This window comes from Shinella sp. M31 (genome assembly GCF_049199205.1).
In the GTDB taxonomy this organism is placed as follows: Bacteria; Pseudomonadota; Alphaproteobacteria; order Rhizobiales; family Rhizobiaceae; genus Shinella.
Window position 1 is genome coordinate 1 of the sequence record NZ_JBLZPH010000039.1, and the last position, 44,686, is coordinate 44,686.

The 44,686-nt window shown below is 63.9% G+C and carries 41 protein-coding genes; 16 read left to right on the forward strand and 25 right to left on the reverse strand.

Annotated features, from left to right (window positions below; translation table 11 throughout):
* The 6 genes from ACOZKU_RS05705 to ACOZKU_RS05730 form a co-directional block, all read right to left on the reverse strand.
* Window positions 1-412: ABC transporter ATP-binding protein (locus ACOZKU_RS05705; protein WP_421578037.1), on the reverse strand; the 412-nt coding region annotated here is incomplete at its 3' end.
* Window positions 413-423: 11 nt separating this feature from the next.
* Entirely contained in the window at window positions 424-1,476 is a 1,053-nt protein-coding gene (locus ACOZKU_RS05710) for a Gfo/Idh/MocA family protein (RefSeq protein ID WP_421578038.1), read from the reverse strand.
* A gap of 8 nt (window positions 1,477-1,484) precedes the next feature.
* The gene (locus ACOZKU_RS05715; RefSeq protein WP_314084900.1) at window positions 1,485-2,324 is read right to left on the reverse strand and encodes a carbohydrate ABC transporter permease; all 840 of its coding nucleotides are present in this window, start codon (window positions 2,322-2,324) and stop codon (window positions 1,485-1,487) included.
* Window positions 2,325-2,339: 15 nt separating this feature from the next.
* Window positions 2,340-3,293: a sugar ABC transporter permease gene (locus ACOZKU_RS05720; protein WP_314084902.1), complete on the reverse strand. Its 954-nt coding sequence runs from the start codon at window positions 3,291-3,293 to the stop codon at window positions 2,340-2,342.
* Between the two features lie 285 nt (window positions 3,294-3,578).
* Window positions 3,579-4,838 carry an ABC transporter substrate-binding protein gene (locus ACOZKU_RS05725; RefSeq protein WP_117366510.1) on the reverse strand — a complete coding sequence of 420 codons (1,260 nt, stop codon included), beginning with the start codon at window positions 4,836-4,838 and terminating at the stop codon, window positions 3,579-3,581.
* A 45-nt stretch (window positions 4,839-4,883) separates the two neighbouring features.
* On the reverse strand, window positions 4,884-5,777 hold the full coding sequence (locus ACOZKU_RS05730) for an N-acetylmuramic acid 6-phosphate etherase (RefSeq protein WP_421578039.1): 894 nt from the start codon (window positions 5,775-5,777) through the stop codon (window positions 4,884-4,886).
* A 197-nt stretch (window positions 5,778-5,974) separates the two neighbouring features.
* Here ACOZKU_RS05730 and ACOZKU_RS05735 point away from each other — a divergent pair, with 197 nt between their 5' ends.
* From ACOZKU_RS05735 to ACOZKU_RS05765, 7 genes are all read left to right on the forward strand, one after another.
* On the forward strand, window positions 5,975-6,862 hold the full coding sequence (locus ACOZKU_RS05735; RefSeq protein WP_314084906.1) for an N-acetylglucosamine kinase: 888 nt from the start codon (window positions 5,975-5,977) through the stop codon (window positions 6,860-6,862).
* Complete coding sequence (locus ACOZKU_RS05740; RefSeq protein ID WP_117366512.1) at window positions 6,859-7,623, forward strand: GntR family transcriptional regulator; 765 nt, start codon at window positions 6,859-6,861, stop codon at window positions 7,621-7,623. Before ACOZKU_RS05735 ends, ACOZKU_RS05740 begins: the two co-directional genes overlap by 4 nt.
* 20 nt (window positions 7,624-7,643) lie before the next feature.
* Window positions 7,644-8,666, forward strand: coding sequence for an SIS domain-containing protein (locus ACOZKU_RS05745; RefSeq protein ID WP_421578040.1), 1,023 nt, complete (start codon window positions 7,644-7,646; stop codon window positions 8,664-8,666).
* Window positions 8,663-9,823: an N-acetylglucosamine-6-phosphate deacetylase gene (nagA, locus tag ACOZKU_RS05750; protein ID WP_421578041.1), complete on the forward strand. Its 1,161-nt coding sequence runs from the start codon at window positions 8,663-8,665 to the stop codon at window positions 9,821-9,823. Before ACOZKU_RS05745 ends, nagA begins: the two co-directional genes overlap by 4 nt.
* A 75-nt stretch (window positions 9,824-9,898) precedes the next feature.
* Complete coding sequence (locus ACOZKU_RS05755; protein WP_421578042.1) at window positions 9,899-10,954, forward strand: dipeptidase; 1,056 nt, start codon at window positions 9,899-9,901, stop codon at window positions 10,952-10,954.
* Window positions 10,955-10,973: 19 nt separating this feature from the next.
* Window positions 10,974-11,720 carry a copper homeostasis protein CutC gene (locus tag ACOZKU_RS05760; protein WP_421578043.1) on the forward strand — a complete coding sequence of 249 codons (747 nt, stop codon included), beginning with the start codon at window positions 10,974-10,976 and terminating at the stop codon, window positions 11,718-11,720.
* Window positions 11,721-11,836: 116 nt separating this feature from the next.
* Window positions 11,837-12,289: a CreA family protein gene (locus ACOZKU_RS05765; RefSeq protein WP_421578063.1), complete on the forward strand. Its 453-nt coding sequence runs from the start codon at window positions 11,837-11,839 to the stop codon at window positions 12,287-12,289.
* 76 nt (window positions 12,290-12,365) lie between these two features.
* On the opposite strand, the gene ACOZKU_RS05770 is transcribed toward ACOZKU_RS05765, so the two are convergent.
* Together ACOZKU_RS05770 and ACOZKU_RS05775 are read right to left on the reverse strand one after the other, a co-directional pair.
* On the reverse strand, window positions 12,366-12,830 hold the full coding sequence (locus ACOZKU_RS05770; protein ID WP_117366518.1) for a chemotaxis protein CheW: 465 nt from the start codon (window positions 12,828-12,830) through the stop codon (window positions 12,366-12,368).
* 2 nt (window positions 12,831-12,832) lie between these two features.
* Window positions 12,833-14,806, reverse strand: a complete 1,974-nt coding sequence (locus ACOZKU_RS05775; RefSeq protein ID WP_421578044.1) for a methyl-accepting chemotaxis protein — start codon at window positions 14,804-14,806, stop codon at window positions 12,833-12,835.
* A gap of 287 nt (window positions 14,807-15,093) precedes the next feature.
* On the opposite strand from ACOZKU_RS05775, the gene ACOZKU_RS05780 reads away from it, so the two are divergent.
* From ACOZKU_RS05780 to ACOZKU_RS05795, 4 genes are all read left to right on the forward strand, one after another.
* A complete protein-coding gene (locus ACOZKU_RS05780; protein WP_421578045.1) occupies window positions 15,094-15,252 on the forward strand; it encodes a hypothetical protein in 159 nt (52 codons plus the stop codon).
* A 108-nt stretch (window positions 15,253-15,360) separates the two neighbouring features.
* Window positions 15,361-15,960, forward strand: a complete 600-nt coding sequence (locus ACOZKU_RS05785; protein ID WP_421578046.1) for an SCO family protein — start codon at window positions 15,361-15,363, stop codon at window positions 15,958-15,960.
* Between the two features lie 68 nt (window positions 15,961-16,028).
* On the forward strand, window positions 16,029-16,907 hold the full coding sequence (locus ACOZKU_RS05790; RefSeq protein ID WP_421578047.1) for a 50S ribosomal protein L11 methyltransferase: 879 nt from the start codon (window positions 16,029-16,031) through the stop codon (window positions 16,905-16,907).
* A gap of 529 nt (window positions 16,908-17,436) precedes the next feature.
* Window positions 17,437-19,272, forward strand: a complete 1,836-nt coding sequence (locus ACOZKU_RS05795; protein WP_421578048.1) for an aminopeptidase P family protein — start codon at window positions 17,437-17,439, stop codon at window positions 19,270-19,272.
* Here ACOZKU_RS05795 and ACOZKU_RS05800 read toward each other — a convergent pair.
* The 4 genes from ACOZKU_RS05800 to panC form a co-directional block, all read right to left on the reverse strand.
* Complete coding sequence (locus tag ACOZKU_RS05800) at window positions 19,262-19,573, reverse strand: AzlD family protein (RefSeq protein WP_421578064.1); 312 nt, start codon at window positions 19,571-19,573, stop codon at window positions 19,262-19,264. The two genes, ACOZKU_RS05795 and ACOZKU_RS05800, sit on opposite strands and share 11 nt — an antisense overlap.
* Window positions 19,574-19,575: 2 nt before the next feature.
* Window positions 19,576-20,307: an AzlC family ABC transporter permease gene (locus ACOZKU_RS05805; RefSeq protein ID WP_314084939.1), complete on the reverse strand. Its 732-nt coding sequence runs from the start codon at window positions 20,305-20,307 to the stop codon at window positions 19,576-19,578.
* Window positions 20,308-20,622: 315 nt separating this feature from the next.
* On the reverse strand, window positions 20,623-21,447 hold the full coding sequence (gene panB / locus ACOZKU_RS05810; protein WP_421578049.1) for a 3-methyl-2-oxobutanoate hydroxymethyltransferase: 825 nt from the start codon (window positions 21,445-21,447) through the stop codon (window positions 20,623-20,625).
* Window position 21,448: 1 nt separating this feature from the next.
* Entirely contained in the window at window positions 21,449-22,312 is an 864-nt protein-coding gene (panC, locus tag ACOZKU_RS05815; RefSeq protein WP_421578050.1) for a pantoate--beta-alanine ligase, read from the reverse strand.
* A gap of 283 nt (window positions 22,313-22,595) precedes the next feature.
* Here panC and ACOZKU_RS05820 point away from each other — a divergent pair, with 283 nt between their 5' ends.
* The 4 genes from ACOZKU_RS05820 to ACOZKU_RS05835 all read left to right on the forward strand — a co-directional run bounded on the left by ACOZKU_RS05820 (window position 22,596) and on the right by ACOZKU_RS05835 (window position 27,021).
* On the forward strand, window positions 22,596-24,647 hold the full coding sequence (locus ACOZKU_RS05820; RefSeq protein WP_421578051.1) for a DEAD/DEAH box helicase: 2,052 nt from the start codon (window positions 22,596-22,598) through the stop codon (window positions 24,645-24,647).
* 69 nt (window positions 24,648-24,716) lie between these two features.
* Complete coding sequence (locus ACOZKU_RS05825) at window positions 24,717-25,559, forward strand: TIGR02587 family membrane protein (RefSeq protein WP_421578052.1); 843 nt, start codon at window positions 24,717-24,719, stop codon at window positions 25,557-25,559.
* Window positions 25,560-25,566: 7 nt separating this feature from the next.
* A complete protein-coding gene (locus ACOZKU_RS05830; protein ID WP_421578053.1) occupies window positions 25,567-25,977 on the forward strand; it encodes a TIGR02588 family protein in 411 nt (136 codons plus the stop codon).
* A gap of 126 nt (window positions 25,978-26,103) precedes the next feature.
* Entirely contained in the window at window positions 26,104-27,021 is a 918-nt protein-coding gene (locus ACOZKU_RS05835; RefSeq protein ID WP_421578054.1) for a M23 family metallopeptidase, read from the forward strand.
* Here the strand turns inward: ACOZKU_RS05835 and ligA are convergent.
* The 8 genes from ligA to ACOZKU_RS05875 form a co-directional block, all read right to left on the reverse strand.
* Window positions 27,008-29,167, reverse strand: coding sequence for an NAD-dependent DNA ligase LigA (ligA, locus tag ACOZKU_RS05840; RefSeq protein ID WP_421578055.1), 2,160 nt, complete (start codon window positions 29,165-29,167; stop codon window positions 27,008-27,010). The genes ACOZKU_RS05835 and ligA overlap by 14 nt on opposite strands.
* Before the next feature lie 199 nt (window positions 29,168-29,366).
* Window positions 29,367-31,037, reverse strand: coding sequence for a DNA repair protein RecN (recN, locus tag ACOZKU_RS05845; protein WP_421578056.1), 1,671 nt, complete (start codon window positions 31,035-31,037; stop codon window positions 29,367-29,369).
* Between the two features lie 16 nt (window positions 31,038-31,053).
* A complete protein-coding gene (locus tag ACOZKU_RS05850) occupies window positions 31,054-31,920 on the reverse strand; it encodes an outer membrane protein assembly factor BamD (protein WP_314084964.1) in 867 nt (288 codons plus the stop codon).
* 154 nt (window positions 31,921-32,074) lie between these two features.
* On the reverse strand, window positions 32,075-33,031 hold the full coding sequence (gene lpxC, locus ACOZKU_RS05855) for a UDP-3-O-acyl-N-acetylglucosamine deacetylase (RefSeq protein ID WP_314084965.1): 957 nt from the start codon (window positions 33,029-33,031) through the stop codon (window positions 32,075-32,077).
* A 327-nt stretch (window positions 33,032-33,358) separates the two neighbouring features.
* On the reverse strand, window positions 33,359-35,113 hold the full coding sequence (gene ftsZ / locus ACOZKU_RS05860; RefSeq protein ID WP_421578057.1) for a cell division protein FtsZ: 1,755 nt from the start codon (window positions 35,111-35,113) through the stop codon (window positions 33,359-33,361).
* A gap of 101 nt (window positions 35,114-35,214) precedes the next feature.
* Complete coding sequence (gene ftsA / locus ACOZKU_RS05865) at window positions 35,215-36,546, reverse strand: cell division protein FtsA (RefSeq protein WP_117366535.1); 1,332 nt, start codon at window positions 36,544-36,546, stop codon at window positions 35,215-35,217.
* Window positions 36,543-37,463 (reverse strand): cell division protein FtsQ/DivIB, encoded by a 921-nt coding sequence (locus ACOZKU_RS05870; protein ID WP_421578058.1) that lies wholly within the window; start codon window positions 37,461-37,463, stop codon window positions 36,543-36,545. The genes ftsA and ACOZKU_RS05870 overlap by 4 nt, the downstream gene beginning before the upstream one ends.
* On the reverse strand, window positions 37,451-38,377 hold the full coding sequence (locus tag ACOZKU_RS05875; RefSeq protein ID WP_117366537.1) for a D-alanine--D-alanine ligase: 927 nt from the start codon (window positions 38,375-38,377) through the stop codon (window positions 37,451-37,453). The genes ACOZKU_RS05870 and ACOZKU_RS05875 overlap by 13 nt, the downstream gene beginning before the upstream one ends.
* Before the next feature lie 431 nt (window positions 38,378-38,808).
* Between ACOZKU_RS05875 and ACOZKU_RS05880 the strand changes: the two genes are divergently transcribed.
* On the forward strand, window positions 38,809-40,113 hold the full coding sequence (locus tag ACOZKU_RS05880) for an MFS transporter (RefSeq protein ID WP_421578059.1): 1,305 nt from the start codon (window positions 38,809-38,811) through the stop codon (window positions 40,111-40,113).
* A gap of 70 nt (window positions 40,114-40,183) precedes the next feature.
* Here ACOZKU_RS05880 and aqpZ (ACOZKU_RS05885) read toward each other — a convergent pair whose 3' ends face one another.
* The 5 genes from aqpZ (ACOZKU_RS05885) to ACOZKU_RS05905 form a co-directional block, all read right to left on the reverse strand.
* Entirely contained in the window at window positions 40,184-40,870 is a 687-nt protein-coding gene (gene aqpZ / locus ACOZKU_RS05885) for an aquaporin Z (protein WP_421578060.1), read from the reverse strand.
* 122 nt (window positions 40,871-40,992) lie between these two features.
* Complete coding sequence (gene aqpZ / locus ACOZKU_RS05890; RefSeq protein WP_421578061.1) at window positions 40,993-41,703, reverse strand: aquaporin Z; 711 nt, start codon at window positions 41,701-41,703, stop codon at window positions 40,993-40,995.
* A gap of 143 nt (window positions 41,704-41,846) precedes the next feature.
* Window positions 41,847-42,821, reverse strand: a complete 975-nt coding sequence (murB, locus tag ACOZKU_RS05895) for a UDP-N-acetylmuramate dehydrogenase (RefSeq protein WP_314084978.1) — start codon at window positions 42,819-42,821, stop codon at window positions 41,847-41,849.
* Window positions 42,818-44,233, reverse strand: coding sequence for a UDP-N-acetylmuramate--L-alanine ligase (gene murC / locus ACOZKU_RS05900; RefSeq protein WP_314084980.1), 1,416 nt, complete (start codon window positions 44,231-44,233; stop codon window positions 42,818-42,820). Before murC ends, murB begins: the two co-directional genes overlap by 4 nt.
* The coding region (locus ACOZKU_RS05905) for a glycosyltransferase (protein ID WP_421578062.1) at window positions 44,230-44,686 on the reverse strand (457 nt) is incomplete at its 5' end. The genes ACOZKU_RS05905 and murC, both read right to left, overlap by 4 nt.

A 44,686-nucleotide genomic window follows, 5' to 3' on the forward strand; every position in this document is an offset into this window, starting at 1 on the left:
GGCCGCCCGACAGTTCCGCCGGGCGGCGGCCGAGATATTTTTCAAGCGACAGCATCGCCGAGGCCTTGGCGACGCGCTTCTCGATCTCCTCCTTCGGCGCGCCGGCCTGCTTGAGGCCGAGGCCCATATTGTCCTTCACGCTCAGGTGCGGATAAAGCGCGTAGGACTGGAACACCATGGCGATGCCGCGCTTGGCCGGCGGCACGGTCACGACCTCAGCGCCGTCGATGGTGATCGAACCGGACGTCGCGTCCTCGAGGCCGGCGATGATGCGCAGCAGCGTGGACTTGCCGCAGCCCGAGGGGCCGACGAAGATGACGAATTCGCCGTCCTTCACGTCAAGGTCGATGCCCTTGATGACATCGACGTTGCCGAAGGACTTGCGTACGGATTTGAGTTGAAGAGAGCCCATCCGAATTCCCCTTAAAGCTTGACCGTTTGACCGGTTCTGACACTTTCATCGGCTGCGAGGCAGATCCTGAGCGACTGCACCGCGTCGTCCATGTGCCGCGTAAGATCGATGTCTTCGCGAATGGCCTTCAGCACGAAGGCCTGCTCCCGGTCGCAGAGCTCCTGGTGGCCGGGTTCGCCCGCCATCTTGAGGTCCTCGTCCGGCGACAGGAACTTGCCGTCCGGGCCGGTGGCTGCATTGTGGACGCGGATCACCGCGGTCTTGGTGTGCGTGTCGATATCGTCGGACTTGGCGTTCGGATCCATGACGATGGAGACCGAACCGTTCGGCGACATGACGTCCTTCACGAAGAAGGCGGTTTCCGAGATCATCGGCCCCCAGCCCGCCTCGTACCAACCGAGCGAACCGTCGTCGAACAGCACCTGGAGATGGCCGTAGTTGTACATGTCCGGCTTGATCTCGTTCGACAGACGAAGCCCCATGCCGCGCACCTCGACGGGCTTGGCATCGGTGATCTGGCACATCACGTCGACATAGTGCACGCCGCAGTCGACGATCGGCGGCGTCGTGTCCATCAGCGCCTTGTGGGTCGCCCAGGTCGGGCCGCTGGACTGCTGGTTCAGATTCATGCGGAACACGTAGGGACCGCCCAGCTTGCGGGCTTCCTCGATGAGACGGATCCACGAGGGATGGTGGCGCAGGATGTAACCAACGACCAGCTTGCGGCCGTTCGCCTTGGCGCAGGCCACCACCCGTTCGGCGTCGGCGACCGTGGTCGCCAGCGGCTTTTCGAGGAAGACATGCGAACCGGCTTCGAGGGCTGCGATCGCATAGTCGGCGTGGCTGTCCGAATAGGTGCTGATCGAGCAGAGTTCCGGCTTGAACTCATGGAGCGCATCGAGGAACGACGGATGGATCTCGTAGCCTTCCAGCCCGGCCGGAACCGGAACCTTGGAGCGGTTGACGAGACCGACGATCTCGTAGCCGGGGTTTTCGTGATAGGCGAGCGCATGGCTGCGGCCCATATTGCCGAGGCCGGCGGAAAGAACGCGAATGGGGGTCATAACTGAACTCACTTGACTGCTCCGGAGGTGATGCCGCGGATCAACTGCCGCGAGAAGACGAGATAGAGGACGAGAACGGGGAAGATCGCCAGCGACAGGGCTGCGAGCACCGCGTTCCAGTTGGTGACGAACTGGCCGATGAAAATCTGCGAGCCCAGCGTCACCGTCTTGGTCGCCTCGCTCGGCGCCAGGATCAGCGGGAACCACAGGTCGTTCCAGATCGGGATCATCGTGAACACCGCGACCGTCGCCATGGCCGGCCGCACCAGCGGCAGGACGAGGCGGAAGAAGATCGCGTATTCCGAGAGGCCATCGATGCGCCCGGCATTCTTGAGGTCGTCGGAAACGGTCCGCATGAATTCCGAGAGAATGAAGACGGCAAGCGGGATGCCCTGCGCGGTATAGACGAGGATCAGCGCCGTCAGCGTGTTGACGAGACCTGTCGCCACCATGCCCTGAAGGATCGCCACCGTGCCGAGACGGATCGGGATCATGATGCCGATAGCAAGGTAGAGCCCCATCAGCGTGTTGCCGCGGAAACGGTATTCGGAGAGCGCGAAGGCCGCCATCGCGCCGAACAGCAGCACCAGTGCGATGGCAGCCACCGTCACGATGAAGCTGTTCTGGAAGTAGGTCGCAAAGTCGCCCTGTCCCAGCACCGTATAGTAGCCGACGAGATCGAAGGTCTTCGGGCTCGGCAGCTGCATCGGGTTGCGGAAGATCGCGTTGCGATCCTTCATCGAGTTGATGAGCGTCAGGAACACCGGAAAGACCGAGATGATCGCATAGCTGATCAGCGCCAGATGAACGAGGGACGAGCGGGTGAGAGAAGCGCGTGCTTTAGACATGGTTTGCCCTCCCGATCAGAACTGGTAGCGACGCATGCGCCGCTGGATGACGAAGAGATAAAGCGAGACGCCGGCGAGGATGATGAGGAACATCACCGTCGCGATCGTCGCGCCCATCGAGCGGTCGCCGAGCTGGAGCTGGAAGCCGAAGAAGGTGCGGTAGAGCAGCGTGCCGAGGATATCCGTCGAACCATCAGGCCCGGCCAGCGCGCCCTGCACGGTATAGACCAGATCGAAGGCGTTGAAGTTGCCGACGAAAGTCAGGATCGAGATGATGCCGATGGCGGGCAGGATGAGCGGCAGCTTGATCTTCCAGAACTGGCTCCAGCCCGTGACGCCGTCGCATTCGGCCGCCTCGATGACCTCTTCGGGAATGTTGAGGAGGGCGGCATAGATCAGCATCATGGGAATGCCGACATATTGCCAGACCGAGATCAGCGACACGGCGATGAGGGCAGAGCCGGGCTTGCCGAGCCAGGGCGAAAACAGCGACTTCAGGCCGACCATATCCAGAAGGAAGGGCGAGACGCCCCAGATCGGCGAGAGGATGAGCTTCCAGATGAAGCCGACAATCACGAAGGAGAGCAGCGTCGGCAGGAAGATCGCCGTGCGGTAGAACGAGGCGAAGCGCAGCTTCGGCAGCGAGAGCATCGCGGCAAGCGCGACCCCCATCGGGTTCTGCACCAGCATGTGGATCACGAAGAAGATGAAATTGTTCTTCAGCGCGTTCCAGAAATCATGCGCCCAGCGTTCGTCGCCGAACAGGACCTTGAAGTTGCCCAGACCCACGAAGGTCGACTGGCCGTCCACGGTGTTGAACAGCGACAGACGCAGCGTCTCGATGAGCGGCAGGATCATGACCGCCGAATAGACGATGAAAGCCGGCAGCAGGAAGACGACAATATGCCAGCGCGTCGGGCGTTTGATGATCGGTCCTGTTGCATCATGGGTAGAAGGTGTGTTGCTCATGGCCCAGCCTGCCCCTCCGTTTGTTGTCGTTAAATCCACATGCGCGAACGCCCTGCGCGGCAGCGTCCGCCGCACATGACAAAGTCAGCATACACATTAGTGACGGGGCCGCGCCCCGAATTTGCCCTTCGGCACCCTCTGTCCACCAGGACGAAGAGGAACAAGGCAGACGCCGGACGGTTCGAGCCGCGCCGCCTTGAATTCCTCCCCCCGAATTTTACGGGGGGAGGATCGGCGCGAGGAATAACCGCGCCTCAAGCAGAAGTCAGCAGCTGGAAACCGGGCTTACTTGGCCGGCTTGTACCAGCTGTCGAGGCCCTTCTGGAGCTTCTCGCCAGCCTGCTCCGGCGTATCCGTGCCGTTGATGACGTTGGCCGATTCCGTCCAGGTCTCATTTTCGAGGTTCGGCGTACCGCGCGACAGGATCTGGTAGGTCGAGCGGATCGTCGGCTTGCACTTTTCACGCCAGGAGACGAATTCCTGCGCCAGCGGGTCGGCCATCTTCACGGCCGTCGAGTTCAGGCTGAAGAAGCCCGGCAGCGAGTTGGCGTAGATGTCGGCGAATTCAGGCGAAGCGACGAAGGTCAGGAACTTCTTGGCAGCTTCCGGGTTCGCACCCTTGGCATTCAGACCAACGCCGATGTCGTTGTGGTCCGAGATGTAGCAGGTGTCGCCGGCATTCTTGACCGGCGGCGGGAAGGCGCCCATCTTGAACTGGGCCTGCGTGTTGAACAGGCCGATTTCCCACGAGCCGGCCGGATAGATGGCGGCGCGGCCGAGCGTGAAGAGGTTCTGGCTGTCCGGATAGGTCTGGGCTTCGAAACCGTCGCCGAGATAGTCCTTCCATTTGGCGAGAACGCGGTAGGGCTCGACCCAGGCGTCGTCGGTCAGCTTCTGCTCGCCCTTGATGAGAGCGGCGCGGCCTTCTTCACCCTTCCAGTAGGTCGGGCCGATGTTCTGGTAGCCCATGGTCGCGGCTTCCCAGAGGTCCTTCGTGCCCATGGCCATCGGGATGTAGCTGCCTTCGGCCTTGATCTTGTCGAGGGCGGCGAAAAATTCGGCTTCCGTCGTCGGGACAGAGATGCCGAGCGTGTCGAAGGCATCCTTGTTGTAGATGAAGCCGTGAATGACCGAAGCCATCGGTACGCAGAACGTCGTCGCGCCGTCGTCCGTCGTCCAGGCGGACTTGGCGACCGGCGAGAAGTTCTCCATGCCCGGCAGATCGTTCAGGCTGGCCAGGTGACCCTTCTTGAAGAGTTCCAGCGAGGCGTCGAACGGACGGCAGGTGATGAGGTCACCGGCAGAACCGGCGTCCAGCTTAGCGTTCAGCGCGGCGTTGTATTCGGTCGGCGCGGTCGGCGCGAAGACGACCTTGATGCCGGGGTTCTTGGCTTCGAAGGCCGGGATGATCTTTTCCTGCCAGATGGCGAGGTCGTCGTTGCGCCAGCTTTCGACGGTCAGCGTGACGTCGGCCGCCTGGGCAAACCCGGCCGTGCCGAGGATGCTCGTGGCGAGCAGCAGACCCTTGATTGCGTTGCGTGTCATTGCATTCTCCCCTTTTATGCGCCGCAGCGCGTTTTGAGACTTGAATTATCCGAGAGCCTTGAGGGCACGCCGGAGACTTTGCCCCGACCGGGCGAGCGCCGCCTTCGCGGCACCGGCATCCGGAACCCCCGCAGCCAAAAGCACGGCTTCCTTGACCGAGCCTTCGGAGCGCGTGAGAAGGCGTTCCGCCTCGTCGAGACCGACACCGGAAATGTCGGAGACGATGCGGCAGGCACGCCCTTTCAATTTGATATTGTCGGCCTTGAGATTGACCATGTGGCCGTCATGCACATGGCCGAGCAGGATGCCGGTGAGCGTGGAAAACATGTTGAAGGCGATCTTCTGCGCCGTGCCGGCGCCCATGCGCGTCGAGCCGGAAATCACTTCCGGCGGCGTCTGCAAAAGGATCGAGACGTCGGCACCGTCAAACAGCGCGGCACCCGGATTGTTGGCCATCGCCACTACCTTGGCGCTCTGCTCTTTCGCATAGGCCGCAATGGCCAGCGCATAGGGCGTGCTGCCGCTGGCCGAAACGGCGATGACGCAGTCTTTGGCGTCGATTTTTGCCGTTTCGGCATCGCCGATGGCAAGCGCACGGTCGTCCTCATAGCCGCCCGCCAGATCTTCCAGGCTCGCGGCACCGCCGGCAAGCAGGATGACGATACGGTCGCGGGCAATGCCGTAGGTACCGGGAAGCTCGAGCGCGTCGGCCATGGCCATCAGGCCGGAGCTGCCGGCGCCGACATAAACGAGGCGGCCACCGGAAAGCAGCGCGTCGGCGGCAAGACGGGCGGCGGCAGCGATATCGGCCAGCGCACCGTCGATCACGGCGGCCGCGGCCTTCTGGCCGTCCGCAAGCACTTTCAGCGCGTCGATAGGCTGACGTTCGTCCAGCCCCTGCGCCTGATCGTGCCTGCCTTCTGTCCTGCCTGCAGCCATCATCCGTTCTCCTCTGGCCCAAATTAATGCCAAAAAAATACCAATTGTCCATAGGAAATTAATTTCTGAGACCACTTTTTTGCAGTCAATTATTTTTATTATTTAAAATCAATAATTTATCGAAAAGCTCATGTTCGATACCACCATACCCCTTGGTTAATGGTATTTTTTTGGTATCGTTGTGCTCGGAGGTGCCCATGACGGATTACATTCTCGGTATCGACGGTGGGGGAACGAGTTGCCGTGCGGCGGTCGCAAGACCGGACGGCTTCATTCTGGGTCGCGGCAAGAGCGGTGCGGCCAATATCCTGACCGACCCCAACAATGCCATCATCTCCATCACGGAGGCCGCCAAGGCCGCGTGCCGCGACGCTGGGCTCGACGAAGCCGACGTCAATGGCGCCTCGGCCTTTCTCGGCCTTGCCGGCACCAATGTCGGCGATCTCACGCGCTACGTGCATGACCGCCTGCCCTTCCGCCACACTGCCATCGACTCCGACGGCCTGATCGCCCTTCAGGGCGCGATCGGCGACGAGGACGGCGCGGTCGCGATCCTCGGCACCGGCTCCATCTATATGGGACGCAAGGACGGCACCATCAGCTATATCGGCGGCTGGGGCTTTACGGTCGGCGATCTCGGCGGCGGCGCGCGGCTTGGCCATGCGCTCCTCCAGGAAGCGCTGCTCGCCTTCGACGGCGTGCATCCGCGCACGCCCGTCACCGATGCGATCATCGACGAGTTCAAGAACGACCCGCGCGGCATCGTCGAGTTCGCCCGCCTGTCCAAACCCGGCGATTTCGGCCGTTTCGCCCCCCTGTTGTTCGATCATGCCAGAGAGGGCGACGCGCAGGCGATCGCCATCGTCAAGACGGGGGCGGCCGCCGTCAACGAATCGCTCGACGCCATCATGGCGCTGGCCGGCGCACCGCGCCTCTGCCTGCTCGGCGGGCTGGCGCCGCTCTATCCGCAATGGCTTTCGGAAAAGCACCGTTCGATCCTGATCGAGGCAGAAGCCGATGCGCTGACGGGCGCCGTGGCGCTGGCCGCCAAGGGCTATAGAGAGCGGCAGGGAGCGGCGGCATGAGCACCTCCCTTTCCGCAATCCTCACTCCGGAAAGCCTGCAATCGGGCGTACCCGGCCCGCTTTACCTGAAACTGCGCCAGACGCTGGAAGAGGCCATTACCTCCGGCAAGCTGAACTATGGCGACGCCCTGCCGGCCGAGCGCGATCTTGCCGACCACGCTCAGGTCAGCCGCGTCACCGTGCGCAAGGCCGTCGACGATCTCGTCAAAGACGGCCTTTTGATCCGCCGCCACGGCTCCGGCACCTTCGTCGCCAAGCCGGTTTCCAAGGTGCAGCAGTCGCTCTCCCGCCTCACCTCCTTTACTGAGGACATGGCGCGGCGCGGCCTGACCACCCGCGCGGAATGGCTCGATCGCGGCCTGTTCCACCCCTCGCCGGACGAGATGATGATGCTCGGCCTGCCGGCCGATGCGCTGGTCGCCCGGCTCGGCCGCCTGCGCGTCGCCGACGACATGCCGCTCGCCATCGAGCGCGCCTGCATTTCCGCCGAATTCCTGCCGGACCCAATGCAGGTCCAGGGATCGCTCTACGCGGCGCTGGAAAAACACGGCTGCCGCCCTGTGCGCGCCGTGCAGCGCATCTCCGCCTACAACATGAAAGATCCGGATGCCTCGGTGCTGGGCGTGCCGCCCGGCTCGGCCGGGCTTTCCATCGAGCGTGTCTCCTATCTTCGCACCGGCCGGGTGGTCGAATTCACCCGCTCCATCTATCGCGGCGACGCTTATGACTTCGTCGCCGAACTGACATTGTCCGAGACGTGATCAATCGCAAAGGGAATTCCATGCAGACCAACATGCGCCGAGAAATCAACGAGATACCCGAGGCGGCAGCCCGCGTCCTGGCGAATTCCGCAAATGCGATCACGGCCGCCGGCAAGGCGCTGCGGGAACGCGATCCGCAATTCTTCGTCACCGTCGCCCGTGGCTCCTCCGACCACGCCGCCCTCTTCCTGAAATATGCGATCGAACTCACCGCCGGCCGGCCCGTCGCCTCGCTCGGCCCCTCGCTTGCCTCGATCTACGGCGCCAAGCTGAAGCTCGCTGGCGGCGCGGCGATTGCGATCTCGCAGTCCGGCAAGAGCCCCGACATCGTGGCCATGGCCGAGGGCGCCACGAAGGGCGGCGCCATCTCGATTGCGCTAACCAACACGCTGCCCTCGCCGCTGGCCGACGCCTGCTCCTATTCGCTCGACCTGTCGGCCGGCCCGGAACTCAGCGTCGCCGCGACGAAATCCTACGTGAACTCCATCGTTGCCGGCTTGGCGGTGCTTGCCGAATGGACCGGCGACGCCGATCTCGACTACGCCGTGAAGGGCCTGCCCGAACAGTTCGCCAAGGCCGTCGCCCTCGACTGGTCCGATCTGGCCGGCGATCTCAAGGATGCGCAGTCGCTCTACGTGCTCGGCCGCGGCCCCGGCCTTGCCATTGCCAGCGAAGCGGCGCTGAAGTTCAAGGAAACCTCCGGCATGCACGCCGAGGCCTACTCCTCGGCCGAAGTGCTGCATGGCCCGGTCGCCCTCGTCGGCCCATCCTTCCCGGTCATCGCGCTTGCCGCCCGTGACGCGGCGGAAGCCTCCGTCACCGGCATGGCCGACAGCCTGGCCGACCGAGGCGCCTATGCCTGCGTCACCGCTTCCGACGGGAAAAGCGCGCGCAAATTGCCTTTCGTCGCCACCGGCCATCCGATCACCGATGCGCTGGCGCTCATCGTGCCGTTCTACGGCTTCGTCGAGGCCTGGTCGCGCGGCAAGGGCCTCGATCCCGACAAGCCGGTCAACCTCAAGAAAGTGACGGAAACCCGATGACAGCGCTCACCGCCATTACCGGCGCCCGCATTTTCGACGGCGATCTCTGGCACGACCACAGCGCGCTCCTCATCGAGGACGGCAAGGTCGCCGCCGTCGCGGCCCGCCGCGACGTGCCGGCCGACGCCCGGACGGTGCCAATGGACGGGCTGTCGCTCGTCCCCGGCTTCATCGACCTGCAGGTGAATGGCGGTGGCGGCGTGCTGCTCAACGAGCGGCCCGATCTCGAAGGCATCCGCACCATCTGCGCCGCACACGCCCGCTTCGGCACGACGGGCCTGCTGCCGACGCTGATCACCGACAATGTCGAGGTGACGACCAGAACGATTGCCGCCGGCCTTGCCGCCGAAGCGGCAAAGGTTCCCGGCTTCCTCGGCCTGCATCTCGAAGGCCCGCATCTCTCCATCGCCCGCAAGGGCGCGCATGACCCGGCGCTCATCCGCCCGATGGAACAGGCCGATCTCGACCGCACCATCGCCGCCCGCAAGGGATTGACGGCGCTGCTGATGACGCTTGCGCCGGAAAACGCGACAAACGCGCAGATCGCCGCCCTCCACGCCGCGGGCGTGACCGTCAGCCTCGGTCATTCCGATTGCAGCTACAAGACGGCCGCCGGTGCCGTCGAAGCCGGCGCGCGCATGATGACCCATCTCTTCAACGCCATGAGCCCGCTCGGCCATCGCGAACCCGGCATGGTGGGTGCCGCCCTCGATGTGGGCCGTCTCGATGCCGGCCTGATCGCCGACGGCTTCCATGTCGATCCGGCCTCCATCCGCGTGGCGCTGCGCGCCAAGCGCGGCCCCGGCCGCATCTTCCTCGTCACCGATGCCATGTCGACCATCGGCACCGACATGACGAGCTTCTTCCTCAACGGCCGCGAAATCTTTCGCGAGGGCGGCCGTCTGACGCTCGCGGACGGCACGCTCGCCGGAGCCGATATCGATATGGCCTCCTGCATCCGCTATATGCGCGATCACGTCGGCATCGATCTGGAAGAAGCCCTGCGCATGGCCGCGCTCTATCCCGCCGAAGCGATCGGCCTGACCGGCCGCAAGGGTCGCCTGACCCACGGCCACGACGCGGATTTCGCGGTCATCGACGGTGACGTCAATGTCGTGTCCACGTGGATCGCCGGAACGCCGGTCTTCGCCGCCTGACGGGTGAACCGCCGTGGTCCTTGCGGCCTGCGGCGGAATCGGTTCTACCCGTCGCAAGCAAGCATGGAGCGGCATATGCAATTGATCTTCGACGGCCACAACGACGTTCTCCTGCGCCTGTGGGAACATGCCAAAAAGGGCGCGGACCCGATCGCCGAATTCGTCGATGGCACGGACAAGGGCCATATCGACGCCCCACGCGCCAAAAAGGGCGGCCTTGCCGGCGGCTTCTGCGCCATGTTCATTCCGCCGAACGAAGACTATCCGCCACGCGAGGTCGACGGGAACGGCCATTACAACATCCACATGGTCGGCCCGCTGGAACAGCCCGCAGCCCTTCACACCGCGCTTGAAATGGCCGCAATCGCCTTCCGCCTGGAGCGGGCCGGCGCGCTGTCGATCTGCCGCTCCACCGCCGATATCCGCGCCGCCTTCGCGGCCGGTCGTTTCGCCGCGATCCTGCACATCGAGGGTTGCGAGCCGATCGCCGAAGACCTCTCGACGCTCGAAACGCTCTATGCCGCCGGCCTGCGCTCGCTCGGCCCGGTCTGGAGCCGCCACAATGCCTTCGGCCATGGCGTGCCCTTCGCCTATCCCTCCTCGCCCGACACCGCACCCGGCCTGACGGAAGCCGGCGTCGAACTTGTCAAGGAATGCGACCATCTCGGTATCATGGTCGATCTCGCCCATATCACCGAACAGGGCTTCTGGGATGTCGCGCGCGTCAGCACGGCGCCGCTCGTCGCCACCCATTCCAACGCCCATGCGCTGACGCCGATCTCGCGCAACCTGACAGACCGCCAGCTCGACGCGATCCGCGAGCGCAAGGGCATTGCCGGCCTCAACTACGCCACGACGATGCTGCGCGCCGACGGCATGGAGAATGCCGACACGCCGCTCTCCGACATGGTGCGCCACATCGACTACATGGTGAAACGCATGGGCATCGACTGCGTGGCGCTCGGCTCGGATTTCGACGGCGCGACCATTCCTGCCGCCATCGGCGATGCCGCCGGCAACCAGGCGCTGGTCGAGGCGCTGCGGTCGGCCGGCTATGGCGAAGACGACCTTGCGAAACTCTGCCGCGAAAACTGGCTGCGGCTCCTGAAAACCGTCTGGCACGAAGCCTGACCAACCTACGGATCACTGCATGACCAAGCCCCTCATCGAACTCTGCGTCGAAGGCATCGACGGCTTCCTCGCCGCTCAGGAAGCCGGCGCCGACCGTGTGGAACTCTGCGCAAGTCTGGTCGAGGGCGGCCTAACGCCGAGCCTTGCGACGATCCGCGCCGCGGTGAAGGCAGCGAAAATCCCCGTCCATATCATCATCCGCCCGCGCGGCGGCGATTTCCTCTATTCGGAGACGGAATTCGAAACGATGATCGAGGACATCAAAGCACTGCGCAGCGAGGGTGTTGCCGGCGTCGTCATCGGCTGCCTGACGCCGGATGGCCGCATCGACGAGGCGCGCACGACGGCGCTGGTCGAGGCCGCCCGCCCGATGTCCGTCACCTGCCACCGCGCCTTCGACATGACGGAAAACGCCCACGAGGCGCTGGAAGCGCTCATCCGCTGCGGCGTCAACCGCGTGCTGACATCAGGCCAGCGCGATACGGCGATGGAAGGCATCGCCATCCTCAAGGCCGCCGTCGAGCAGGCCGCCGACCGCATCGTCATCATGGGCTGCGGGGCGCTCGACGTGGACAATATCCGCACCGTGCGCGACGCGACCGGCCTGGTGGAAATGCATTTCGCCGCGCTGACCACCGTGCCGAGCGGCATGGTCTTCCGCAATCCGCATGTCGGCATGGGCGGCACGGAAAAGGACCGGGAATACGAACTGACGCTGACCGACGGGCAAGCCGTCCGCGCTACCATCGCGGCGGCAAAATCTTAAATTCAGGTCTTGCAAGCGGCGGGCGGGCGTCCTTACGTTTAAGGCGAACAAGGAGACCCGCCATGTCGCTTACGACTTTCGTCCCCTCGCCGCTCCGCACGGCCGTCGCCGCCGGCATGCTGGCTCTCGCCGCCCTGCCCGCCGCCGCCGAAACCGTCGGCAAGGTCGGTGTCGACTGGATCGGCAACGATATCTATATCGACGCGGTCACCGACCCCGAAGTGACCGGCGTCACCTGCCATGTCACCTATTTCGACCGCTCGGTCATCGACCGCCTCAAGAAGGGCAACTGGTTCGAGGATCCGTCGAACAATGCCATTTCCTGCCAGCAGACCGGCCCGATCAGCATCGGCGACATCGATCTGGGCAAGGGCGGCGAAGAGGTCTTCAAGTCAGGCCTGTCGTTGATCTGGAAGTCGCTTATCGTCACGCGTATCTACGACAAGAAGAACGACACGCTGATCTATCTCGCCCATTCGCGCGAACTGACCGAGGGATCGGCCAAGATGTCGATCTCCACCGTGCCGCTTTACGGCCAGACCGTGACCTGGAAGAACGGCAAGCCGTAACGCTTACAAACGCGCGAAGGCACCCGGCCGGAAACCGGCCAGGTGCTTCATAACCCGAGATCCTTCCCTGCCGCGATCAGGCGGCCTGGGCGAGTTCGTCGGCGATGACGGTGTCGAGGTTGAGGAAGCAGACCATCGACTTCTCAAGCGCCACAATGCCGCGGCAGAAGGCGCGCTGTGCTTCCGGAATGATTTCCGGCGCCGGCTGCAGAGCCTCGCTCTTGATGGTCATCATGTCGGAAACCTGCTCGACCAGCAGGCCGACCAGCTTGCCGGCAATGTCGGTGACGATGATCGCCGAGCGCTCGGACGGTTCCGTCATCTTCATGCCGAGGCGGCAGGCCATGTCGATAACCGGGATCACGGCACCGCGCAGGTTGATGAGGCCAAGCACATAGGGCGGCGTATGCGGCATCGGCGTCACGGGCGCCCAGCCGCGGATTTCGCGGATGGCCATGATGTCGATACAGAATTCCTGTTCTCCGAGATGAAAGGAGACGATTTCGAGATAGGCGCCGGACTGCTTGATGGCGTTGGACATTTTCAAAACTCTTCCCAGTTCTCTGCGGCGGTCTGGGCATTGCCCCTGACCGCTGCACTGCTGCTGAAAGCCCCGGCAACCTTGGAGACAAGGTTTCTTGCCGGAGACGGGGCGGGACGGGAGGCGGCCGAAACCGCCCTCGGGCTACCGACGGAGGCGCGCACGCCTTCGTGGATCTGGAACTGGCCGACAAGGCGCGTGAGGTTTTCCGCGTCCTGCGCCAGCGTATGGCTTGCCGCATTGGTCTCCTCGACCATCGCGGCGTTCTGCTGCGTCACCTGGTCCATCTGGTTGACGGCGACGTTGATTTCCTGAAGGCCGGCCGCCTGCTCGCGGGCAGCGGTGACGATGGAGGCCATGTGCTCGTGGATGCGCAGCACGTCGCCGCCGATGCGGCCGAGCGATTCGCCCGTTGCCTGCACGAGGCGCGAACCGGTCTTCACCTCGTCCGACGAGCGGGTGACCAGGCTCTTGATATCCTTGGCGGCACCGGCGGCGCGCTGCGCGAGTTCGCGCACTTCCTGTGCTACGACCGCAAAGCCCTTGCCGGCTTCCCCGGCGCGAGCCGCCTCGACGCCGGCATTGAGTGCTAGGAGATTGGTCTGGAAGGCGATCTCGTCGATGACGTTGATGATCTTGCCGATCTCGCTGGAGGCGCCTTCGATGCGGTCCATCGCCGCCATGGCATCGCTGACGATGCGTTCGGATTCCACCGCGCTCGCCTTGGTCGAATCGACCATGCGGCCGGCTTCCTCGGCGCGCGCGGTCGCCGTGCGCACCGTGGTCATGATCTCGTCGAGCGCGGCCGACGTCTCTTCGAGCGAGGCGGCCTGCTGCTCGGTCCGGCGGGCGAGATCGTCGGCGGCAGCGCGCATCTGGCCGCTGTTCGACTGGATGGAACCGGTATTGTCCTTCACGTCGGCCATGACGTTGCGCAGGCGCTCGACGGTGCCGTTGAAGTCGATGCGCAGCTGTTCGAGGTCGTCGCGGAAGGGTTCGAGAATGGCAACGCTGAGATCGCCTTCGGACAGGCGCGTCAGGCCGCGGCCAAGCGCCTCGACGGCGGCATTGACCTGCCGCTCATCCTCACGGGCGATGGCTTCTCGGCCGTGCCGTTCGGTTTCGATGCGCGAGCGTGTCTCCTCGCTCGCCTGTTCAAGCCCGCGCTTTTCGACGGCGGCAAGACGAAAGGCTTCGGCCGAACGAGCCATATCCCCGATCTCGTCACCGCGTTCCGTGGCGGCGACGGCCGTGTTGAGATCGCCGGAGAGAATGCGCTGCATGCTGTCACGCACCGCGAAAATGCCGCGGCGAAGCATGTTGCCGTGATAGACGATCATGCCGAGCAGCGTGCCCATGCCGAGAAGGCCGATGACGATCTGATAAAACATCGACTGCCCGGAGGCGCGCTGCGCATCGTTGACGCGCGTTTCCAAGAGCGCCGAGCCCTCTTCGGCCAAGGCGCCGAGGGCTGCCGTCATGCGTTTTCCGCCGGCATCGACGGCATCGTCAAGCGACGAAAACGCCTCCATCGGAGCGCCGGACTCGATCATCGTCTTGAGATCGACGGCAATGGCCTTTTCCATCATCTGCAAATCGCCGTCGAAGGTTTCGAGCAGCGTCGGCTTGCCGATTTCGGCGGCGAGCCTCCGGGCCGAGGCCGTGCCATCCTTCAAGGTCTTCAGCGATTTCGCGATGATGTCCACCCGCTCCGGCTGGATGACCTTCTCGTCGCGGTCGATGATGCTGTCCATCGCCACGAGCACGAGATCGACATTGGCAAGCCGCATGGCGCCGACGGTATCGACCTCTTTTTGAATATTGACGGCCGCCTCGGAGGCGGCGCCGATCGTCGCATTGCCGTACCAGCCGGCGGCGAGCATCGTGCCGAAGCCGAGGAACGCAGCGGCGCCGAGCGTCGCGAGACGGGAATTGACGGAAAGGGTCCGGCCTTTCACTGCACTTATCTGAGACATGATGCGGTTCGCCCGAGCCACGGCCCTCGCCATGGCATCCCTTGGATCCTGGGTGAAATACGCTGCTCGCCGTCTCCCCCGGTCGGGCGGACATCATGCCCGATGAGCCGATTGCGGCCCTTGTGCGTAATCCGGACCGTGACAAAGGAAGATTAAACAATGCCTAAGGAACCCGTCCTGAAACTTGCATTTTAGCAAAATTCGATAAATTCCCTCGGTTAGGATACCGCACGTTGCGGAAAGCCGGTGCGGTTCCAAAACCTGCCGTTTCATGCTATCGTGACGACATGAGTAAGACCGCCCGCCGCTATACCGTCCTGCCAGCTGCGCTCATCGCGCTCGGCCTCGGCGTCATGGCCGCCACCGCCGCCTTTGCCGGCTGGATGGAGCACGGCACGGCGATCTTCCTCAGCCTTGCCGAATCCGGCATGTCCTGGTGCTTCTGATCACATTTGCGCGAGACCGCCCGGGATTGCCCTTGCGGCATTTGGCGCCTTTGCGTGTGGTGCTGCGAGAGATTATGACATCGGCAGATATTCACCCGAAGGACCGCCATGAAGACCCTGCGCCTCGTACTCTGGATCGCCGTTGCCCTCGTCGCCGCGCTGCTCGGCTGGCTGACGCTGGAGGCGACGCGCACGAAGGACGAGGTCTCCGGCGGACCGTTCGGCGTGCCCTTCACGCTCGTCGCGCAGGACGGCAAGCCGATCACCGAAAAGGCCTTTACCGGCAAGCCGACCGCCCTGTTCTTCGGCTTCACCCATTGCCCGGAAGTCTGCCCGACGACGCTGTTCGAAATGAACGGCTGGCTCACCAAGGTCGACCCCGACGGCTCCAAGCTGCAGGCCTATTTCGTCACCGTCGACCCGGAGCGCGATACGCCCGAGCTGATCGGCCAATATGTGAGCAATGTCTCCCAGCGCATCACCGGCATTTCCGGCCCGGCCGACAAGGTCCTGGAGATGGTCAAGGGCTTTCGCGTCTATTACCGCAAGGTGCCGCTCGACGAGAAAAAGCCCGACGGCGACTACACGATGGATCATACAGCCTCCGTCTTCCTGCTTGATTCCACGGGCCGCTTCGTCGGAACGATCGCCTATGGCGAGAACCCCGACACCGCCGAGCAGAAGCTCGCCAACCTGATCAAGCGATAAGCGCAATCCGCCTTTGCCTCGGCTTTCGGACATGCTAGGCGAACCCTGAGACAACAGGGACCCCGGCCGTGAGCGAAATCCGCCTCTACATCAACACAACCGAGAAGCGCGCCGATATCGCGCTCTCGCTGATGACCGACGCCTTCGAGGAAGAAGGCTACGCCATCGCGACGATGGAGATCGACGAGAAGAACGACATCTGGGAAGCTTCCGTCTACATGTTCCGTGTCGATGAAGACGAGATCGCCGAACGCTTCGCCGCCCTGCTGGCCGAGGATTTCCCGGACGCCGAGATCAAGCGCGAGGAGCTGCCGGATATCGACTGGATCGCCAAGTCGCTCGAAGGCCTGAAGCCCGTACGCGCCGGCCGCTTCGTCGTGCATGGCTCGCATGACCGCGGCACCGCCCGCCCGGGCGAAATCGCAATCGAAATCGATGCCGGCCAGGCCTTCGGCACCGGCCATCACGGAACGACGGCCGGTTGCCTGGAGGTGATCAACAGTGTCATGCGGTCTCGCAGAGTCAAGCGCGTGCTTGACCTTGGGACAGGCAGCGGCGTGCTCGCCATCGCCGCGCGCAAGCTTTCGCCCGCCCGGGTGCTGGCGACCGATATCGACCCGATCGCCACGCGTGTGGCCCGCGAAAACGTCCGCATCAACGGCATCGCCTCGGGCATCGCGCTGGAAACAGCGCCGGGCTTCCACTCCACCGCCTTCGGCCGCTACGGTCCCTTCGATCTCATCATCGCCAATATTTTGGCCCGCCCGCTGATGCGCATGGCGCCGCAGCTGGCCGCACAGCTCACGCCGGGCGGCGACGTCATCCTGTCGGGCATCCTCGCCTCGCAGCGCTGGAAGGTGCTGGCCGCCTATAACGGCGCCGGCCTCAGCCATGTGCGCACCATCTGGCGCGAAGGTTGGGTGACGATCCATCTCGCCAAGCGTTGAGCCCGCTTTGCGTAATCCCGGTTCGGGACCGGGATTACGCAGCGGAATGACGTGGAGTCATCGTGGAAAAGAAAAAGGCGGTGCCAGAGGCACCGCCTATGGGCCGGCAAGCCGACCTGTCCGCGAGCTTGAGGAGGAGGAGTGCTCAAGCGGACCTATGTGTTCCGAACGCCTTCCCGGAGGAGGGAGGAGGAGTGACCAGAAAGACGCCTGATCGGAACACCTAGTCTTTCGCCTTTCGGCGTTTCATGCACGATACGAAGGACTGGAGGAAGTTTCGCTTCGTTTCGTTTGAAGCGCGTTTCAAGTTCGCTTCGTTGGCGCTGCTTATAATCGATTCAGAAATTCACAAAAGCGCCGATGTGGCATGGGTGCCATGCACGAGATGCATAAGTCCAATATGAGACCTCTTGGGACCACCTGACAGCTGCTTCCGCGCTGATCGTCACCGGCTTGACGCGCGCCTTTGACGCGCCCCCGCGATGGGCTAGATTGCCGCCACGATTCATCGCCTGAGCGGAAGCATCCTATGTTCCAGAGTTTCGACGCCACCTCCACGCCCCAGTTCGGCCGCGAACGGGCCGATGCGCTGCGCGCCTCCTTCGATGCGCTCGGCATCGACGGCTTTCTCGTGCCGCGCGCCGATGAATATCAGGGCGAATATGTGCCGGCCTCGGCGGAGCGACTGTCCTGGCTGACGGGCTTTACCGGCTCGGCGGGCATGGCGCTCGTCATGCGGGGCCAGGCCGTCGTCTTCGTCGACGGCCGCTATGTCACGCAGCTCGCTGAACAGGTGGATGGCAGCGTCTATACCGGCGGCGATCTCGTCGGAGAACCGCCGCATCTCTGGCTGCAGAACCACGGCCCCAAGGGCTTCCGCCTCGGCATCGATCCGTGGCTGCACACGGCCGCCGAAGTGCGCCGGCTGGAAAAGGCGCTCGCCACGCTCGGCGGCAGTCTCGTCTTCCTGCCCTATAACCCGCTCGACAAGGCCTGGACGAACCGTCCCGCCGAACCGCTCGGCCGCGTCACCATCCAGGCCATCGACCATGCCGGTGAACTCGCCAAGGACAAGCTGGTCAAAATGGCGGAGGCGACGGCGAAGGCCGGCGCGGATGCTCTCGCCGTCACCGACCCGTCCTCCATCGCGTGGATCTTCAACATCCGCGGCAGCGACGTGCCGCACACGCCGCATCCGCTGGCCCGCGCCATCATCCCGGCAGATGGCCGCCCCTTGCTCTTCCTCGACAAACGCAAGACCGGCATCGAGCCCGAGGCCTATCTCACCCAGCTCGCCGATCTCCTGCCGCCGTCGGATTTCGACATCCGCATCGCCGCCCTCGCCGCCGAAGGCAAATGCATCCTGATCGATCCGGACCAGGCGCCCTTCGCGCTCGGCGAGATCGTTCGCAGCAAAGGCGGCACGCTGGTAGAGGCCGCCGACCCGGCCCGCCTGCCCCGCGCCTGCAAGAACAGCGTCGAGCTGCAAGGTTCCGCCCGCGCCCATCTTCAGGATGGCGCCGCGATGGTGGAATTCCTCGCCTGGCTCGACGGCACGACGCCGGGCAGCCAGACGGAAATCAGCGTCACGAAAAAGCTGGAAGAGGTGCGCCGCAGCGTCGGCGAGCGCCAGCAAAACCCACTGAAGGACGTCTCCTTCGATTCGATTGCCGGTGCCGGTGCCCACGCCGCCATCATGCATTACCGCGTGACGACCGACACGGATGCCGTAATCGAGCCCGGCACGATGTTTCTCATCGATTCCGGCGCGCAATATATCAACGGCACGACCGACATCACCCGTACGGTCGCCATTGGTGCGGTGCCGGAGGAGCAGAAGCGCTTCTTCACGCTGGTGCTGAAGGGCATGATCGCCATCAGCCTCGCCCGCTTCCCCAAGGGCACGCGCGGCTGCGATCTCGATCCGCTCGCCCGCATCGCGCTCTGGAAGGCCGGCGCCGATTTCGCTCATGGCACCGGCCATGGCGTCGGCTCCTATCTCTCGGTGCATGAGGGGCCGCAGCGCATCTCGCGGCTTTCGACGCAGGAGCTGCTGCCCGGCATGATCCTCTCGAACGAACCGGGCTACTACCGCCCCGGCGCCTTCGGCATCCGTATCGAGAACCTCGTGCATGTCCTGCCGGCGGCGGCCGTCGCGGGCGGCGATATCGATATGCTCGGCTTCGAAACGCTGACCTTCTGCCCGATCGATCGCCGCCTCATCCTGGCAAACCTGCTGACGGACGAGGAACTGACCTGGCTCAACGCCTATCACGCCGAGACCAACGAAAAGATCGCACCGCTCCTTTCGGACGACGCGACCAAGTCGTGGCTTACGAAAGCGACGGCTCCGATTAGCCGATGACGTGACGCAGCAGCATCACCACGACCCAGCCGACGGCCAGCATCGGCAGGAGTTTCAGGCGCAGCCCCACGAGAAAGGCGACCGCCATGGTGACGCTGACGTCCCAGCCGCCCGTGACGGCGGCCGGCGCGACCAGCGTGGTCAAGACGGCCGCCGGAACGGCGTTCAGCGCCGCTTCGGCGCGCGGCGGAATGCGCTTCATGCGCGTGATGAAGACATAGCCGCCGACACGCGTGAGGTAGGTCGCGATAGCGCCGGCAGCGATGATCAGCAGCGTTTGCATGTGGAACATGTTTTCCATGCTCATGCCTCCCCTTCCGCGACCGTTCCGACAGGCGTTTCGTCTTCCTTGTCGAGCGGCAGCAGGGCCGCGACGGCAACACCGGCCAGCGCGCCGAGGCTGACATGCCAGGGCGAGCCGACGAAATGCATCGCAAGCACCGAGCCTACGCCGGAGGCGAGCACGACCGGCAGCCAGTTCGCCCGGCTGCGGAAGCCCATCACCAAACCCATGAAATAGACCGGCAGCAGCACGTCGATGCCGATCGCCCTGGGATCGCCGATCAGATTGCCGAGCAGGCCGCCGACGACCGTCAGGCAAAGCCACGGCACATAGACGCTGAAGCCCAGCACCATCAGCCAGAGATAGCTGACGCGAATGCCGGCATCCGCCCGCCGCTCGGTTTCGGCGAATTGCGGGTCGGTCAGCAGGAACAGCGAGGTCGCCTTCTGCCAGAAGGTCAGGTGGCGGATATGCGGGGCGATGGCCGCCGAATAGAGCACGTGGCGGAAGTTGACCGCGAAGATCGAGAGCACGACGAGCCACGGCGCAACATGATGATTGAACAGCTCGACGCCGACCAGCTGGCTGGCGCCGGCATAAAGCGTCGCGCTCATCAGGGTCGCTTCGGCAACGGTCAGGCCATTGTCGATGGAAACGGCGCCGAACAGCACGGCAAACGGCGATGCCGCAATGGCAACCGCGATGCCACGCCGAAAGGCGTCGCGGATTTCTTCTTTTGTATCGGGGGTCATGGGTCTGCTCTATCCTGGATAGGCAAGCCATAGAGCAGGCACGATCCACCCGCAAACCAATATGGCTGATGAACCATTCAGCGTCATTGATCAATGACTACACGGCATCGACCGCTGCTGATCAATGATCCGGCCGAAGCGGTGATGTACCGGATAGCCCCTCACCCTAACCCTCTCCCCGCAAGCAGGGAGAGGGGACGCGCCTTACGGTCCCGGAGGACTGCACAACGGTGCACGTGTCCCTTCTCCCCGCCTGCGGGGAGAAGGTGACGGCAGCCGGATGAGGGGCGAGGCCACAAGCAGCGGCGCCGACGATCAGGCCTTCTTAAGCTGGAACGTGTGCTCCGGCGCCGGAAAACTGCGGGCCTTCACCTCTTCCGCATAGGTCGCGAAAGCCTCGCTCATCACGGGCGCCAGGTTGGCGAAATGCTTGACGAAACGCGGCTTGAAATCGGTGAAGATGCCGAGAACGTCGTCGACCACCAACACCTGGCCGTCGCACGCCGGTGAAGCGCCGATGCCGATGGTCGGCGCCTTGACCTTGCCGGTGATTTCGCGCGCCAGCGGCTCGACCGTGCCCTCGATGACGATGGCGAACGCGCCGGCATCGTCGATGGCGGCGGCGTCCCTGCGGATTTTTTCGACTTCCTTGTCGTTGCGGCCGAGCGAGCGGTAGCCGCCCGTCGTATTGATAAGCTGCGGCATCAGGCCGACATGACCGAGCACGGGAATGCCGCGCTGCGTCAGGAAATCGACCGTCTCGGCCATTTCCGCCCCGCCCTCGAGCTTGATCGCCGAACAGCCGGTCTCCTTCAGCACGCGGGCGGCCGTCGCGAAGGCCTGCTCCTTGGACTGTTGGTAGGAGCCGAACGGCAGGTCGACGACGACGCAGGCATTGGAAGAGCCGCGCATGACGGCCTGGCCGTGCGCGATCATCATCTCCAGCGTCACGCCGACGGTGGAATCCAGCCCGTAAAGCACCATGCCGAGACTGTCGCCGACCAGCATGAAATCGACATGCGGGTCCATCAGCTTGGCGACTGGCGTCGTATAGGCGGTGAGGCTGACGATGGGGCGTTCGCCCTTCAGGGCCTTGATGTCGGACGGGGCCAGACGGCGCTTTGCGGTGTGTACGCTCATGTCACGCGACCTTCTTCTTTGGGCTCAGCACCCGGTTATCGAGGAGCTTCGTGCTTCCGAAGCGCACAAAAAGCAACAAAAGGACCGGCCTGCCGCCGACCGTATCGATCTCGGCCAGCGTTTCCGGATCCCTGACGGCGACGACCTCGGGCTTGGCCAGAGGTTCCGTGCGGATGAAGGCGATGACGCCCGCTTCCAGCTTTTTCGCATCGGTCTCGCCGGCCGCAACCAGCCGTTCGGCCTCCTCCAGCGCGCGCGGCACGATGGCGGCGGCAGCGCGCTCTTCCGGCGAGAGATAGACATTGCGCGACGAACAGGCGAGGCCATCGGCCTCGCGCACCGTTGGCACGCCGATCACTTCGACGGGCTGGGCAAGATCGGCAACCATGCGGCGGATGATGGTGAGTTGCTGGAAATCCTTCTCGCCGAAATAGGCGCGGTCAGGACCGGCAATGTTGAAAAGCTTGGTCACGACCGTCGCGACACCGGCGAAATGGCCGGGGCGCACGGAGCCCTCAAGCTCCGCACCGAGCTTCGGCACATCCACCACGGTCTCCATCGGCCGCGGATACATGTCCGCGACGCCGGGCGCGAAAAGGTAGTGCACGCCCTCGGCCTCCAGCATCGCCTGGTCGCGGGCGAGATCGCGCGGATAGCGCGCAAGATCCTCGTTCTGGCCGAATTGCAGCGGATTGACGAAAATGGTGGCGACGACGATGTCGTTGTCGGCGCGGGCGCGGCGCGCAAGCTCCATATGACCGACATGAAGATAGCCCATGGTGGGCACGAGGCCGATCGAGCGGCCATCGAGCCGATGCGGCGCCAGAGCGGCGCGCAAATCCGCGATGGTGGTGAACGTCTTCATCGGCGGCTCCTCCTTGCTCTCGCCCTCTCCCGTGGGCGACACCATCCCACGCAGCCTCTGCGGACCGCTTTCAGGGGGCGCCGTTTTCTATCTTGTGCAGCGCAAAAAGACAATCGGGAAAGACTTTTGGCAGCCATCGCTTAACCCGCTGGGCAGCTTTGCGTTTTTGCGCACTGTACATTTTGGCCAAGGCGCAGTAGAGAGCGCGCAACACGCCCGTCATTCATGGGCTTGCGAGTGCGACGCCAGATCGTCGCTGAACCCGAATTCCGAAAGACCCCATATGACGAATTTTGACAGCCTCGCTCCGGCGATGGCAAAGGCGTTGGAAAAACGCGGCTACACCACTTTGACGCCGGTGCAGATCGCCGTCTCCGACCCCAAGATCAGCGATGCCGACGCGCTGGTTTCCGCGCAGACCGGCTCCGGCAAGACCGTCGCCTTCGGCCTGGCGCTGGCACCGACACTGCTTTCCGGCGAAGAGCGTTTCGACCGTGCGGGAAGCCCGCTTGCCCTCGTCATCGCCCCGACGCGCGAACTGGCCATGCAGGTCAAGCGCGAGCTGGAATGGCTCTATGAGATGACCGGCGCCGTCATCGGCTCCTGCGTCGGCGGCATGGACGTGCGCAACGAGCGCCGGGCGCTGGAACGCGGTGCCCACATTATCGTCGGCACGCCCGGCCGCCTGCGCGACCACATCACGCGCGGCAATCTCGATCTCTCCGCCATCCGCGCCGTCGTGCTCGACGAGGCCGACGAGATGCTCGACCTCGGCTTCCGCGAAGACCTCGAATTCATCCTCGAAGCCGCCCCGGAAGACCGCCGCACGCTGATGTTCTCGGCCACCGTGCCGAAGGAAATCGCAGCCCTTGCAAAGAACTACCAGCGCGATGCCATGCGCATCTCGACGGCAGCCGAACGCGAGCAGCATGTCGATATCGAATACCGCGCGCTGCTCTGCACGCCCTCGGACCGCGAGAACGCCATCATCAACACGCTGCGCTTCTACGATGCGCAGAATGCGATCGTCTTCTGCTCGACGCGCGCCGCCGTGAACCACCTGACCGCCCGCTTCAACAATCGCGGCTTCTCGGTCGTGGCTCTGTCAGGCGAACTCAGCCAGAACGAACGCACCCACGCGCTGCAGGCCATGCGCGACGGCCGCGCCCGCGTCTGCATCGCGACAGACGTAGCGGCTCGCGGCATCGACCTGCCGAATCTCGAGCTCGTCGTGCATGCCGACCTGCCAACCAACCCGGATACGCTGCTGCACCGTTCCGGCCGCACCGGCCGCGCCGGCCGCAAGGGTGTGAGCGCCCTCATCGTGCCGCTTAGCGCCCGCCGCAAGGCCGAGCGCCTGCTCCAGATCGCCAATCTCAAGGCCAACTGGGCGACCCCGCCGTCCGCCGAAGAGATTCTCCGCCGCGACGACGAGCGCCTGCTCGCCGATGCGACGCTGACCGAAAAGATCGGCGAAGACGAGATCGAGACGATCGACGCGCTGGTCGAAAAATTCGATGCGCGCCAGCTCGCCGCCGCCGTCGCACGCTATTTCAAGGCCGGCCGTTCCGCACCGGAAGACCTGATCGAGGTCTCGCTCGAACAGCGCAAGCCGCGCGAACGTGGCAACGACGCCATCCCGGCTGAGACCAAGCGCCCGCGCGACAGCTTTGCGCGTAGCACCTGGATTTCCGTCTCGGTGGGCCGCAAGCAGCGCGCCGAGCCGCGCTGGCTGATCCCGATGCTCTGCCGCAACGGCAACATCACCAAGAACGAGATCGGCGCCATCAAGATGCAGCCGGAGGAGACTTTCATCGAGCTTTCCGCCGATGCCTCCGACGGTTTCATGGGCGCGCTTGGCCCCAACAGCATGCTGGAGCGCGGCATCCGCGTGACGGTGCTGGAAGGCATGCCGGACCTGACCCCGCAGTTCTACGAGCGGACACCCGGCGAAAAGACCCAGCGCTACGACAAGCCGGTGCGCAACGAAGAGCGCCGCACCGACTGGAAGCCGCGCGGTGACTTCGACAAGAAGCCCGGCTTCGCCAAGAAGAAGGACTTCGACAAGAATCGTGAGTTCGACAAGCCCGAAGGTGCGAGCGCCAAGCCGCATTGGAAGGACCGCAACGACACTGCGGACAAGAAGCGCGACTTCGACAAGCCGGAAGGCGCGGCAGCCAAGCCGCACTGGAAGGATCGCAACGACGGCCCGGCCAAGAAGCCCGGCAAGCCCTTCGGTGAAGCCAAGCCTTTCAAGGGCAAGCGCGACGAAAAGTTCGCCAAGCCGGAGGGCGGCCCGAAGAAGCCGAAGCCCAAGAAGTTCGACCGCCCCTAAGCGGTTGGCGGCGCGGAACTTTTTGCTCCGCGCCGCATTTTCCCCGCGCTTGTGCGAGGGGTATTGCGAATGGCAGGCGAGGCCGCATCCGCTGACGACGAAAAAAACGAATTCAACAGCTTCGTGACCGGCCTCGGCCGCGGCGTCGCAGGCGCCCTTTTCTTGGCGCTGCCCATGCTGATGACCATGGAAATGTGGCATCTCGGCTTCACCATCGCACGCGAGCGGCTCCTCCTGCTGCTCCTCGTCAATATTCCTCTTCTGATACTGCTCGCCCATCGCATCGGCTTCGAGGAGACGTTCACCTGGCGCGAGGCGATCCGCGATGCGATCATCGCCTATGGTATCGGCATCGTCACCAGCGTCATCGTGCTTGCCGTCCTCGGCCTGCTGCACAGCGACATGCCGGTGAGCGAAGCCATCGCTAAGATCGCGCTGCAATCCGTTCCCGCCAGCATCGGCGCCATGCTCGGCCGCAGCCAGCTCGGCCATGACGACACCGAGGAGGAGGACAAGGAAACACCCTATCACGGCGAATTGCTGATGATGGCCGCCGGCGCCCTCTTCCTCTCGCTCAATATCGCGCCGACCGACGAGATGATTGTGCTTGCCTACAAGATGTCGATCTGGCACGCGATCGTCGTCACCGTGCTTTCGATCGCGCTCATGCACGGCTTCGTCTATGCGCTCTCCTTCATCGGCGGCCATGAGCTCGAGCCGGAGACGCCGTGGTGGCATGCCTTCGTTCGCTTCACCCTGCCCGGCTATGTCATCGCGCTCGCCATCAGCATCTTCGCACTCTGGATCTTCGAGCGGCTGGGCGACAGTTCCGCCGTCGAGATCATGCTATCCGTCATCGTGCTCGGCTTTCCGGCGTCGCTGGGTGCGGCCGCCGCGCGCCTGATCCTGTGAGGCTTTCATGACCAAATCCGAACAGGGGCGCCATAGGGAACGTCAGGATCCGCACTGGATCGAATGGCTGACCGGTCTCGTATCCGCCCTCCTGGTTGCCGCCATGCTCAGCTGGCTGACATGGGAAGCCTTTACCCGCGAATCGATACCGCCGGATCTCGTCGTGACAGTGCTGACGACGGAAAAGACCTCGTCGGGCCACCGAGTCGCCTTCGACATCTACAACACCGCAACGATAACCGCCGCCGCCGTTACTGTCGTCGGGCGGCTGAGGGAGGGCGATCGCGTGATCGAGGAAGGCGACGTGACCTTCGACTATGTCGCGGCCGAATCCAAATCGACCGGCGCTATCCTCTTCCAGAATGACCCGGCCGGCCGCATCGTCGATATCCATCCGGCCGGCTACACCGATCCTTGAGGATCCCCTTATAAGCTGTGGACGAGACTCCAGAATGCGGAACCAAAGTCCGCCGCCCGGATTGAGCAGACATCGCATGGTCCGTGTCCGGCGATGAGGTAGGGCACGGCTGATCCGGAAAGTCCGATGATGGAAATGCCGCTGCTCATCCTGCTGACGACCCAGGTTCTCCTGCCGGTCTTCTTCCTGCTCTGGCTTTGGCTGCCGCGGCCGGCCGACAGGCTGGGGTGGTTGATGCGTGTCCTCTACGGCGCCTGCTATTTCGCCTTCATCGCCGTCATCGGCCGCTGGGATTTTCTGAGCACGGCACTGGATGCGGCACTGCCGATCCTCTTCCTCGTTTCCGCCCTCCTCGCCTACAGGCGCGTCCGCCACCAGCCCTGGAATCGCTCGACATCCATCATGCGCACCCATGGCTTCACGGCGGCGATGGCGGTGTTCTTCCTGGCGCTGACAGCGCGGGCGCTCTCGGGTTACGGTTATCAGGAGACGGCCGTCGAGTTGGATTTCCCCCTCGCCGGCGGCACCTACTATATCGGCCAAGGCGGCAGTGCGACGTCGATCAATTCTCACTACGCCGACCGGAGCCAGCGCTATGCGCTGGATATCGTTGCGCTCGACGGATTGGGCGCACGGGCGGCCGGCCTGATGCCCAAGGATCTTCCCAGCTATTTTGCCTATGACCGCGCAGTGAAAAGCCCCTGCACCGGCGTTGCCATCGCCACTCATGACGGTATCGACGACAACAAGATTTCCGAAACGAATACGCGGGACCCCGCCGGTAACCATATCGTGCTTGCCTGCGGTCCGGCGCGTGTCCTGCTCGCCCATCTGCGCAAGGGCTCGATTGCCGTTCACGGCGGCGAACTGGTCACCGCGGGCGAAACGCTCGGCCGCGTCGGCAATTCCGGCAATTCTTCCGAGCCGCACCTGCACATGCACGCCTATCTCGGCGGCGTCATGGATTACAATGCCGGAGAAGGCGTGCCAATGACCTTCGGCGGCCGATTCCTCGTGCGCGGCTCGTCCGTCACGATCCCTTGATGAGGTCGAACCAGCCGTCCTCGTCGATGACCTCGACGTTGAATTCCTTGGCCTTGTCGAGCTTGGAACCCGCGCCGGGGCCGGCCACGACGAGATCGGTCTTCTTCGAAACGGACCCCGCGACCTTCGCACCCAGCCGCTCCGCCATGGCCTTCGCCTCGTCGCGCGTCATCTTCTCCAGCGAACCGGTGAAGACCACCGTCTTGCCAACGACGGGGCTCGATGTCGCAACGACCGCTTCGGCCGCTTCCGGCGTCACCTCCTGGAGCAGCCGGTCGATCACATCGACATTGCGCGGCTCCTTGTAGAATTCCACCATCGCGCGGGCGACGACCTCGCCGATGCCGTCGATGCTGTTGAGTTCGTTCCAGGCCTCGCCCGAGAGCGATACGGAAGCCTTCATCGCCTCCTCGAAGGCGGCATAGGTGCCATAAGCGCGTGCCAGAAGCTTGGCATTGGTCTCGCCGACATGGCGGATGCCGAGCGCGTAGATGAAGCGGTTCAGCGCGATCGAGCGGCGGGCGTCGATCGCGTCATAGAGTTTGCGCACGCTCACCTTGCCGAAGCCGTCAATGTTTTCGAGCTTGGTCAGCGAGCCCGCCTGCCGTTTTTCCAACGTGAAGATATCGGGTGCCGTGCGGATCGTCAGCGACGGATCCTCCGCCTCGAAGAAGAAATCGATCTGCTTGGAGCCGAGGCCTTCGATATCGAAGGCGTTGCGCGACACGAAGTGCTTCAGGTGCTCGACCGCCTGCGCGCGGCACACGAAGCCGCCGGTGCAGCGCGTCACGGAATCGAGCCGGCCCGTCTTCTCGTTGCGCTCGCGCACCGCATGGCTGCCGCAGACCGGGCAGGTTTTGGGAAACTCGTAACGCTCAGCATCCGCCGGACGCTTTTCCATCACCACGTCGAGCACCTGCGGGATCACATCGCCCGCGCGCTGTACGATGACAGTATCGCCGATGCGGATGTCGTGATCCTCGTCGCGGATGCGCTCGCCGCTATTGCCGATGCCTTCGATATAGTCCGCATTGTGCAGCGTCGCATTGGTGACGACCACACCGCCGACCGTAACGGGCGTCAGGCGCGCGACCGGGGTCAGCGCGCCGGTACGGCCCACCTGAATATCGATCTTCTCGATGATGGTGAAGGCCTGCTCGGCCGGGAACTTGTGCGCCGTCGCCCAGCGCGGCGAGCGCGAGCGGAAGCCGAGGCGTTCCTGCAGCGCCAGTTCGTCGACCTTATAGACGACGCCGTCGATATCATAATCGAGGTCCGGGCGGGCAAGGCCGATCTCGCGGTAATGCGCGATGATATCCTCGACGCGCGACAGCCGCTGCGTCATCGGATTGACCGGGAAACCCCAGGATTTCAGCACCTCGATCATGCCGAACTGGGTATTGGTCGGCATCTGGGACATCTCGCCCCAGGCATAGGCGAAGAAGCGCAGCTTGCGGCTCGCCGTCACCGAGGCGTCGAGCTGGCGCAGCGAGCCGGCCGCCGTGTTGCGCGGATTGACATAGGTCTGCTTGCCCTCCGCCGCCATCTTCTCGTTCAGAGCGAGAAAATCGCTCTTGGCCATATAGACCTCGCCGCGCACCTCGACGACCTCGGGCACGCCGGCCGGCAGGCGGTTCGGGATTTCGGCGATGGTTTGCACATTGGCCGTGACGTTCTCGCCCGTCGTGCCGTCGCCGCGCGTGGCGGCGGTCACGAGGCGGCCGTTCTCGTAACGGATCGACATGGACAGGCCGTCGATCTTCGGCTCGGCGGTGAAGGCGATGGAATCATCCGGCAGGCGGCCGAGGAAGCGGTAGACCGAAGCGACGAAGTCCCGCACGTCCTCGTCGGAGAACGTGTTGTCGAGCGAGAGCATCGGACGGGAATGGGTAATCGGCGCAAAGGTTGGGAGCGGCGCGGAACCGATCCGGCGCGATGGGCTGTCGTCGCGCACCAGGGCAGGAAAGCGCGCCTCGATCTCCTCGTTGCGCCGCTTCAGCGCATCGTAATCGGCATCCGAAATCTGCGGCGCGTCCTGCCCGTGATAGAGCTCGTCATTGCGCGCGATCTCCGCCGCCAGAAAGGCAAGCTCGGCCGCGGCTTCGTCTTCGGTCAGGGTTTCGACAGGGGTTTTCGCGTTCGCCATGACATGCTCCGGGATTCGGAAAAGGTTTTAGAGCAAAGCTGACGAAAGGAAAGGTGGTAGCAGCACGGTCGCCCCTCATCCCGCTGCCGCGACCTTCTCCCCGCAAGCGGGGAGAAGGATGATGGTGCACGGCCTTGCCACAAGTCCCTTCTCCCCGCTTGCGGGGAGAAGGTGCCGGCAGGCGGATGAGGGCTATGTGTTAAACCCCGCCAGATAGCAGACGTGCGGCGGCAGCCCGCGCCTCGTCGGTCACCGAGGCGCCGGCCAACATGCGCGCGATCTCTTCGGTGCGGGCGCCTGCGTCCATGCGGGCGACGCGGGTGGCGACGGTCTCGCTGCCCTCGACCGGCCCCTTCGAGATGAGGAGATGCGTTGCCGCGCGTGCCGCGACCTGCGGCGCGTGGGTGACGGAGAGCACCTGCACGGTGGCAGATAGCCGCTTCAGCCGCTGACCGATGGCATCGGCCACAGCACCGCCGACGCCGGTGTCGATTTCGTCGAAGACAAGCGTCGGGGCCGAGCCGCGATCGGCCAGCGCGACCTTCAGCGCCAACAGGAAGCGCGAAAGCTCGCCGCCCGAGGCGACCTTCATGATCGGGCCGGGACGCGTGCCGGGATTGGTCTGGACGTGGAATTCGACGGTGTCGATCCCCTCCTCCGCCCCGCCATTAGGATCGGTGGTGATCTCGACGGTGAAGCGCGCACGCTCCAGCTTCAGCGCCGGCAGCTCCGCCATCACGGCGGCGGCGAGCGCATCGGCGGTGTGGTGGCGCTTCTCGGAAAGGGACTTGGCGGCGATTTCGAAGGCGGCGCGCGCTTCGGTGAGCCGCGCCTGCAACTGCACCAGTTTCTCCTCGCCGGCATCGAGATCGGCAAGGTCGGCGATCATCTTGGCGGCCAGTGCCGGAAGGCCGGTGACGGGCACGGAATATTTGCGGGCGGCGGCGCGCAGCGCAAACAGTCGCTCCTCCGTGCGCTCCAGCTCCTTGGGGTCGTATTCCGTCTTACGCAAAGCCGTCTCGACGGCCATCTGCGCATCGGACAGGTGGTTCAGCGCCAGATCGAGCAGCTCCACGGTTTCTTCGAGCAGGCCGGGCGCTTCGTGGCTCTTGCGCTCCAGCCGGCGCACGAGGGCGGCGATCAGCGGCACGGGCGAAGCATTGCCATTCAGGAAGTCGCTCGCCTCGTTGATGTCGCCAGCGATACGCTCGGCCTTCATCATGCGGGCGCGCACCTCGGCCAGCGCATCCTCTTCGCCGTCCTGCGGCGAGAGCACTTCCAACTCCTCGACGGACGAGCGCAGATAATCCGCCTCGCGGGCGGCCGCCTCCACCTTCTCGCGGTGGCGGCGCAGCGTGCGCTCGGCTTCCTTCCAGTGATGATAGAGCGTGCCGACGTCGGCCGCCGCCTCGCTCAGGCCACCGAAGGCATCGAGCAACAGTCGGTGCGCATCCGTATCGACGAGCGCGCGATCGTCATGCTGGCCATGGATCTCGACGAGAAGCTGCCCGGCCTGGCGCATGAGCTGCACGGACACGGGCTGGTCGTTGACATAGGCCTTGGTGCGGCCGTCCGCCGATTGCTGGCGGCGAAAGATCAGGTCGCCGTCATCGTCGATGCCGTTGTCACGCAGCAGCGCACGCGCCGCATGCACCATCGGCACGTCGAAAACCGCCGTCACCTGGCCGCGCTCGGTGCCATGGCGCACCAGCGAACCGTCGCCGCGCCCGCCCAGCGCCAGCGAGAGACTGTCGAGAAGAATGGATTTGCCAGCGCCCGTCTCACCCGTGAGCACGGAGAGACCCGGCTCGAACGCAAGGTCGAGCCGTTCGATCAGGACGATATCGCGGATCGATAGCTGCGCCAGCATGGCACGTATCTCTTGATTAGGCGCCGATCAGCTTCTTGCCGGCGCGCGAAATCCAGGAACCGTTGTTCTCACGCGGCTCCAGGCCCTTCGACTGCAGCAGCTTGTAGCTGTCGGCATACCACTGGCTGTCCGGATAGTTATGGCCGAGAACGGCGGCCGCCGTCTGTGCCTCGCTGGCGAGACCCATGGCGTAATAGGTCTCGACGAGACGCGCCAGCGCTTCCTCGATCTGGTTGGTCATCGGATAGGTTTCGACGACCACGCGGAAACGGCTGACGGCCGCGATGAATTCCTTGCGCTCGAGATAATAGCGGCCGATCTGCATTTCCTTGCCGGCGAGCTGGTCGCGGGCAAAACGCATCTTGGCCTGCGCATCCTCGACATATTCCGAGTTCGGATAGTTATCGACCACGGCCTTCATGGCTTCGAGCGTCTGCTGCGAGGTGCGCTGGTCCTGCGTCACGCTCGGGATCTGCTTCCAGTAAGCGAGGCCGATGATGTATTGCGCGTAGGCCGCGTCCTGGGATTCCGGATAGAGGTTCAGGTAGCGCTTGCCGGCCGTGATGGCCTCTTCATACTGGCCCTGACGGTAGCTGGTAAACGCGCTCATCACGAGCGCCTTGCGCGCCTGGTCGGAGAACGGGTTCTGCCGGTCGACGGCCGCGAACTTGCGGTTCGCCTCGCCCACCTTACCGGCCTGCAGGTTCGCCAGGCCCTGATTGTAGAGCGTATCGGCGGATTCGGTCTCGCCGGACAATTTCGTGATATCGATGTCGGGATCAGACTGGCAGGCAGAAAGACCAATCGAAGACGCCGTAGCGACAAGCGTAAGATAGACAATGCGCGCCGTCTTCTTCACACCAACAGACCCTGCAACAACCATGTGATAATCCCAGTTCAACGGCGCCCCATGCGGACGGGCCGCATATGCGCCCCGCGTTGTATCTCCAAAAGCGTGAAGATCGCAACGCCATGCCCACGCATTAACGCATTTTTATGGCATTCGTGTCGGGAAAGAAAAGGAATGCCGCCCGGCCTCAGAGAGACCAGGGCGCAAATTCCGGTGCGTTGACGGCGATCAGCTCGCGCTGGCCAACGCGCGCGCGCGGTGCAGCGGCTTCGACCACTTCATAGGCAGAACGGTCGCTGAGCAGCGCCTTGAGAGCATGCGCATTCATCTTGTGGCCGCCGCGGTAGGAGCGGTAGCACCCGATGAACTGCGCGCCGGCAAGCGCCAGGTCACCGACGGCATCGAGCGTCTTGTGGCGCACGAACTCGTCCTTGGCGTAGCGCAGGCCTTCGACATTGATCACGGTGTTGTCATCGGAGATGACGACCGAGTTCTCCAGCGAAGAGCCGAGTGCCAGGCCGGCGGCCCAAAGACGTTCGACATCGCGCATGAAGCCGAAGGTGCGGGCGCGGGACAATTCGCTGCGGAAGGTGGCGGGCGAAAGATCGCCCTTCCAGGACTGGCGGCCGATCAGCGGGCAATCGAAATCGATTTCGACTTCGAATCGCGTGCCGTCATAGGGCGAGAATTCGGCCCAGGAGGCGCCAGCCTCGACACGAACCGGCTTGATGATTCGGATATAGCGGCGCTTCACGGCAAGCGGGATCAGGCCCACCTCGTCGATCGCCTCGATGAAGGGCGCGGAGCTGCCGTCCATGATCGGCATTTCGGCGCCGCTGACTTCGATCAGCGTGTTGTCGAGGCCGAGCGCGTAAAGTGCTGCCATGACGTGCTCGACGGTCGCAATCGACGTAGTCGGCGAGAAGCCGAGCACGGTGCAGAGATCGGTGCTGCCGACCTGCGAGGAAACCGCGCGGTATTCGCTGACGGTGCCGTCGGCGAACTGGCGCTGAAAGACGATGCCGCTGTCGGCTTCGGCCGGATTGAAGGTGATCGAGACCGGCACGCCGGAATGCACGCCCGTGCCGGAAATCGTCACCGGGCTTGCAATCGTGGTCTGGAAACCGAGCATCGTCATGTGCATTCGCCTCGTCTTATTGCCGGCTCATTCTTCGCCGACACTTTCAATTCCTAGCCCAAGGGAGGCCTGTGGCCGGACGCCTTGCGCCCGCCGACAAAGTTTGCCTGATCGTCTGGAGTGGCTTGATGCGCTCCGGTTTCTGCCGGCGATCCGAATCCTGACTGGCCCCTGTGCCTAACCTAAATCTAGTAGGTCCCTCAGCGTCTTACAAATCACTGTTTCTTTCGTTTTGTTACGGTTTTATTCAATGCGTAAGCCGTTGAGATAGAACCAAAAACAAAAATGCCCGGATCAGGATCCGGGCATTTCGTTACCAAGCCGTGCGCGGCCTCAATTCGACTGGCGACGCAGGAAGGCCGGGATCTCCAGCTGGTCTTCCTCGCCCAGCGAACGCGGCTGCGGGTTGGCGCGGCCGTGATCGTCGAGCTGGCCGCGGCGCGGCGCGTAGAGGCTGGCTTCCGGCGACAGCGCGCGGCGCTGCTGCTGGGCGACCGGCTCCTGCTGGACGGGCTGCTGCGGCTCTTCATGACGGCCGAGCGACGAGGTCAGGCGCTTGAGGAGACCCATCGGGCCACGCTCTTCGCTGTGCGTCGCGACCGGCTGCTGGGCCGAGCGGTGATCGATTTCAGCCTGCACGACGGGCGGGAAGTCCTCGATCTTCGGCATGCGCATGGTCTGCGGCTCCTGACGGATGACCGGAGCGGTGGGCTCGACGCGCTGCTGCACAACCGGAGCGGCCTGCTGCACCGGCTGCTGGACCGGAGCGACGCGCTGGACGACCGGCGCTTCGGCCGGAGCCGAGAACAGGCGGTTCTGCAGGCGCGGCTCTTCCTGGACCTGGGCGACCGGCTGGGCCTGTACCGGGCGGCTTGCCGGGATGGCCAGCTCGCGTTCGAGGCTTTCTTCCGAGGCGCGGATGGCTTCGGCGATCGGATCGACGACCGGCTGCTGGGCAACCGGCTGCTGCAGCACGGGCTGCGGCTGCTGGAAGACCGGCTGGGGCTGCGGGGCGACGGCGACCGGCTGAGCCTGCGGCTGGACCGGAACGGCGGCGGACGGACGAACTACCGGCTTGCTGAGGCTGCGAAAGTCAGCATTCCGTGCAGCCACCTCCGAGGCCGCGCGATCGATACCGGTTGCAACAACGGAAACGCGGATCAGGCCTTCGAGCTCTTCATCGAAGGTAGCACCGAGAATGATGTTTGCGTCCGGATCGACTTCCTCGCGGATACGGGTTGCCGCTTCGTCGACTTCGAAGAGGGTGAGATCGCGACCGCCGGTGATGGAGATCAAGAGGCCCTGCGCGCCCTTCATCGAGGTTTCGTCGAGCAGCGGGTTGGCGATAGCGGCTTCGGCAGCGGCCATTGCGCGGCCTTCGCCCGATGCTTCGCCGGTGCCCATCATGGCGCGACCCATCTCACGCATCACCGAGCGGACGTCGGCGAAGTCGAGGTTGATGAGGCCTTCCTTGACCATCAGGTCGGTGATGCAGGCAACGCCCGAGTACAGAACCTGGTCGGCCATCGCGAAGGCGTCGGCGAACGTGGTCTTGTCGTTGGCGATGCGGAACAGGTTCTGGTTCGGGATGACGATCAGCGTGTCGACCGACTTCTGCAGTTCCTGAATGCCTTCTTCGGCCAGACGCATGCGGCGGCCGCCTTCGAAGTGGAACGGCTTGGTCACGACGCCGACGGTCAGGATGCCCTTGTTGCGGGCAGCCTGGGCGACGACCGGAGCCGCGCCCGTACCCGTGCCGCCGCCCATGCCGGCGGTGACGAAGCACATATGGGTGCCGTTCAGGTGGTCGATGATCTCGTCGATGCACTCTTCGGCAGCGGCGCGGCCGACTTCCGGCTGCGAACCGGCGCCGAGGCCTTCCGTGACGGCGACACCCATCTGGATAATCCGGGTGGCCTTGGTCATGGTCAGCGCCTGGGCATCGGTATTGGCAACGACGAAGTCGACGCCCTCAAGACCGGCGGTGATCATGTTGTTGACGGCGTTGCCGCCACCGCCACCGACGCCGAAGACGGTGATGCGGGGCTTCAGCTCGGTGATGTCCGGCTTCTGGAGCTTGATAGTCATTGCAGTGTTCCTTTCGTTTCCGGCCGCTTCGCCCAGCCGGTCTATTCCCAAAACTCAGTTGTCGGTCTTTCCCGGCACTCTCTACGCCGCCGGAAAACCCGTCAGAAACTTTCCTTCAGCCACTGGCCCATGCGGGCTATGCGGCCGTTGCCACCCGTCAGCTGCGAGAGCATACCGCCCTGCACAGCGTGTTCTTCCAGTTCCGCGACCTGCGGATAGATCATCAGGCCGACTGCCGTCGAAAAGGCCGGGCCCTTCGCCGCCGTCGGCAGGCCGGACACGCCGAGCGGGCGGCCGATGCGGACATTGCGAGCGAGGATGCGGCGTGCCGCTTCCGGCAAGCCCGTCAGCTGGCTGGCGCCGCCCGTCAGCACGATCCGCTTACCGACGATCGGCGAAAAGCCGGAACGCTGGATGCGGTCGCGAATGAGTTCGAGCGTCTCTTCGATGCGGGCCCGCACGATGCGCGAGATCAGCGCGCGCGGCACATGGGTCGGCTGGTCGCGGTCGTCCTCGCCGATCGGCGGAACGGTGAGGATGTCGCGCTCGTCGCCGGCATTCGCCAGCGCCGAACCATGAACGACCTTCAGGCGCTCGGCGTCCTCGATACGGGTCGAGAGGCCGCGGGCAAGGTCGGTGGTGACGTGGTGGCCGCCGAGGGACACCGCGTCCGAATGCACCAGCTTGCCTTCGGCGAAAACGGAGATCGTCGTCGTGCCGCCGCCCATATCGATGCAGGCGCAGCCGAGTTCGACTTCGTCGTCGACCAGAGCCGAGAGGCCGCTGGCGTAAGGCGTGGCAACCATGCCCTCGACCGAGAGGTGCGCGCGGTTGATGCAGAGTTCGAGGTTCTTGAGCGAGGTGCGCTCGGCGGTCAGCACATGCATATCGACGCCGAGAACGTCGCCGTACATGGAGAGCGGATCGCGGATGCCGCGTTCGCCGTCGAGCGAGAAGCCCGTCGGCAGCGAATGGAGGATGGCGCGGTCCTGGCGGAGCGACTGCTGGCCGGCGACGGCAAGCACCTTGCGCAGATCGTTGGCATCGACTTCCTGGCCGCCAAGATCGATGGTCGCGGTATATATGTCGCTCTGCAAGCGGCCCGCCGAGACGTTGACGATCAGGCTCTCGATGGTGAGGCCGGCCATGCGCTCGGCCGCATCGACGGCAAGCCGGACGACGCTTTCGGCGGCATCGAGATCGGCAATCACGCCGTTCTTCACACCGCGGGATTTCTGGTGGCCGATGCCGATGATCTCGACATTGTGCGTGCGGCCCGGAAGGATCTCGCTCTCGGCGCGCGGCGTCAGCCGACCGATCATGCAGACGACCTTGGTGGAACCGATGTCGAGGACCGAAACGACGTGAGCCCGCTTGGAAGACAGCGGCTTCAAGCGCGGCAGGCCGAAATGGGACGAACCGAAAATGCTCATGTGCGCTTCGCTGCCTTCTTCAGGTCCTTGGCCCTCTGCTCGACCGCCTTGTTGCGACGTTCGAGCGCCCCTTCCGTCAATTGAACCGTCGTGCGGTCTTCGAGACGCAGATCGACGGCTGCGATGTCGCGCTCCAGAAGCTGTTCGCTCGCATCGAGCGAGGCCAGCATGTCCATGGCGCGCGGCACGTTGTGTTCCGGCAGTTTGACGACGATGCCGTTTTCGAGACGCAGGTCCCAGCGACGGCCGGCAACCCGGATATAGGCCTTCACCCGCGATTTGAGCTCCGGCCAGCTGTCGAACTCGTCGGCAAAGCTTGCCGCCGCGGTTTCGGCATCGCGGCCGACGAACAGCGGCAGCGAGGAAAACTTGTTGTCGCGCAGCGGCGCAATCACGCTGCCGTTCTTCTCGATCAGCGACAGGTCGGTACCGTGCTGCCATATCGCGAAGGCTTCGCGTTCCTTGAGCGCGATCTCGATCGTGCCCGGATAGACCTTGCGAACCGAGACGTCCTCGACCCAGGGCAGCTCGGTCAGCCGCTGGCGGGCTTCCTTGACGTCGAGGGCGACCAGCGAGGTCGTGCCATCGAGGCCAAGGCGTTCGAGAATGTCGATTTCCGACGTTTCCCGGTTGCCCGAGACCTTCACGTCTTCGATGGCAAAGCCGATCGCGGTCGTCGAAGCCTGCGCGACATCCTGCGAGTGGCCGCCGAGCGACATGCCGTAGAGGCCCGTGGCGCCGATGAAGACGGCCGTGGCGACGCTGCCGGTATGGCGCGGAATATTGATTCGGCCAGCCGCGAGGCTGACGAGGAAGCGAACGATACGGCGCAGCGGACGCGGCAGCACGCGACCGGCTTCCGGCTCCGCGGGGCCTGCGGGACGAACCCTGCCCTTCTTGACGCTCAACGCAAACACGACGCGTCCTCCACCATCCACTTCAAGAACTCACCAAAGGAATGGCCGGCATGATCGGCCATTTCGGGCACCAGGGAGGTGGGGGTCATGCCCGGCTGGGTGTTGATTTCCAGCCAGATCAGCTCGCCATTCTCGGAGAAACGATCGTCGTAGCGGAAGTCGGAACGGCTGACGCCACGGCACCCGATCGCTTGATGCGCCTTGAGTGCGAGTGTTTGTACTTTTTGGTAAATATTTGGTGAAATCTGCGCCGGGATGACGTGTTTCGAACCACCTTTTACATATTTGGAATCATAGTCGTAGAAGGCGTGGCCCTGCGGCACCACTTCGGTCACGCCAAGCGCCACATCGCCCATCACGCCGCAGGTCAGTTCGCGGCCATAGACGTAGCGCTCGACCATGACGCTGTCGCCGTAGCGCCATTCCTGCGAGGTGATGATCTGCGGCGGATGCGACTGGTCTTCCTTGACCATGACGACGCCGAAGGAGGAGCCCTCGCGCACCGGCTTCACCACGTAAGGCGGCTTCATCGGGTGGCTGGACGTGAATTCGAATCGGTTCATCAGCCGCTGTTCGGCGACCGGGATGCCGGCGGCCTTGGCGACGATCTTCGCCTGCGCCTTGTCCATCGCGAGCGCCGAAGCGAGCACGCCGGAATGGGTATAGGGGATTTCGAGATATTCGAGCACGCCCTGAATAGTGCCGTCCTCGCCGAAGGGCCCATGCAGCGCGTTGAACGCGACATCCGGCTTCAGTTCGGCAAGCACACTGGCGATGTCATGACCGACATCGACGCGCGTGACCTTGTAGCCCACGGCCTCCAGCGCATCCGCGCAGGCGTTGCCCGACGAAAGGCTTACCGGCCGTTCCGACGAAAAACCACCCATCAACATCGCGACGTGCTTGACGCTCATGAAACCCTCAACTGAATACCGCACACTGCCCCTCGTCGCTTGTGCGGACCTGATTTTTGCTCCGGATCCGACTCGGGCGACCGAGATGGGACCACTAGAGCGGCATTAAGGTTAATGAAGCGTTTACTTTCGTTAACCTGACCCGCCGCGGGGCGAATTTTCCTCATCCGAATCAAGTCCCGCTTCGATTCCTCTTCTGGAATCAGAGAGTTGCGACCGACGCAAGAAAAACCAAAAAAATTAAAGGATGCTGAGCAAAGAGCAGCATGGCGGGGAACCCTTGGTAAACGCCGGGAAACCGGCGGAGACCGAAAAGTACGATTTTTCGCCAGTATGCGATCTTTTATTGTTTCATCGACCGTGCGGTTGACGTAATAGAACCCCGCTGCTTCCCAAGACGGCAAACAAGAAACATTAAAAAGGCACCCACGATGAGTGAGACACTCGCTTCCGGGTCGCCGACCGCAACGCATTCCAACCGCGCCGGGCTGAACTCCCCGGCCCGCGTTCTTTTTGCAAGCCTGGTCGGAACGACCATCGAATTCTTCGATTTCTACGTTTACGCCACCGCCGCCGTGCTGGTCTTCCCGACGCTGTTCTTCCCGAACAACGATCCGACGACGGCGCTGCTCGCGTCCTTCGCGACCTTCTCGATCGCCTTCTTCGCCCGCCCGCTCGGCGCCATCGTCTTTGGACACTATGGCGACCGTATCGGCCGCAAGGCGACGCTGGTGGCTGCGCTCCTGACCATGGGCGTGTCGACCGTGATCATCGGCCTCCTGCCCTCCTACGAGAGCATTGGCGTGCTCGCGCCGCTGCTCTTGGCGCTCTGCCGATTCGGCCAGGGCTTTGGTCTCGGCGGTGAATGGGGCGGCGCGGTGCTGCTGGCCACGGAAAACGCCCCTCCGGGCAAGCGCAGCTGGTACGGCATGTTCCCGCAGCTCGGCGCGCCGGTCGGCCTGTTCCTCTCCTCCGGCATCTTCTGGCTGCTGCTGCATGTCATGTCGCAGGAAACGCTGCTCGCATGGGGCTGGCGCATACCCTTCGTCGCCTCGATCGTGTTGATCGCCGTCGGCCTGTGGGTTCGCCTGTCGATCACCGAGACGCCGGCCTTCCAGAAGGCCATCGAGAAGCGGGAACGCGTGGAGGTGCCCGTCGTGGAGCTCTTCCGCAACCATAAGCGCAGCCTGGTCCTCGGCACTTTCGTGGCGCTCGCCACCTTCGTGCTGTTCTACATCGGCTCGGCTTACCTGCTCTCCTACAACGTCAAGGTTCTCGGCATTCCCTTCGTCGAGGCGCTGGAAGTCCAGCTGCTGGGTTCGGTCCTCTTCGGCCTCTTCATCCCGATCGCCGGCAAGCTCGCCGAGCGTTTCGGCCGCCGCGAAGTGCTGATCCTCACGACCGTCCTGATCGGTGTTTTCTCGTTCTTCCTGCCCGGCCTGATGACCGGCGGCGAGGCGTCGATCTTCGTCTTCGTGATCTTCGCGATGGCGCTGATGGGCATGACCTACGGCCTGATCGGCACGGCGCTGGCCGCACCTTTCCCGACCACGGTGCGCTATACCGGCTCGTCGATCACCTTCAACTTCGCCGGCATCTTCGGCGCCTCGCTCGCGCCTTATATCGCGACCTGGCTGCAGGCGAATTACGGCATGACCTATGTCGGCTACTATCTTGGCATCGCCGCCGTGATCACGCTGGCCTGCATCCTGCTTTCGGGCAAGGAAGAGGTCTGAGCCTTTCAAAAGGCTGCGAATCAAAAACCCGCCGTGGCGACACGGCGGGTTTCTTTTTGCCTTGGAGCAATCAGTCGTTCTCGCCGACGATCTTCCAGATCACGCCGCCGATGACGGCGCCGAGGATCGGGGCCACCCAGAAGAGCCAGAGCTGCGAGAGCGCCGCCGTCTCGGCAAACAGCGCCACGCCCGTCGAGCGGGCCGGGTTCACCGAGGTGTTGGTAACCGGGATCGAGACGAGATGGATCAGCGTCAGGCCGAGACCGATGGCGATCGGTGCGAAGCCCACCGGTGCGCGACCATGGGTGGAACCGAGGATGATGAGAAGGAAGAAGGCCGTCAGCACCACTTCCGCCACCAGCGCCGCCGTCAGCGAGTAGCCGCCGGGCGACAGGTCGCCATAGCCGTTCGAGGCGAAGCCGCCTGCGGCAAAACCGGTCTTGCCGGAGGCGATCAGATAGAGCACCGCAGCTGCGGCAACAGCACCGATAACCTGCGCCACGATATAGGGCACGAGGCTGGACGCCGGGAACTTGCCGGCGACTGTGAGGCCGACGGAAACGGCCGGGTTGAAATGCCCGCCGGAAATGCCGCCGACCGTATAGGCCATGGTCAGCACCGTCAGGCCGAAGGCGAAGGAAACGCCGAGCAGGCCGATACCGACTTCGGGAAATGCGGCGGCCAGCACGGCGCTGCCGCAGCCGCCGAAGACGAGCCAGAACGTGCCGAGAAATTCGGCCGAAAGTTTTTTAAACATGAAATGCCCCCTAGCCAGGCCTCGCTGGAGCGAGGCCAGTCGCGCAACCATAGCACGACTGAGGCTAGATTTCGCTAAACTTATCTGAATGAAGTCTGAACGAAATAGAATATTCGAAAACCCTAATTCGAAACATGGATTTCCCCTGTATCCCCCTCGCCGATCGCCTTCCAGACCAGCGTGCCGATAACGGCGCCGAGCATGGGCGCGAGCCAGAACAGCCAGAGCTGCGACAGGGCCGCCGTATCTGCAAACAGCGCAAGGCCGGTCGAGCGGGCCGGGTTCAGCGACGTATTGGTGATCGGGATCGAGACGAGATTGATCGCCGTCAGGCTGAGGCCGATGGAGACAGGCGCGAAGCCGGCCGGAACACGCGCATGGATGGAGCCGAGGATGACGAAGAGGAACAGCGCCATCAGCACCACCTCGGTCACCAGCGCCGCCGTCAGCGAATAGCCGCCCGGTGAGAGCTCGCCATAGCCATTCGCGCCAAATCCGCCAGGCACGAAACCGGCCTTGCCGGAAGCGATGAGATAGAGCGCCGCCGCAGCCGCCGTAGCACCCGCCACCTGCGCCACCGCATAGGGCAGCACCTGCGCGGCGGGAAATTTACCGGCGATGGCAAGTCCGACCGAGACGGCCGGGTTCATATGGCCGCCGGAAATGCCGCCGATCGCATAGATCATCGCCATCAGCGCGATGCCGGCGGAGAAGGAGATGCCGACGATGCCGATCCCGATCTGCGGAAAAGTCGCGGCCAGGATGCCGCTGCCGCTGCCGATGAAGACGAGCCAGAATGTGCCGATGAATTCGGCGGTCAGTTTTTTGAACAAGAATGCCCCCACCGCCCCGCAAAGCAGGGCCGCGCGTCGCGTCGGGCGCGCGATGTCACACGTTTTGGATGGACTTGCCTGTGGGGGAGAGGGAGTGCGCGACGCCTAAGGCGCGCGGGAACTCCCCAGCAAGGGTAGATGGATCAGGCCGTTGCGCGGCCCAGAAACTCCTTGACCTCATAGCCCGGCATGAAATTGCCGAGACGTTTGATTTCCCATTGCAGCAGGATGCCGGATTGCTCCAGCACGCGGCTGCGCACGGTTTCGCCGAGATATTCCAGCTCGTAGCCGGTCGCCTGCCCCGTATTGATCATGAAGTTGCAGTGCATCGGCGACATCTGCGCGCCGCCGATCAGCATGCCGCGGCAGCCAGCCTCATCAATGAGCTTCCAGGCCGAATGGCCCTCAGGGTTCTTGAAGGTCGAGCCGCCGGTCTTTTCGCGGATCGGCTGGACCGTCTCGCGGTGCTGGCGCACGGCATCCATCCTGGCACGGATCTCGTCCTTGTCGCCCGCCTGCCCGCGGAAGACGGCATGCGTGAAGATCAGGTCGCTCGGGGCCGTCGACTTGCGATAGCTGTAGCCCATATCCGCATTGGAGAGCACGTGCTGATTGCCCTTACGGTCGATGGCGTGAACCTCGACGACGAGGTCCTTGGTCTCGCCGCCGTTGGCACCGGCATTCATCCGCAGCGCGCCGCCGATAGAGCCAGGAATGCCGTAATAGAACTCGAAGCCCGCGATGTTGTGGTCGAGCGCCATAGCGGCGATGTTCTTGTCCGGGCAAATGCCGCCGGCCTTGATCGTGTTGTCGCCGACGAGCTCGACATCGCCAAAGCCCTTCGCCGAAAGACGGATGACGATGCCCGGAATGCCGCCGTCGCGAACCAGGAGGTTCGAGCCGACGCCGGTCACGGTGAGCGGCACGTCTTCCGGTACCAGCTTCAGGAAGGTCGCGAGGTCTTCGACGTCATGCGGGTGGAACATCAGTTCGGCAAAGCCGCCGGCGCGGAACCAGGTCACGCGGTCCATCGGCGCATCCGGCGTCAGACGGCCGCGCACCTGCTTGATGCCCTCGCCCAGCGACGCCAGAAGTTTTGCTCCATCGACCGTTCTCATGCAACCTCACCCGAAATGCCTGCCAATTCCTTTGGCAACGCCTGCGCCCAATGCGTGATGCTGCCAGCCCCCAAGAGAACCACGAAATCGCCGGGCTTTGCAATGCCGGCGACGATCCCGGCCAACCCATCCGGGGAGGCCAGGAACCGCGCATCACGATGACCGGCGGACTTGATGCGGAAAACCAGTTCTTCGGCGGTCACACCGTCGATCGGGTCTTCGCCCGCCGCATAAATCGGTGGAATCATGATCGTATCGGCATCGTTGAAGCAGCCGGCGAACTCCTCGAAGAGGCTCGCGACGCGGCTGTAGCGGTGCGGCTGATGGACGGCGATGATACGGCCCGAGCAGGCTTCGCGCGCAGCGCGCAGCACGGCCTTGATCTCGACCGGATGGTGGCCGTAATCGTCATAGACACTGACGCCGTTCCAGCTGCCGGTGTAGGTGAAGCGACGCTTCACGCCACCGAAACTCGCAAGGCCCTTGGCGATCAGCTCCGGCGAGATGCCGAGGCGCTGGGCGACGGCAATCGCCGCCGTGGCATTGGAGACATTGTGGCGGCCGGGCATCGGCAGGCGCAGGTCCTTCAGCGAAATCACCTGGCCGGTGCGGCGGCGGCGGATTTCGACGTCGAAGACCGACGTCGCGCCGTCCATGCGGATGTTCGAGAAGCGCACATCGGCCTGCGGATTCTCGCCGTAAGTGATGACCTTGCGGTCCTCGATGCGGCTGACCATGGCCTGAACCTCGGGATGATCGAGGCACATGACGCCGAAACCGTAGAACGGCACGTTCTCGACGAACTGGCGGAAGGCCGCGCGCACGGCATCGAAATTGCCGTAATGGTCGAGATGCTCGGGGTCGATATTGGTGACGATGGCAATTTCGGCCGGCAGTTTCAGGAAGGTGCCGTCCGATTCGTCGGCCTCCACCACCATCCACTCGCCCTCGCCCATGCGGGCGTTGGTGCCATAGGCATTGATGATGCCGCCATTGATGACCGTCGGATCGAGGCCGCCGGCTTCGAGCAGCGTCGCGACCATCGAGGTGGTCGTCGTCTTGCCATGGGTGCCGCCGACGGCAATCGCATTGCGGAAGCGCATCAGTTCGGCGAGCATTTCGGCGCGGCGTACGACGGGCAGCAGCTTTTCGCGCGCCGCGACGAGTTCCGGATTGCCCTTCTTGATGGCGGTGGAAACGACGACGACTTCCGCCTCGCCAAGGTTTTCCGCCTTATGACCGACAAAGACCTCGATGCCCTTGTCGCGCAGACGCTGCACATTGGCGCTGTCCGCCTGGTCGGAACCCTGCACCTTGTGGCCGAGATTGTGCAGCACTTCGGCAATACCGCTCATGCCGATGCCGCCAATGCCGATGAAATGAACGAGCCCTATGCTCTTCGGCATCTTCATGGCCGTTCTCCCTTGAATTGCGCTATGGTCTTGCCGCCCGCAATAGCCTCAACCATTAAGGCTAGCAAGCGCGCGGCATCCGGTTTGCCCGCCTTTCTGGCATTGGCGGCCATGGTGGCCATGCCTGAAGGATCGTGCATCGCCTTGGAAACGATGCTGGCGAGACGCTCCGTCGAAAGCTCCGATTGCGCAATCACCTTCGCCCCACCGCCCGAGGCAAGTGCCGCGGCATTGGCCGCCTGGTCATGATCGAGCGCGTAGGGATAGGGCACCAGAACGGACGGACGGCCGATGACGGAGACTTCCGAAACCGTCGACGCGCCGGAGCGGCTGATGATCAGATGCGCATGGCCGATGCGACCGGCCATATCGGTGAAGAACGGCGAGACATCCGCGGGAATGGCCAGATCGGCATAGCTGCGCACCACCTCGTCGCGATCTTCCGGCCGCGCC

Coding starts and splice junctions, on each gene's coding strand:
- ACOZKU_RS05830 (WP_421578053.1), top strand. CDS start 25,567: ATGACCAAATCCGAACAGGGGCGCCATAGGGAACGTCAGGATCCGCAC.
- ACOZKU_RS05805 (WP_314084939.1), bottom strand. CDS start 20,307: ATGACCCCCGATACAAAAGAAGAAATCCGCGACGCCTTTCGGCGTGGC.
- ACOZKU_RS05770 (WP_117366518.1), bottom strand. CDS start 12,830: ATGTCCAACGCCATCAAGCAGTCCGGCGCCTATCTCGAAATCGTCTCC.
- ACOZKU_RS05720 (WP_314084902.1), bottom strand. CDS start 3,293: ATGAGCAACACACCTTCTACCCATGATGCAACAGGACCGATCATCAAA.
- ACOZKU_RS05775 (WP_421578044.1), bottom strand. CDS start 14,806: ATGTCTCAGATAAGTGCAGTGAAAGGCCGGACCCTTTCCGTCAATTCC.
- ACOZKU_RS05755 (WP_421578042.1), top strand. CDS start 9,899: ATGCAATTGATCTTCGACGGCCACAACGACGTTCTCCTGCGCCTGTGG.
- ACOZKU_RS05875 (WP_117366537.1), bottom strand. CDS start 38,377: ATGAGCGTCAAGCACGTCGCGATGTTGATGGGTGGTTTTTCGTCGGAA.
- ACOZKU_RS05710 (WP_421578038.1), bottom strand. CDS start 1,476: ATGACCCCCATTCGCGTTCTTTCCGCCGGCCTCGGCAATATGGGCCGC.
- recN (WP_421578056.1), bottom strand. CDS start 31,037: ATGCTGGCGCAGCTATCGATCCGCGATATCGTCCTGATCGAACGGCTC.
- nagA (WP_421578041.1), top strand. CDS start 8,663: ATGACAGCGCTCACCGCCATTACCGGCGCCCGCATTTTCGACGGCGAT.
- ACOZKU_RS05785 (WP_421578046.1), top strand. CDS start 15,361: ATGAAGACCCTGCGCCTCGTACTCTGGATCGCCGTTGCCCTCGTCGCC.
- ACOZKU_RS05800 (WP_421578064.1), bottom strand. CDS start 19,573: ATGGAAAACATGTTCCACATGCAAACGCTGCTGATCATCGCTGCCGGC.
- ACOZKU_RS05820 (WP_421578051.1), top strand. CDS start 22,596: ATGACGAATTTTGACAGCCTCGCTCCGGCGATGGCAAAGGCGTTGGAA.
- ACOZKU_RS05765 (WP_421578063.1), top strand. CDS start 11,837: ATGCTGGCTCTCGCCGCCCTGCCCGCCGCCGCCGAAACCGTCGGCAAG.
- ftsA (WP_117366535.1), bottom strand. CDS start 36,546: ATGAGCATTTTCGGTTCGTCCCATTTCGGCCTGCCGCGCTTGAAGCCG.
- panC (WP_421578050.1), bottom strand. CDS start 22,312: ATGAAGACGTTCACCACCATCGCGGATTTGCGCGCCGCTCTGGCGCCG.
- ligA (WP_421578055.1), bottom strand. CDS start 29,167: ATGGCGAACGCGAAAACCCCTGTCGAAACCCTGACCGAAGACGAAGCC.
- ACOZKU_RS05880 (WP_421578059.1), top strand. CDS start 38,809: ATGAGTGAGACACTCGCTTCCGGGTCGCCGACCGCAACGCATTCCAAC.
- panB (WP_421578049.1), bottom strand. CDS start 21,447: ATGAGCGTACACACCGCAAAGCGCCGTCTGGCCCCGTCCGACATCAAG.
- ACOZKU_RS05780 (WP_421578045.1), top strand. CDS start 15,094: ATGAGTAAGACCGCCCGCCGCTATACCGTCCTGCCAGCTGCGCTCATC.
- ACOZKU_RS05730 (WP_421578039.1), bottom strand. CDS start 5,777: ATGGCTGCAGGCAGGACAGAAGGCAGGCACGATCAGGCGCAGGGGCTG.
- ACOZKU_RS05745 (WP_421578040.1), top strand. CDS start 7,644: ATGCAGACCAACATGCGCCGAGAAATCAACGAGATACCCGAGGCGGCA.
- ACOZKU_RS05740 (WP_117366512.1), top strand. CDS start 6,859: ATGAGCACCTCCCTTTCCGCAATCCTCACTCCGGAAAGCCTGCAATCG.
- ACOZKU_RS05735 (WP_314084906.1), top strand. CDS start 5,975: ATGACGGATTACATTCTCGGTATCGACGGTGGGGGAACGAGTTGCCGT.
- ftsZ (WP_421578057.1), bottom strand. CDS start 35,113: ATGACTATCAAGCTCCAGAAGCCGGACATCACCGAGCTGAAGCCCCGC.
- murB (WP_314084978.1), bottom strand. CDS start 42,821: ATGAGAACGGTCGATGGAGCAAAACTTCTGGCGTCGCTGGGCGAGGGC.
- aqpZ (WP_421578060.1), bottom strand. CDS start 40,870: ATGTTTAAAAAACTTTCGGCCGAATTTCTCGGCACGTTCTGGCTCGTC.
- ACOZKU_RS05795 (WP_421578048.1), top strand. CDS start 17,437: ATGTTCCAGAGTTTCGACGCCACCTCCACGCCCCAGTTCGGCCGCGAA.
- ACOZKU_RS05715 (WP_314084900.1), bottom strand. CDS start 2,324: ATGTCTAAAGCACGCGCTTCTCTCACCCGCTCGTCCCTCGTTCATCTG.
- ACOZKU_RS05825 (WP_421578052.1), top strand. CDS start 24,717: ATGGCAGGCGAGGCCGCATCCGCTGACGACGAAAAAAACGAATTCAAC.
- ACOZKU_RS05725 (WP_117366510.1), bottom strand. CDS start 4,838: ATGACACGCAACGCAATCAAGGGTCTGCTGCTCGCCACGAGCATCCTC.
- ACOZKU_RS05835 (WP_421578054.1), top strand. CDS start 26,104: ATGATGGAAATGCCGCTGCTCATCCTGCTGACGACCCAGGTTCTCCTG.
- lpxC (WP_314084965.1), bottom strand. CDS start 33,031: ATGCACATGACGATGCTCGGTTTCCAGACCACGATTGCAAGCCCGGTG.
- ACOZKU_RS05850 (WP_314084964.1), bottom strand. CDS start 31,920: ATGGTTGTTGCAGGGTCTGTTGGTGTGAAGAAGACGGCGCGCATTGTC.
- murC (WP_314084980.1), bottom strand. CDS start 44,233: ATGAAGATGCCGAAGAGCATAGGGCTCGTTCATTTCATCGGCATTGGC.
- ACOZKU_RS05760 (WP_421578043.1), top strand. CDS start 10,974: ATGACCAAGCCCCTCATCGAACTCTGCGTCGAAGGCATCGACGGCTTC.